Consider the following 56738-nt stretch of genomic DNA (forward strand, 5'->3'; position numbering starts at 1 on the left):
CAGCTCGCGTCCCTGCTCGACCGGGACGGTCACGACTACCTGGTGCTCGAGGCGGGCCCGTCGGCCGGGACGTTCTTCCGGACCTACCCGCGGCACCGCCAGCTCATCTCGATCAACAAGGTGTGGACCGGGTCCGACGATCCGGAGTTCAACCTGCGCTCGGACTGGAACTCGCTGCTGGACACCCGCTCGTTCCGCGACTACAGCTCCGCGTACTTCCCGGCCGCCGACGATCTGGTCCGCTATCTCGGCGACGTGGCCGCGGACCTGCGGATCCGCTTCGACACCCGGGTCACCCGGATCTCCCGGCGGGACGGCGTCTTCGTCGTGACCGCAGGCGCGGAGCCGTTCACCGCCCGCCGCCTGATCATGGCAACCGGGGTCTCCCGCATCCACGTGCCCGACATCCCGGGCATCGCCCACGCCGAGTTCTACGACACGGTCAGCACCGACCCCGCCGACTTCGTCAACCAGCGGGTCCTGATCATCGGCAAGGGCAACTCGGCGTTCGAGACCGCCGACGCGCTCACCCCGACCGCCGCGGTCATCCACGTCGCCGGCCCGCACGCGGTGCGGCTCGCCTGGCAGACCCACTACGTCGGTCACCTGCGGGCGGTGAACAACAACTTCCTCGACACGTACCAGCTGAAATCTCAGAACTCCGTCCTGGACGGCACCATCGAGGACATCACCGCGCGCGACGGCGGCGGCTTGCGGGTCACCTTCCGCTATGCGCGTACGGTCGAGAAGCTCCGCATCCTCGACTACGACCGCGTCATCGCCTGCACCGGTTTCGCCTTCGACGCGTCGGCCTTCGACGAATCCTGCCGCCCGGAGTTGGCCATCAACGACCGTTTCCCGGCGCAGACCCCCGCGTTCGAATCGGTGAACGTGCCCGGCCTCTACTTCGCCGGCACCATCACCCAGCAACGCGACTTCAAGAAGTCGACGAACGGTTTCATCCACGGCTTCCGCTACGGCACCCGGGCCCTGCACCGCATCCTGAACGCCCGCCACCAGTCCCGTCCCTGGCCGGCGACCGCCCTGGAACCCACCCCCGAGGCCATCACCGACGCCGTCATCGCCCGGATCAACCGCACGTCGGGCCTGTGGCAGCAGTTCGCCGTCCTGGCCGACGTGATCGAGGTGCACGCCGCCCGCGCCACCTACCGCGAGGAGATGCCGGTGGCGTACTTCCGCGAAACCCACCGTGCCGGGCTGGCGTTCGCGGTGACCCTGGAGTACGGCCCGCATCACGACGAGGTGGACCCGTTCGACATCACCGTCCCCCGGGTCGCCGAGAACGACGCCGCCGCCGCGGCCGACGCCTCCTACCTGCACCCGGTCGTGCGGGCCTACCGCGACGGCGGCCTGGTGGCCACCCACCACCTGGCCGAGAACCTGGAGAACGAGTGGAACCTGCCACCCGTGCACCAGCAGCCGCTGTCCACCTTCCTCAAGTCGGTCCTGGCCGATGCCCTCTGACCCCTCCGCCGAGGCCCCGGATCCGGGGGCGGTGTGGCCGCAGGCGGTGCTCGACCTGCTGACGGCGGCCGGGAACCGGACCGTGTTCGAACACGGCGAGCGGCACGTGTCCGGCACCCAGATGTCGTCGCTGATCCGCCGGATCGCCGCCGGGCTAGGCCACGCGGGCGTACGCCCCGGCGACGGCCTGGTGCCGGCGCTCGGGGTGGACCCGGAGGCGTTCGCCGCCGTCCTCGCCGCGTTCGCCGTCGGAGCCCGGGTGGTGGCGTGCCGCCCCGACCAACTCGACGACGTGCTCGCCCAAGCCGACGCCACCGTCCTCGACCGGTCCCGCCTGACCGCCCTGCTGACCACGCCCGACGACGGCGAGCCGCTGCGCGCGGCCGGCCGCCCGCGCGACGCCGCCCGGGTCATCTACACCAGCGGCAGCACCGGGCGACCGAAGGGCTGCGTCCAGACGTACGCCGCCCTGACCGCCGCCTGGGCCGCCCACCCCGACCGGTGGCCGCCGGCCATCCGGGACCTCGCCACCCGCCTGGACCGCTACCTCGTGTTCGGCTCCCTGACCAGCCAGGTGATGCTCGAGTACGGTGTGCTGTCGCTGGCCGCCGGCGGCACCCTGGTCGCCGCCGACCCGCCCGGCTACCCCGCCGCGATCACCCGCCACCGCGGCACCGCCGGCGTGATCACCGTCGGCCGGCTCCACCAACTGGTCCGCGACCAGCGGTCGAACCCGGCCGACCTGAGCACCCTGCGGGCCCTGATGGTGTCCGGCTCCCCGCTGGACCCCGGCCGCCTGCGCACCGCCCTCGACGTCCTCGGCCCGGTGATCTTCCACGGTTACGGCCAGACCGAGACCGGCATGATCGCCATGCTGACCCCGGCCGAGATGCTGGCCGACCCCGACACCCTGACCACCGTGGGCCGCCCGCCCGCCGCGGTACGGCTGTCCCTGCGCGACGGCGAACTGTACGTCCGTACACCGGCCCAGGCCTGCGGATACTGGAACGACCCGGCCGAGACCGCCGACGTGTTCACCGACGGCTGGGTCCGCACCCGCGACCTCGCCACCCTGGACCCGCACGGCCGCCTGCACCTCGTCGGCCGCGCCCGGGACGTGATCTTCGTGCACGCCGAACTCGTGCACGCCGGCGCCGTCGAACGCGCCCTGGCCGCGCACCCCGGCGTAGCCGAGGCCTACGTGATCGGCGCCCCCGACGACGACACCGGCGAGGCCGTGCACGCGTTCGTGGTGCCGTCCCCCGGCGCCCGGCCCGACCCGGCCGAACTACGAGCCCTGGTCCCGGGTTCCGGCTCCCCCGCCACCGTCACCCTGATCGACCGGGTCCCCCTGACCGCGGCCGGTAAACCCGACAAATCCCGGCTGCGCCCGCCGCCGACGCCCACCGGCACCCCGGCCCGTGCGCCCGGCCGATAAGTTGGCGGACATGCCCGCTTCCCCCTACGTGACGGCGCTACGCGCGCACATCGGCACGGACCTGCTGCTGCTACCGGGCGTCAGCGCGGTGGTGCGCGACGAACCGGGCCGCATCCTGCTGATGCGCCGCACCGACGACGGCACCTGGGGGCTGCCCGCCGGGATGGTCGAACCCGGGGAACAGCCCGCCGACGCGGCCGTGCGGGAGGTGCTCGAGGAGACCGGTGTGCGCGTCGAGATCGAGCGGCTCGGCGGGGTGGACATGCACGAGTCGGTCTACCCCAACGGCGACCGCTGCCACTATCTGGTGGCGTGGTTCCGCTGCCGGCCCACCGGCGGACAGGCCCGCCCCGACGGCGAGGAATCACTGGAGGTCGGCTGGTTCCCGCCGGACGCGCTGCCGGCCGGACTGGGCCGGTCGGCGCTGCTGCGGATCGAGACGACCGCGGCCAGGGACGCGGCGCCCTGGTGCGACACGCCCCGCGGGTTCTGAGTCGAGGCGCAAGCCCGACCGAGCGGGCCTAGAGGGCGTCCGGCCGGGTCAGCGCCGGATGCGGGGCCGCCCCAGCCGGCTGGAACCACCCGGACCGCCCACCGGCCGCGGTGCGCAGCCGCAGCTCACCCCACTCGTCGAGGCCGGCCAGCGCGTCCCGCGCGAACCAGCCGACCTCCAGCGACTCGTCCCCGTCCGCGGTCGGGGTGCCACCCACCGCCCGGCACCGGAACCACACGTTCATGTATTCGCAGACGTCCCCGTTGGGATATTCCACCGGGTGGGTGGCCACCCCGGCGAGGACGTCGACCTCGGCCACGATCCCGGTCTCCTCGAGCACCTCCCGCACGGCCGCGTCGGCCGGCTGCTCCCCCGGATCGATCATCCCGGACGGCAACGACCAGCGCCCGTTGTCACCCCGGCGGATCAACAGCACCCGCCCACCGTCGTCGAACACCACCGCGGTGGCACTGGGCAGCAGAAGCAGATCATGTCCGATGTGCTCACGCAGGGCGACGATGTACGGCGAGACGGGCATGACGCCACCCTAGGTGATCAGGGCGAGGCCCAGATCCAGTCGACGCCGTCCTCGCCCTCGGTGTCCAGATGCTCGGCCCGGCGCAGACCGGCCCGAGCGGCGACCCGCGCCGAGGCGACGTTCGCGGGCCGCACCCGCGCGATCACCGGCAACGGCTCCCCGGCCACCGACCCGATGACGGCGGCGACGGCCTCACCGGCCAGCCCCGCACCCCAGGCCGCCGGTTCAAGGCGATAGAACAGATTGAGTACGGGCAGGTCGTGCAGCCGCACCACCTTCACCCCGCAGAACCCGATCACCCGATCCGAGTCGAGCCGGCGCAGCACGTGATAGCCGAAGCCGTACCGCTCCCAGTGCCCGATCCACGCCGCACAACGCGTGACCGCCTCGGCCCACGTGAAGATCATGTCGCCCGGGTTGTGCGCACAGGCCAGCGGATCACTGTGGATGCGCAGCACCGCCGCGGCATCCGCCGGCACCGGCCGGCGCAGCGACAACCGGGCGGTCCTCACGCCGGCCGGCCCCGCAGCACCAGGATGTGCCACAGATACTTGACCAGCTGAAGCCGGGCGGCGTCGCCCCGCGCGGCCCGGCCGATCACCTCCGCGTCGAGCACGTCCACCCCGAACCGCTCGGCGATCCGACGAGCCAGCGGCGGCACCTCGGGCCCGCGCAGGTCGGCCGGGAAATCGTCGGCCGGCAGGCGGAACCCCGGCGCCCACCGCAACCGCGGGGCGAGCGAGCGCAGGAGCGGCTCGTACGCCGTACCTCGGAAAGACGGGTCGGCAACGACGGCCGTGACATCCTCGCCCACGGTGATCCCGCCGTGGACCTGCGCCTCGACGTAGTCGTCGAGGGCCCGGCCGGCCACGGTGCGCGGCTCGGCCAGCGCCACCACCCACTCCTCAGCGGTCCCGGCGGCCACGTTGAGGGCCTGACCACGAGCCGTCACCTCGGCGAGCAACGCCGCCCACACCGCACCGAACGTCTCGGCAGTGCCCACCACCGACGGCAACATCACACTGTCGCCATGACTGAACGTCGCCCGCCGCGACACCCCCGGATCAAGCACCAGATGGCAGCTACCGAACCGCGGCGACGCCCCGTCCGGATGACCCGCCAGGTTCAGACCCCCGTAGATCGGCCGCCCGGCCGGGCCCGCGTAGACACCCGGGAACATCCGCTCCTCCCACGCCGGACGCTCCCCGCCCAGACCACCGTTCGAGATCCCCGTCTCGAACTGCGTCCGGTACACACCCTCACCGGCCAGACGCTCCGCCACCGACGACCCATCCGCCAGCAACCGGTCCGGATGGAAATTCACCGTTATCGGCACCCGGTCGAACAACCCCGCCGGACCCGGCGACGTGAACAGACCCCGCACATGCGCCAGGGCCCGCCGCGCCGCAGCGGTCATCGCGGCTCGATCGTGTTCGTCGCCAGCAGCACGATCAGCAGCAGACCCAGAACCACCCGATAGAAGATGAAAATGCTGTACGAATGCTTCGCGATGAACTTCAGCAGCCACGACACCGCCGCCAGCCCGACGACGAACGACACGAGCGTGGCGGTCGCCGTGTTCACCCACCCCACCCCGTCGGCGATCTGCGGCGCATAGTCGTGCACCTGCAGGATCGTCGCCCCGAACAACGCCGGGATCGACAGGAAGAACGACAACTTCGTCACCGTCACCCGGTCGAAGTCACGCAGCAGACCCGCCGACATCGTCGCCCCCGACCGCGACACACCCGGAATCAGCGCCAGACACTGCGCCGTACCGATGATCAGCGTGTCCTTCCACGTCGCGTCGCCCTCATGCCGCACCTGCGTCGCCGCATGATCGGCGAAAGCCATCACCCCCGACCACAAGATCAACGCCACCGCGACGAACCACAGGCTCCGCAACGTGCTCTCGATCGTGTCCTGAAACGTCAACCCGATGATCCCGATCGGAATCGTCCCGATGATCACCGCCCAGCCGAACTTGTAATCCGGGCTCTGCCGCCCCGCCTTGCTGAACAGGCCCCGCAGAAACGCCGGAACGATCCGGACGATGTCCTTCCACAGGAAGATCAGCGTCGCGAACACCGCACCCGACTGGATGATCGCCGTGAAAGCCGTGATGTCCGGCGAATCGATCTCATAACCGAGCAACTTCTCGACGATCGTCAGGTGACCGGTGCTGGAAATCGGAAGGAACTCGGTGAAACCCTCCACCGCCCCGAGCAGCACTGCTTCGACAATGTTCACACCCGACCACCTTTGTCCCGAACCCCTGACCGCCGGAAAGCATAGGGGGACCCGTCACCCCTGACTGCGGCGGGCACGCGCGGCGGCAAGGGTGTACGCCGGATCACGATCAAGATTGTGCCGATCCCGGTCGTAACGACGCGTGGTCCGCGGATCGGCATGCCCCATCGCATCCTGAACATCCTCCAGCGGCACACCCTCAGCCCGCGCCGCCGTCGCGAAAGCATGCCGCAACGAGTGCGGCGACAACCGATCCGCCGCCGGGATCCCCGCCTCCCGCGCCAACCGCCGGATCAACCGGAACACCGCATGCCGATCGATCCGCCCACCCGTCGACGTCATGAACAACGGACCATCCCCGCCACCCCGCGACACCAGGTAATCATCAAGCGCCGCCGCCGCCTCCACAGTCAGCACCCGCCGCCGCGAACGACCACCCTTACCGACGAACCGCACCGTCCGATGCCCGCGCTCCACACCCACATCCGACAGATCGAGGCCCACCAACTCCCCCACCCGCAAACCCAGATCCGCGAGCAACGTCACCACCGCCCGATGCCGCGGCCCCGCCGCCCGAGCCACCCCCAACAGGGCGTCGACCTCCTCCGGCGACAAACCCACAGTCTCCGAATGATCCCTCGACACGTACGGGCGATCCGCCCCACCCACCGGATTACCGTCCACAGCCCGCAACTTGACCAGGAAGTCATACCAACTCGACAACCCCGACAACTTGCGCGCCACCGTCGCCGGCGCCAACCGCCGCGCCTCCAACCCCCGCGCATACGCGTTCACATCCAGGAACGACGCCCGCAACGGCTCCAACCCACGCTCCGCGCACCACCCCAACCAGCCATGCACATCACGCCTGTACGCCGCCCGCGTGTGCTCCGACAACCTCCGATTCGACAGCCACGCCTCAGTGACCTGCTCCGCCGCACCCAACTCGGCGACCGCGCCGCCACCCTGCCTCGGCACCACCTGCATGGCGCCCATCGTCTCAGCTTTCGCTCACCCGGCCACCCGCGACATGCCAGTGACGCTCAGACCCGACCGCCTCCGCGAAATACCGATCATGCGTCACCGTGATCACCGTCCCCCGGAACCGCCGCAACGCCTCCTCCACCACATCCAACGCCTCAAAATCCAGAAAGTTCGTCGGCTCATCCAGCACCAGCACCCGCGCCGGCCCGTTCACCAGCACCGCCAACACCAACCGGCGCAACTCACCGGACGACAAACTCCGCATCCGCGCATCCCACTGATCCGGGCCGAACTGATGCCCCAGCAACAACCGCTCCGCATCGTCCACATAAACCGGAACCCGCTGCCGGAAGAACTCCATCACCGTCACATCCGACCGCAAACCATCACCGGTCTGCGGCAACACCCCCACCTCAGCCCCACCGGCCTCGGCCAACGCCCGCATCAACGTCGTCTTACCCGCACCATTACGACCAGTCACCAGCACCCGGTCACCACGCCGCACCCGCAGATCCACCCCGTCCAGCAACACCCGCTCGCCGAACGCCACCCGCAACCCGCGAAGCTCCACCACAACCTCACCGGCCGGCGCCTCATCCGCCGCGAACCGCAACGTCAACGGCGGCCGCGACGCCGGCCGCGCGATCCACCGCGTCGACTCCATCTGCCGCCGCAACCGCCGCTCCCGCACCTTCGCCTTACGCGCCACCAACCGCGCCACCCGCCTCAGATGCGGACCCGCCACCCCCAACCCGGCCGCCGACTCGACCCCCCGCGCCTGCTCCTTCGTCCGCTCGATGTCCGCCTCCCACCGCCGGCGATCCTTCTCCTGCGCCTCGAAATCAAGCAGCAACCGCTCCCACCGACGCTGCTTCTCCACCCGGTAAGCCGAATAACCACCACCCGGATAGTCCTGCGGCTCATCGTGAATGCCGTCCAACTCCACGATCCGCGTGACCGAAGCATCCAGAAACGCCCGATCATGACTCACCACGAGAACCCCGCCCGCGAACTCCCGCAACCAGCCCTGCAACCAGGACGCACCCTCCGCGTCCAAATGATTCGTCGGCTCGTCCAGCAACAACAGATCCGGCTCATCCAGCAACGCCCGCGCCAACAGAAGCCGCGCCTGCTCACCACCGCTGACCGCACTCAACGGCAGATCATCCGGCAGCTCCGCGATGTCGAGCCGCTGCCGGATCTCCACCAGCCGCGACTCCGCCGACCAACCCTCCAACGCCGTCCAACGCTCCTGAACGACCCCGAACTCGGCCAGCACGTCCTCGCCGTCCGCCAGCCGCGCCTCCAGCCCGCGCAACGCCGCCGTCACCCCGGCAAGCTCACCCAGACCACCGACCAGGAACGCCCCCACCGTGCCGTCCGGATCGGGCATCTGCTGCGGCACATAACCAACCCGTCTCCCCGGGCCGTACGTGACACTCCCGCTGACCGGCGTGAGCTCACCCGCCAGAAGACGCAACAACGTCGTCTTCCCAGCACCGTTGGGGCCGACCACCCCGACCCGGTCACCGTCTCCCAGGACCAGATCAAAACCCGCGAACAGCAGATCACCGTCGTAGGCGTACGAGACCGAAACAGCCTTCAACAAGGAACACTCCCCAAAGCCGACACCAGCAGGAACAACGCCCCGGGCCAGCGCTGCCAGGCCCGGACACGCACTCAGTGCGGGGTCGCTATCACATGGAGAATGCCGCTCCCGGATTCAGATCGCCTCGTGTTGCCGTGGGCTCAAACCTGCCCGGCCCGCTACTTGCGGCGCAACCCCATTTCCCCGATCACCGCAGCGCCTCGAAATACTCCTTCTGCGCCGGGTAGTAGTCACCGAACTCCGGCAACGCCACCCCGTCCCGCGACGCCACCAGCCCATCCAGGTAATACTCCCAGCCCGGACCGACCTCACCCACGCCCTCCGTCGAACTCAAGTGCTGAGTGAAACGCAACTCCGTCACCCCCGCGCGCTCGGTCAGCACCATCTCCAGCCGCCACACGTCCGGCTCCGCCCCGGACGACACCGCCAGCCGGCGCGGCGCCTCACACGCCTCGATCAACATGTCCATCCACGGCGCACCCTCCTCGTACGCCATCTGCACCTTGATCGTGCGGCCCTGCGCCGCCACGCCCTCCCAAGGGCCGAACCACCGCGCCGTGCGCTCCGAGACGGTGATGCTCGCCCACACGTCGTCGATCGGGGCGCGGAACGTGCGGGTCAGCACCAGGTCGTCGCCGAACAGGCGGCCGGTCGGTGTCGGGCTCATGCGGTCTCCCTCGAAGATTGATCCCGCCCGGCGGCCGACTGCCGCTCCCGGCGGGTGCGATAAACCTCGGTCCCCAGCGCGTCGAGGCGATGCTGCCAACCCGACGGCCGGGTCAAACTCGCCAACCAGCCGGCCAGCTCCCCGAGCGGCTCGGTGCGCAGCGTGTAGACCCGCCGGCGCCCGTCCGCGGTGTCGCTGACCAGGCCGGCCGCACGCAACACCCGCAGATGACGACTGACCGCCGGCCGGCTGATCTCGAACCGGTCGGCGATCTGCCCGGCCGACAACGGCTCGTCGCGCAGCATCAGCAGAATCTCGCGCCGCACCTGATCAGCGATCGCGCCGGCCACTTCGTCCACGGCGGGAAGCGTAACCGGTGTGTTACGCGTCAGGCAACGACCATGGTCCAGAACTTCCTGGACCGAAGTCGACTGTGCCCCCGGCGCGCGCACCGGAAGACTGAACGGCACTCCTCTCAAGCCGGTGTGGTCGCCGGCCTTCCGGGCCGGCTCCTCGCTTGTCCGGCGGGATGTCGTTGATTCCTTATTTTGGTTTGGGTCTTTGGTGCGCTGTCGTCGAGCGCACCACCTGTAGAGCGTCCTAGGATGGAGATTTGGTTACTGCGTCTTCGCTCACGTGGCGGGACTGGCCGGCGATAGTCCGGGACGGGCAGTTGCACAATGGGCGGCGTGCCGCGACCTTCGTCCAGTTCCCCGCCGATCCGGCACACCGCCGATCCTGGTCAGACCCGTGCCGACCTCGCCGAAGTTCGCGCTGAACTGCTGGAACGCTATGACGCCGAGCTGCCCGGAGCGCGCGCCTCGGTGATGGGGCGGCTGCTCGGAGCGCTCGACCGCGAGCCCCTGCCCGGTCTGATCTCGCGGCGTGATGGCGAAGTGTCCTTCCCCGGGGTGACGGTTCGGTATCCGCGGGAAGCGGCGGCGGCCTTCGCTGTGGCGCACGCCGGGCTGATCGTGCGGGTGCGGGCCGGCAACAGGCCTGCTGACCAGGCCGGCTCGAACCAGGTCGGCTCGGACCGGGACGGCTCGGACCGGGACGGGGAGCCGGGAGCGGTCCTGTCCGACCCGGCGACGCTGGTGCGGGTGCTGTGGCCAGGCAGCGACCTCGCCGCCGAGATCGACAACAGTGTCGCCAACATGGCGCTCGCCCGGGCCGCCCGCACCGTGCGGCAACTGCCGCGAGCCGGCGATCCGGACGGGCTCGCGCGGGCCGAACAGTCCATCGTCGACGGGCATCCGCTGCACCCGTGTGCGCGGACCCGGGGCGGGATGAGCGTGGCCGACGTCCTTGCCTATGCCCCCGAGCACTCCCCCGTCTTCCGGCTGCGACGGCTGCGGGTTCCGGCGGACCGCTGGTACGGCGGCGCCGAGCCGATCCTGCTCGCCCACCCGTGGCAGGCCGACCACCTCCGCGACCGCTATCCGTGGCTCGGCGACGACGGGGAGACATCGCCGGTGCGGCCGCTCATGTCGTTGCGCACGGTCGTGCCGGTGGGCGGGGGGCCGCACTTGAAGACGGCGGTCGACGTGCAGATGACCTCGGCCGTCCGCACCGTGTCACCGGCGGCCGTGCACAACGGGCCGGTGCTGTCCCGGCTGCTCCGGCGCGTCCTGGCCGACCTGCCCATCGACGTGCTGGCCGAGACCGGCGCCGGGGCCGTACTCGTCGACGGGCAGCCGCAGCGGCACCTGGCCTACCTGACCCGGGAGGCGCCGCGCTTCGCCCACGGGGAGACAGTCGTGCCGCTCGCCCTGTACGGGGCGTCGGAGCTGCTGTTGTCGACGGTGCCCGACCCGTACGACTTCATGGGCCGGCTCGCCAGTTTGCTCTTCGCGCCGCTGGTGAGCGTGCTCGACCGCGGGATCGCCCTGGAGGCGCACGGGCAGAACACCCTCGTCGTGCTGCGCGACCACCGGCCCACCCGGATCCTCTACCGCGACCTCGGTGGCGTGCGCGTGAGCGGGCGCCGGCTCGGCGCGGCCGGGATCGAGGTGCCGCGGCTGATCGGTGACCTGCCCACCGACGACCCCCAGGTGCTGCGCACCAAACTGTCGGCGGCCGCGTTCGGCACGGTCGCCGCCGAGCTGGTCGCCGCCCTGACCCGGCACCACGGCGCCGACCCGCAACGGCTGTGGGCCATCGTCGCCGCCGCCGTCCGGGACACCGGCACCAGCGACGCCGAGCATCTTCTGCGCGACCCGCTGCCGGTCAAGGCGACCACGGCGATGCGCCTCGCCGCCGATCAGCTCGACGACATCTGGGCCTACCTCGACAACCCCATGGCGGAGCACGCATGACGCGCAGCATCTCCCCGGAACGCCTCGCCCACACCGAAGCCGCCCTGGCCGTCCACGCACCGTCACTGCTCGACGGATTTCTCGCCGCTCTCCCGGTGGCCGCCGACGTGGTCGGCAGGCGGCTGCGCGGTGCGCTTGTCCGGGAGGGTATCCGCGACATGGGGCCCGGGGACAGCCACGCGTTCGGCCGGGTCGAATATCCGACCTCGGGCGTCGGCGACCCGGTGGACCTGCTCGACGGGATCGAGGCCCCCGGGTTCGCGGCCGAGTTGCGCAACGCCGTGCTCAACCTGGCGATCGCGATGGCCCGGCCACCGGCCGAGATCGGCGACGGCCCGGATTGGCAGGCGATCGGGTTGGAACGCCTTGCCGTCGCGGGACATAACTTGCATCCCTGCGGACGCACCAGGCTCGGGTGGGACACGGGCGATGTCCTCGCCTACGACCTGGAGACACCACTGACCTCGGTCGGGTTCGTGGCCGTCCGCGACGAGCTGCACCTCGGTGAGGCGCTCTGGCCGCAGGTGCAGGCACCGGCCGGCTACACGGTCCAGCCGGTCCACCGCTGGCAGCGGGACATGGTCATTCCCGTCCGCTACGCGGCCATGCTGAACGACGGGTCGTTGAAGATCCTGGGAGACGAAGTACGCGCCGTGCCGACAGCCGCTCTGCGGACGCTGCTGCTGCCGGACACCGGTGAATACCTGAAGGTGTCGCTCGACATCCAGGTCACCTCGACACGACGCAGCATCAGCGTGGCCAGCACCCGCAACGGACCGGCCGTCTCGCAGCTGCTGCACCGGCTCGCCGCCGACGACCCCGACGGCCACCGGCTGCTGCTGATGTCCGAGACGGCGGGCGCGGCGGTGCCGGTCGGGTCCGGACGGGACATGTCGGCGATCCGCCGCGACGGCCTGGCCGGCCGATTGGAGCCGGGCGAACGGGCCATCCCGGGCGGGGCCCTGCCGTTCCTGCTCGACAAGCTCGTCGTGGGTGACCCGGCGGTGTGGTTGCGGGAGTACGCGGAATTGCTGCTTCCGCCGCTCATGCGGCTGACCGCCCGCGGTGTCGGTCTGGAGGCGCACCTGCAGAACTGCCTGCCCACGTTCATCGACGGCCGGCCGCACCGGCTTGCCCTGCGCGACTTCGCCGGCCTACGCCTGCACCTGCCCCGCCTGGCCGCCGCGGGACATGACATCAGTCTGTGGCCGGGTTCGGTGGTGGGTACCGACGACGTCGAGGTGATGCGGGCGAAGATCGGCTACACGCTGTTCCAGGCCCACCTGGGTGAGATCGTGCTGCGGCTCGACATCGACGAGGCGCAGGCGTGGCGGATCATCCGCGAGGTCCTCGACTCGTGCTGCACGGGCGACGACCATGCCGCCTTCACGGCGCCGACGGTGCCGCACAAGGCCCTGGTCCGCATGCGCCTGGCCGGTGCGGGCGACATCTACATCCCGGTCCGGAACCCCCTGCATGGGAACTGACACCGCCCACGCCGACCTGCTGCGCGGGCTGAACAAGCCGGTCTGCGCCTACGTATACGACACCGGGGCGTTGCGGGACCGGGTCGCCGAGGTACGGGCGGCCCTGCCGAGCCGGGCCACGCTGCTGTATGCCGTCAAAGCGAACGGACACCCGGAGGTCGTCCGGACCATGGCGGCCGCCTGCGACGGGCTCGAAGTCGCCTCCGGCGGCGAGCTGGACCTGGCGCGAGCGGCGGGCGCGCGGCGGATCGTCTTCGGCGGGCCCGGCAAGACCGACGCCGAACTCGCCGCGGCGATCGAGTCCGGGGCGCTGATCAACGCGGAGAGCGAGCACGAGCTGCGGCGGATCGCCGCCCTCGGCGACGAACCCACGGTGTGCCTGCGAGTCAACCGGGCGCACGGCGGGCTGCGCGGCAGTCACGCCATGACCGGCACGCCGACCCCGTTCGGGATAGACGAAACCCAACTCAAGAAGATCCCCGGTGTCCGCGTCATCGGCTTCCACCTGCACGCCGTCTCCAACAACATGGACGGCGACGCCCACGCCGCCTTCGTCACCGACGCCCTCACCTGGTCGGCGGACACGGCCCGCGCCCTCGGCATCGACCTCCAGGTGGTCAACGTCGGCGGGGGCTTCGGCGTCGACTACCTGTCCGCCGCGCGAATGGACCTCACTGCCCTGCACACCGTCGACGTGCCCGACGGCATCGACCTCATCTTCGAGCCCGGCCGCTACCTCGCCGCCGACGCCGGTTGGTACGCCACCGAGGTGCTCGACCTGAAAACCACGCACGGGCGGACCTTCGCGGTCCTGCGTGGCGGCACCCACCACTTCCGGCTCCCCGCCGCCTGGGGTTACAGCCACCCGTTCACCGTCGTCCCGGTCGACGAATGGCCGCACCCCTACCCCCGCCCGGAAGTCCGCGACACCGAGGTCGACGCGGTCGGCGAGCTGTGCACCCCCCGCGACGTCCTCGCCCGCGCCCGGCACGTCGAGCGACTGCGGGCCGGCGACATCCTGGTCTTCGCCCGAACCGGCGCCTACGGCTGGGACATCTCGCACCACGAGTTCCTTCGTCACGACCCGCCCGAGTTCGTGCTCACCCGGCCCGGCAGTCAACCGATCGGTGGAGTCGCTCCACCGATCCACCGGTCCCGCTGATCCACCGGCCGCCCGGGAGATCGGGTGATCCGCGGGGCCTGCCCGCACGGCGAAGCTGACTCCTGTCAGCGAAGACCGGCGGAAGCAGGACGGCATGAGTGCATCAGTCATCGAGGTGGAGCACCTCCACAAGGCGTACGGCACAACGGTCGCGGTCGACGACGTCTCGTTCACCGTCGGGCCGGGTGAGATCTTCGGCATCCTCGGCCGTAACGGCGCCGGCAAGACCACCACCGTCGAGTGCCTGATCGGGCTCCGCACCCCGGATCGCGGCCGGATTCGGGTGCTGGGCCGCGACCCGCACCGCGACCATGAGGAACTGACCCGCCGGGTCGGCGTGCAACTGCAGGACGGCCAACTGCCCGACCGGCTCCGGGTCGGCGAGGCGATGCGCCTCTACCAGTCGTTCTATCCGGACCCCGCCGACGCGAAAGAACTGCTCGCGCAGCTCGGACTCAAGGGACGGGAGAAAACCCCGTACGCGAAGCTGTCCGGAGGTCAGAAACAACGGCTCTCCATCGCGCTGGCCCTGATCGGGCGCCCCCGCATCGCCGTGCTCGACGAGCTCACCACCGGACTCGACCCGCACGCCCGCCGCGACACCTGGGACCTCATCTCCGAAGTACGGGACCAGGGAGTCACGATCCTGCTCGTCACCCACTTCATGCCCGAGGCCGAACGGCTCTGCGACCGCGTCGCGGTGATCCACGACGGCCGGGTGCTGGTCGCCGGCACCCCCGCCGAACTGACCGCGAACGAAGGCCAGCCCACCCTCGAAGACGCTTTCGTCACCCTCACCGGGAGGACCGCATGACCACCCTGACCCTCATCGAGCTGCGCCTGTTCCTGCGCGAGAAAGCTGGTCCGGCCTTCGGCGTCGGACTGCCTCTGATCCTGCTGATCATCTTCGGCAACCTCCCGTTCTACCGCGAACGCCGCGACGACCTCGGCGGCCTGACACTGCTCGACGTCTACGTACCGATCCTGATCGCCTTCGTCCTCGCCATGCTCGCCCTCAACGTCCTACCGGCCGTGCTCGCCGGCTACCGCGAGAAAGGCGTTCTGCGGCGGCTGCGCACCACCCCCGTCGGCCCCGCCCGGGTCCTCGCCGCCCAACTGATCATCACGCTGCTCACCGCCGCCGTCTCGGTCACCACCGTCCTTCTCACCGCCCGGCTCGCGTACGGCGTAGCGTTCCCCCGCCAACCAGCCGGTTTCGTCCTCACCACCGTCCTCGCCGCAGTCGCCCTGACCGCGGTCGGCCTGCTCGTCGCCGCGGCCGCACCCGGCGGACGCGCCGCCAACGCCATCGGATCCGCCGTCTTCTACCCCATGGTCTTCCTCGGTGGCCTGTTCCTGCCGATCCAGACCATGCCCGCCGTCCTGCGCCACGTCAGCCAGGCCACCCCCATGGGCGCCGCCGTGACCGCCATGCAGGACACCACCAGCGGCCACTGGCCCCACTGGCTCGCCCTGATCACGATGGTCTTGTGGGCGGGCGGCGCAGCCCTGGCAGCGGCTAAATTGTTCCGCTGGGAATAGGAGCGGAAATGCAGAGTTGGCAGATGACCGGGCCGGCCGCCTGGGAGCAGCGCCTCAAACCACTGGTGACCGTGGTCCCCTACGTCCTGCTCGCCGCCCTGGCCGTCCTGACCGTGTTCCTCAAACGCGACTACGCCCTTGATCTCGCCCTCTGCGCGATTGCCGCACTGTGGATCCTCGTCATGTTCACCCTGAATCTCGGCAAACCCGAGGTGTTCCTGACCGGTCTCATCCTCTTCGGCCTCGTCATGGCGATCCGGATGCCCTGGTTCGGCTTCTTCAGCCCCGCCCTCTACTTCTACGCCTACCGGATCATCGGCTGGCCCCGCGAACTGTTCTTCGTCGCCGGTGCCGCCGTGGTCGCCGGCACCGCCCAGGCGACCGGCCTGGACTACCACACCTGGACCGGCATCCTCTCCCGGATCGCCGTCATCCTCGCCAACGTCGTACCGATGTGCATGCTCGCCTGGATAGGCCGCGTCGGCGAGCGCTACTACAGCCGGCTCACCGCGGCCCAGCAGGAGAACGAAGCCCTCGCCCGCCGGGCCGGCGTCCTCGACGAAAGGGCCCGCATGGCCCGCGAGATCCACGACACCCTCGCCCAGGGCCTCACCGGAATCATCACCCAGCTGCAAGCGGCCGAGGACTCCGACGACTGGCGCCGCCACCACCGCGCAGCCGTCGCCCTCGCCCGGGAAAGCCTCACCGAAGCGCGCCGGTCGGTGAACGAACTGCGCCCCGAGCCACTCGAGACCGGCCGCCTCGCCGACGCGATCACCGACGTCGCCGCCACCTGGTCCGCCCGCGTGCGCATCCCCACCCAGTTCACCGTCACCGGCGACACCCGCACCCTGCCCCCGGAAGCCGAAGTGGCCCTGCTGCGCACCGCCCAGGAAGCCCTCGCCAACGTCGCCAAGCACGCCGGCCACGCCACCCGCGTCGGCCTCACTCTGTCCTACATGGACAACCAGACCGCCCTCGACGTCCGTGACGACGGTCCCGGCTTCGACCCCTCCACCACCAACGGCGGCTTCGGCCTCGAAGCGATGCGACAACGAATCGAAGCCCTGCACGGCACCCTCCAGATCGAAACCGAAACAGGCGGCGGAACCGGCATCTCGGCCTGCCTGCCCGCGGAAAGGCCGCTGAGTTGAAAACCCCGATCACCCTGCTCATCGCCGACGACCACCCGGTCGTCCGCGACGGCCTCAGCAGCATGTTCGCCCGCAACCCCGAGTTCACCGTGGTCGGCGAGGCCGCCGACGGCGCCGAAGCGATCCGCATGGCCGAAACCCTCACCCCCGACGTCATCCTCATGGACCTGCGGATGGCCGGCATGGACGGCGTCACCGCCATCGGCGAACTCACCCGGCGCGGCGTCAAGAGCCACATCCTGGTGCTGACCACCTACGACACCGACAGCCACGTGCTACCCGCCATCGAGGCCGGCGCCACCGGTTACCTGCTCAAGGACGCGCCCCGAGACGAACTGCTGCGCGCCGTGCGATCAGCCGCCCGCGGCGAGGTCACCCTCTCCCCCTCCGTGGCCGCCCGCCTGATGAACCGTCTGCGCACCCCCGCACCCACCACGGGCCCGCTCAGCGAACGCGAACTCGAAGTGCTGCGCCTCGTCGCCGCCGGACACACCAACCGCGACGCCGCCAGGAAACTCTTCATCACCGAGGCGACGGTCAAGACCCACCTGATCAACATCTACGCCAAGCTGGAGGTCAACGACCGCGCCTCGGCCGTCGCCGAGGGCTACAACCGCGGCCTGCTCGGCGCCCGTTAGTTCCCGACGCCGAGCGCCGACATGAACGCCGCCGGATAACGATCGCCGCGCGCCGATCCCTTCGGCACCGCCTTCTCGATCTCCGTCAGATCATCGGCGGACAGCTCCACCTCCAGCGCCGGCAACGCCTCCGCCAGCCTCTCCCGGGTGCGCGCACCCACCAGCGGCACGATCCCCGCGCCCTGCGCCGCCACCCAGGCGATAGCCAGCTGCGCCACCGAACAACCCTTCGCCCCGGCAACCCGACGCAACGCCTCCGCCAGGGCCAGGTTGTGCCCGGCATTCTCCGCCGAGAACCGCGGACTGTGATTACGCGGATCATCGGCCCGCCCCGGCGCCCAGTTCCCCGAGAGCAGACCCCGACCGAGCACACCGTAGGCGGTCATGCCGATCCCGAGCTCCCGCAACGTCGGCAGAACCTCCGCCTCCACCGCCCGCGACAACAACGAATACTCGATCTGCAGATCGGCGATCGGGTGCACGGCATGCGCCCGCCGAACGGTTTCCGCATCGACCTCCGACAGGCCCACATAGCGCACGTAACCCGCGTCGATCATCTCCTTGATCGCCCCCACCGTCTCCTCCACCGGCACCGACCGGTCGAGACGAGCCGGCCGGTAGATGTCGATGTGATCCACACCCAGCCGCGTCAGCGAATAGCTCAGGAAGTTCTTCACCGACTCCGGCCGGCTGTCCTGACCGGCGAACCGCATGCCCGGCCCCACCTGCTGCCCGAACTTCACACTCAACAGGTAACCCGACCGGTCCCGCCCGCGCAGCGCCTCATTGAGCAGCAGCTCGTTGTGGCCCATCCCGTAGAAGTCGCCCGTGTCGATCAGGGTGACCCCCGCATCCAGCGCGGCATGCACCGTAGCGATGCTCTCGCCCCGATCCGCCGGCCCATAGGTCCCCGACATGCTCATCGCTCCCAGCCCCAAAGCCGAAACCACCGGGCCCGCGTCTCCCAAAGTGCGTGTCTGCATCGTTGCTCTCCCTCGTCGTCGTTCTCGCCACCAACCGTGCAACGGTCGGACCGGCCGCGGGAGAGGAGCGGCCATCGTAGGAGCGCCGCTCCTAGTCTCAGGGCCCAAGAAGCCTCAACGTAGGAGCAACGCTCCCTGTCTCCCGACCCCACAACAAGGCAGCATGAAGACATGCAACGCCAGCAGCTAGCCGACTTCCTGCGCCGCCGACGCGGGGCCGTCCGCCCGAGCATGGTGGGCATCGCCCCCGGCCCGCGCCGCCGGCTGGCCGGGCTGCGCCGCGAAGAGGTCGCCGGGCTCGCCGGCATGTCCACCGACTATGTCACCCGCCTCGAACAGGGCCGGTCCAGCCAGCCGTCGGTGCAGGTGCTCGCCGCCCTCGCCCGCGCCCTACGGCTGACCGACGACGAACGGGACCACCTCTTCCACCTCGCCGGCCACCAGCCGCCCCTGGCCGACAGCGCCTCCCGCCTGGCCCGCGCCGGCCTGATCCGCATGCTCGACCTCGTCGGCAACAACCCGGCAATGGTCCTGTCCGACCTCGGCGAGGTGCTGGCGCAGAACCAGGCGTCGATCCTGCTGACCGGCAACAACACCGGCCTCAGCGGCGACTCGCGCTACGTCGCCTACCGCTTCTTCACCGATCCGGCCCTGCGCGACCTGCACCCGCACGCGGAATGGGAACGCCACGCCCGTCAGCAGGTCGCCGACCTGCGCGCGGTGGCCGGCCGCCGCCCCGACGACCCGGCCGTCACCGGGCTTGTCAAACGCCTGCAGCAGGCGAGTCCCGACTTCCGCCGGCTGTGGGCCGAGCACGAGGTCGCGGTCCGCCGGGCCGACCGCAAGACGTTCGTCAACTCGCGCGTCGGCCCCATCACGATGGACTGCGAAACGCTTGTGACTCCCGACCTGCGGCAGCAGCTCCTGGTCCTGACCCCGGCCGATGAGGACTCGCAGGAGAGGCTGGCACTGCTCCTGGTGCTCGCCTGGGAGGCCTTCCCGGTCGAGCACGAGCCAGAAGGCTTCGATTTCACCGGAAACGCCCATGTCACGGGGTAAACATGATCTCCGGGCGTGCGGGATCGGCCAGATCCGGGTCCTGGGTCGCGAACGCCTTCCGCAGGCTGTCCCACCCACCGGTGCGCAACATAGCGGCCTCGCCGGTGGTGATCGGCACCAGCCAGGCGAAGATCGCCGGCACATCCTCCTCGAGCCGGCACACCTCGAACTTCTCCGGCATCCAGTGCGGGCTGATCGCCACGAGCGCCGTCGCCCGGCTCCCGGGGAACACCGGACCGCGCGGCCCGATCAGTTCGGCGTGCCGCAGCGCCGCTCGCCGATCCACCATCTGACCGGCGAGCTGGAAGAGCAGTCCGACCGCATCGGCCGCATGGTCGTTGCGCACGTGCATCATCAGTTCCTGATGCATCGCCTCGCCGCCCGGCAGCGCGAGGTGCCGTCGCGAAAGGCCAAGCGTCACGAGGGTGGTGACGCCGCCCCAGGGCGAGTCCGGAAACCAGGCCACCTGCACGCCTCGGGGAGTCGACTCGTCCCCCGAGCTGCCGCCGGCCATGGGCCCGAGATACGACTCAAGGTGCTCGATCAACTTGGCCACCCGACGATCATGCCCGACGACGCGGGCACCGCCCCCACGAGAGGCGGCGCCCGCGGTCCCCTCGTGCATGGGGAAGGTCACCGCCGAAAACACTAGGCGCACCCCTGGCAGCGCGCGTCGGTCGCAAGGCCGACCCGAAACGGGTTCGCCCGTCCGGCCAGTTATCAGCGTTTCGCTTCGGCGGCGTCTTGGTCCCGCCCCGCCGAGGCGACCGCGCAAGCGGCGGCGAGACCGCATCCCCTAAGCCGGGGCCATCCCGCAAGCCCGGGGCCATCCCCCAGACCGGCGACACCCCCAGCCGGGCCGGCTCAAGATCCCGCGGCCCGAGCTGCCGCCCGGCAGGACCGGGCAGGACCGGGCAGGACCGGGCAGGACCGGGCAGGACCGGGCAGGACCGGGCAGGACCGGGCAGGACCGGCAAGAGCGGGCAAGAGCGGGCAGAAGCCCGCAGGACCGTGGGTGGGCGGCGACGGCGGCGGGATGTCCGTAGGAGCGGGCAGAAGCCGGCGGGCGGTCGGAGGGAGGCCGCTGAGGCCGACGGAAGGCGCAGAGCTGAGCGTGCGCGGCTGAAGCACCGCTCACCCATCTGCCGGCGAAGTCGGTGAAGTCGGTGAAGTGCCAGGTGAAGGCCTGCGGCGTGATGGCTCTCGACGGGCTGGGCCATCCCCGCTTGCCGGTTTCTAGGCGACTTCAGTGGCGGCGAGCACCGCGTGTAGAGCGTCCTAGGAAGATCAGTGTTCGGTGGGGGCCGAAGTGAGCATGCGACATGATCGGGGGCATGGATGGGGCGGAGGATCTCGCGGCGTGGGCCGGGCTACTTGCCGACCGGACTCGGGCGTCCTTCTGCCTTGCGCTGCTTGACGGGCGGGCCTGGACTGTCGGGGAGCTCGCCAAGCACGCCGGGGTGGCGATTTCGACGGCCAGCGAGCACGCCGACCGGCTGGTCCGGGGTGGGTTGCTGGCTCAGCGGCGGCAAGGGCGGCACCGCTATCTTCAACTGGCAAGCCCGCAGGTGGCGGTGCTGATCGAGACGGTGGCCTCGACGCCTCGGAGGGCCGCCCCAGTCGTGACGACACTGGCGGCGGCGCACAAAAGGCAGAACCTGGCGTTCGCGCGCACCTGTTACGACCACCTTGCGGGCTATCTGGGGGTGGCTGTCGCGGACGCGCTGGCCGGGAACGGGTTCGTCACGCGTACCCGGGGATTGGCCTTGACCTCGCGGGGCATCGCCTGGCTCGGGTCACTCGGGGTGTTCCTGGACGGGGCGGGGCGGCGGCCGGTCCTCCGTGAGTGCCTCGACTGGACCGAGCGGCGCAGTCACCTCGCCGGCGTGGCGGGCGCGGAGATCTGCCGGCACGCGTTCGAGGCCGGGTGGATCGTGCGGATCGGCAGCGGGCGCGCCGTCAAGGTCACGGCGGCCGGGGAGGAGGCGTTCGCGGAGCAGCTCGGAATCGTTATCGACCCTGCGGGGACGGGCTCACCCGGCGCAGCTCACGCAGTGCTTGCCGCCGCACGTCGCCGGTGAGGGTGTCGATGTAGAGGCGGCCGGCCAGGTGGTCGGTCTCATGCTGCAGTGCCCTGGCGAGGAAGCCGGTGCCCTCGATCACCAGTGGCTCGCCGTGCTGGTCGAAGCCGTGCGCGGTGACCGACATGGCCCGTTTCGTCAGGAAGCCCAGGCCGGGCAGGGACAGGCAGGCCTCGTCGTCCTCCTGCTCGCCCTCGAGGTTGCTCAGGACCGGGTTGATCATGTGGCCGACCTGGCCCGCGACGTTGAAGGAGAAGGCGCGGACGCTGACGCCGATCTGCGGGGCGGCGACGCCGGCACGGCCCGCCACCCGCACCGAATCCTCGAGGTCGGCGACGAGGTCGCGCAACTCCTTGTCGAAAGCGGTGACCGGGTCGCACTCGGTGCGCAGGACAGGGTCGCCGTAGATGCGGATCGGCCGGACGGTCATGACCAGGAGCGTAATCGGTCGTTACCTAGCCGGCGAAGAGGGCGAGCTGGTCGGCGGCGAGAAGTTCACGCAGTTTGGTGAGCGAGCGCCGGGTCTGGCTCTTCACCACGCTGACCGGCAACTCCAGCACGTCGGCGACCTGGTCGACACTGTAGTCCTCGAAATAGCGCAGGATCACGATCGCCCGGTCCCGCGCCGACAGCCGGCCGAGGGCGTCGAGCATGGTCAGCCGCAGTTCCGGGTTCTCCCGATAGGCCGGTTCGTGCAGCACACCCGGGGTCGACTCGGTCGACGAGCGGCGCCGGCGGTGATCGAGGTAGGCGCGCAGGAGGATCTTCTGGGCGTACGCCGTGAGGTTCTCCGCCTGCACGGCCCGGCGCCAGCTCAGGAACAGTTTCGTGAGCGCGGTCTGGGTCAGGTCCTGGGCGAGATGCCAGTCGCGGCACAGCATGAACGCGGTGTTGCGCAGGCGCTCGGCGTGCGCGTTGGCGAACTCGGCGAATTCCTCGTCGTCGGTCATTCGGCCGCCACCGGCACCCGGTCGAAGCGTTCGGCGGCCTCCGCGACCAGTTGCCGGTCCATCGTGACGCCCCAGCGCGGGTCGGTGGCCAGCATGACCGCCTGGTCGGCGGTCAGCGCGGCGCGGCTCGGCTCGGCGCCGGCGAGGCAGGTGGGCACGTCGACCTCGACGAGCGTGCCGTCCGGCCACTCGGCGTCGACGGTCAGCGCGGTCAGGCAGTTGTCCGGATCGTGGGTGATCAGCACGGTGGCCATGCCGCCGCGGGACGACTCGTCGCCGAAGGGAGAGTTCTTGGCGACGGCGACCCGCACCATCGCCGACCCGCGGCCGTCGTCCACGTACAACTGCACCCGGAGATCATCGTCCGGCGCGATGCCGAGATGACTCGTCCGTCCGGGTGGTAGAAGCTGGGTCAGTAGGTGAAGCATCGCCGCTGAAGTCGCTTTCGTACGGGATCCGACGGCACCCGCGGTGCCACTGTGGATCGTCAACGTACGCGCCTCGAGCGCCGGGATCGGGGCCGCCGTTCCGGGTGGCACGCTTTGGGGAGAAAGCGCTTCCCGCTGCGTCACCAGTGGGTCACCGAGCATGACGGCGCCGCTGCCGAGCACGGCGATCAGGGCGGCAATCGACCCGAGAAGGGTCAGACGTCGCTTTCGCCGCAAACGCCGCCCGTCGCGGATCGCGGTGCCGACCACGTCACCCAGTGGCGGTGGGCGCTCGGCGTTCAGCTCCGCCTCGAACCACGCCCGCAGATCTTCCGTCAACCCGGCACCCCTTCCTACAGGCAAGGACGGGGTGAGCGTGCTCGCTGGTGACACCCGTCCCCGAGAAGAGTTACGGGCGACGGCGGCCGGCCGGACCAATTCTGTCGCACCCCACGGGCAAACTGAGTTCCGTGCCGAAGACGCAGTACTACACCGCCACCACCATCGACGGCTACATCGCCGATCCCGACAATTCGCTCGAGTGGCTGTTCGCGGTCGACGACGGCCAGACAGCCGAGTCGGGCGGCGACGGCCAGGCAGCCGAGTCGGGCGGTGACGGGCGGGCGGACGCGTCGGGCGGTGACGGGCGGGCGGACGAGTCGGGTGCCACCCCGTTCGGCACGTTCTTCGCCGAGGTGGGCGCCTTCGTCATGGGCTCGACGACCTACGAGTGGGTGCTCGAGCACGACAAACTGCTCGAGACTCCCGCGAAGTGGCAGGAGTACTACCAGGACGTGCCCGCGTGGGTGTTCACCCATCGCGAGCTGCCGCCGATTCCCGGGGCCGCGCTGACCTTCGTCCGCGGCGACGTGCGGCCGGTCCATGCGGCGATGACCGCGGCGGCCGGCGGCAGGAACCTCTGGGTGGTCGGCGGCGGTGAGCTGGCGGGCGCGTTCGCCGACGCGGGCCTGCTCGACGAGCTGATCCTCGGGGTGGCGCCGGCGACGCTGGGGGCGGGGGCACCACTGCTCCCCCGCCGCCTCACCTCGTCCCGGCTCACCCTGACGTCGGTGGCACAGCGGGGCCAGTTCGCCTACCTGACCTATTCGCTGGGGGCGCCGAAGCCCTGACCTCAAGACCGACCCGGCCGAAGCGGGCAGACCGGCCGGCGGCACGACGAAGATCTTCACCACGAGGGCGGCAAGAGGCGGTCAGGGCAGGGGCCGGCCAGGGCGGCTCGGATCGGGGCGGCCTTGGCGGCGGCCTCGGCCACTTCGGCTGCCGGGTCGCTGTCCCAGGTGATGCCGCCGCCCGCCCAGGCGTGCACGCGGGTGCCGTCGACGGCCACGGTGCGGATGCTCAGGCCCAGGTCGATGTGGTCGGGGCCGATCCAGCCGACGGCGCCCATGCTCACCCCGCGGCCGACCGGCTCGAGGGCGTCGATCTCGGCCAGGGCGGCGCGCTTCGGCGCGCCGGTGACCGAGCCGCCCGGGCAGACGGCGCGGAGCAGGTCGGCGAGGTCGAGGTCGCCGGTGATCGGGGCGGAGACGACCGATTCGGCCTGCCAGAGGTTCACCCATCGGCGTACGGCGAACAGCTCGTCGACCGTCACCGGGCCGACCCCGGGCAGCCGGGCCAGGTCGTTGCGTTCCAGGTCGACGATCATCACGTGTTCGGCGCGTTCCTTGGCCGAGGCGAGCAGCTCACGCCGGCCCAGCGCGGTCGCCGGGCGGGTCCCCTTGATCGGCCGGGTGATCACCCGGCCGTCGCGGACCTCCACGAGGGTCTCCGGGGACGCGGTCGCCAGCGCCCACCCCCGGCCCGCCAGGACGCCCCCGTAGCGGGCCCCGGGCAGCTCCGCGACCCGGCGCAGGGCGGGGGCGGGATCGCCCCGGTACGGCGCGCCGGCGTGGCCCACGACGTTCACCTGATAGACGTCGCCCCGGCCGATCGCCTCGCGGACCGCGCCGACGGCGGCGGCGTGTTCACGCTCCGTCCAACTCGGGGTCCACTCCCCCAACCAGAACGCATCGGAAACATCCTGTTCAACAGGGCATCGCAAGCCGGCCTCATCATCGGTGCATGAGCCACCACTTGCTCGCCCGGCCCCCGCCGACGGGGAATCGAGTCCGGTGTGAACGTAAACAACGGCGTATACGTCCGGGATTGTCGGCACTGGAGTCGGTGCACCGGCCGGACCGCCCGCCATTACAGAACCGGCGGCCGCGGACACGTAGAGTGCCGCACCACAGACTGTGCCAGCGCCGGTCGGCTGAACCTGGGTAACCGTTCGGCCAATGTTTCGCACGCACAGTCCGTTGTCGGCGAGGAAGTCGGCCACAGACTTCGCAGGGTCACCACCGTCACAGTTGAACCATTCGAACGACGTTAACGCACGGTGACGGCCCTGGCAGGACGCCGGAGCAGCCGGCGGCGGGCCCGAAGGAGGTGTCCGGAAGTGGTCGGCAAAGCGGGTTTCGTGGACCATTCGAAGCGAGGATTCTTTCAATGGGACGCCGTCACCCGGTCGATCCAAGTTCGTTCCGATTGAGGTAACGTCCGTCACCGTCGTTGTGAATCGTCACACATAGCCCCCCGACCGGAGACCCCCGATGTGCCAGCACCAACTGACTTGTCCCAGCGCCGACGCAGTCGACCGCGAAGCGGCCCGCGTCCTCGTCGCCTTTCCCGAGCAAGGCTGGAGCCTGCTCTGCAACGGCGTGATCGTCTTCGAGGACACCGGTGAGATCCTGCCCGACGGCACGATCCTCGAACCGCACCGCGGCCCCGCCCGCCACGCCCTCGCGGCCTGACCGGGACGGACCCGCCGAGACGGCACCGTCGCCGCCCGGCCTGAGCCAGCCGCCGCTACCGAGCGTAGCCGCGTGACTCTTCAGCTCAATGCCGAGCATCACTGACCGTTCCCTTCTGGACCCCGCGAACAACGACGACTTGCGGCGGGCGCCGATCCCTCGCGCCCGAAACCGACCCCGCGCCCCACAAACCGCATGTTCTGCCGCCCGCGCCGCGGATCGCTCCGCGACCATCAACGCGTCGACGCTACCGTGGCGCCGCGTGCGGCAGCCGGAACGGGAGCCCGGCCGAACCATGGCCGGGCTCCCGTTCTCCGTGTCCGGGCGAGTTCTCGGTGTCCGGGCGAGTTCTCCGGGTCCGGGCGAGCCGGACTCAGTCCTCGAAGGCCTCCGGGGCGGGGCAGGAGCAGACCAGGTTGCGGTCGCCGTAGGCGCCGTCGATGCGGCGCACCGGCGGCCAGTACTTCGCGGTCCGGTCCACGCCCTTGGGGAAACCGGCGATCGAGCGCGGGTACGGGTGGTTCCACTCGTCGGCGGTGACCGCCGCCGCCGTGTGCGGGGCGTTGGCCAGCGGGTTGTCCCCGGCCGGCCACTCGCCCGCGGCGACCTGGTCGATCTCCTCCTTGATCGCGATCATCGCGTCGCAGAAGCGGTCGAGCTCGGTCAGGTCCTCGCTCTCGGTCGGCTCGACCATCAGCGTGCCGGCCACCGGGAACGACATCGTCGGGGCGTGGAAGCCGTAGTCGATGAGCCGCTTCGCGACGTCGTCGACGCTGACTCCGGTCGCCTTGGTGATCGGCCGCAGGTCGAGGATGCACTCGTGGGCGACCAGGCCGCCGGCGCCCGCGTACAGGACCGGGTAGTGGTCGCGCAGCCGGGACGCCACGTAGTTGGCGGTGAGCACGGCCGCGCCGGTCGCGGCGGCCAACCCGTCCGGGCCCATCATCCGCAGGTAGGCCCACGAGATCGGCAGGATGCCGGCCGAGCCGTGGGCGGCGGCCGAGACGGCGTGGTGCTCGCCGGCCAGCACCGGGTCGCCGGGCAGGAAGTCGGCGAGGTGCGCGCGCACCGCGACCGGCCCGACGCCGGGTCCGCCGCCACCGTGCGGGATGCAGAACGTCTTGTGCAGGTTGAGGTGCGAGACGTCGGCGCCGAACTTGCCCGGCTTCGCGTAGCCGACGAGCGCGTTCAGGTTGGCTCCGTCGACGTAGACCTGTCCGCCGGCCTCGTGCACCGCGGCGCACAGGTCCGAGATCGAGGTCTCGTAGACCCCGTGGGTGGACGGGTAGGTGACCATGATCGCCGCCAGCGCATCGCGATGTGCGGCGATCTTGGCGGACAGGTCGGTCATGTCGACGTTGCCGTCGGCGTCGCACGCCACGACCACGACCCGCATGCCGGCCATCACGGCACTTGCCGCGTTCGTCCCGTGCGCGCTCGACGGAATCAGGCACACGTTCCGCTCCAGGTCACCGCGGGAGCGGTGATAACCCCGGATGGCCAGCAGACCGGCCAGCTCACCCTGCGAGCCGGCATTCGGCTGTACGGACACCGCGTCGTACCCGGTGATCTCGGCCAGCCACGCCTCCAGCTGCGAGACCAGGTGCTCGTAGCCCTGCGTCCGGGCGGCCGGGGCGTACGGGTGGATGTCGGCGAACTCGGGCCAGGTCACCGCTTCCATCTCGGTGGTGGCGTTGAGTTTCATCGTGCACGAGCCGAGCGGGATCATGCCCCGGTCCAGCGCGTAGTCCCGGTCCGACAGTTTGCGCAGGTAGCGCAGCATGCTGGTCTCGGAGCGGTGGGTCCGGAACACCGGGTGGGTGAGGAAGTCGGTGGTCCGGCCGAGCGGCTGGGCCCCGCAGGCCGCGGCGGCGGCGACCGGTACGCCGAAGGCCGCGAGCACCGTCTCGACGTGCGCGGCGGTGGTCGTCTCGTCGGTCGCCACCGAGACCCGGTCGGCGTCGACGAGCCGCAGGTCGACGCCGTGCGAAGCGGCCGCGGCCACGATGTCGGCGGCCCGGCCGGGCACGACCGCGGTGACCGTGTCGAAGAACGCGTCGTGCAGGACCGAGATGCCGCCGGCGGTCAGGCTCCCGGCGATCGTCAGCGCGTGCTCGTGGGTCCGCTCGGCGATCCGCCGCAAGCCGTCCGGCCCGTGGTAGACGGCGTACATGCTGGCCATCACGGCCAGCAGGACCTGCGCGGTGCAGATGTTGCTGGTCGCCTTCTCGCGGCGGATGTGCTGTTCGCGGGTCTGCAGGGCGAGCCGGTAGGCGGGTGCGCCGTCCGCGTCCTTGGAGACCCCGACGAGCCGGCCGGGCAGCGAGCGCTCGAGCCCGGCGCGGACGGCCAGGTAACCGGCGTGCGGCCCGCCGAAGCCGAGCGGCACGCCGAAGCGCTGGGTGGTACCGGCCGCGATGTCCGCGCCGATCTCGCCGGGCGCCCGCAGCAGGGTGAGGGCGAGCAGGTCGGCCGCGACCGTGACGAGCGCGCCGGCTTCATGCGCGGCGGCGATGTACGAGGCGTGGTCCCGGACCGCGCCGGAGGCCCCCGGGTATTGCAGGTGCAGGCCGAAGAACTCGGCGGGAAGCGGCTCGCCGGCGTCGAGGTCGACCAGCACGATCCGGATGCCCAGCGGCTCGGCCCGGGTGCGCAGGATCGACAGCGTCTGCGGCAGGGTGTCGCTGTCCACGGCGTACACCTCGGACTTCGCCTTGGCGGAACGGCGCGCGAGCGTCATCGCCTCCGCGACCGCCGTCCCCTCGTCGAGCATCGACGCGTTGGCGGTGGTCAGCCCGGTGAGATCGGTGACCATGGTCTGGAAGTTGAGCAGCGCCTCGAGCCGGCCCTGGCTGATCTCCGGCTGGTACGGCGTGTAGGCGGTGTACCAGGAGGGGTTCTCCAGGACGTTCCGCTTGATCACCGCGGGGGTGTGGGTGCCGTGGTAGCCGAGCCCGATCATCGGGGTGGCGACCACGTTGCGCGCGGCGATCTCGCGCAGCTCGGCGATCGTCTCCTCCTCGGAGGCGGCGGCCGGCAGGTCGAGGGCCTCGGTCCAGCGGATCACCTCGGGGACCGCGGCGTCCATCAGGGCGTCGAGCGACGGGAATCCGATGGCCTTGAGCATGTGGGCCTGCTCGTCCGGATCCGGACCGATGTGCCGGGATGCGAACGTCATGGCGGCTCCTAAAGGAGAGGTCGACAAGGCGGCCTCCCCCTCTGTCACACCCACGCACGGGTATTTCAGAGTCGCGTAGCCCACACGGTCCGTTTGCCTGAGAGGTTCCGGGGAGGATTTGCCCCTTCGGCGCCAGCACTTGACTGGACTCTCCCGCATGGCTGCCCACCAAACTACCAGTGATCTTGGTGAAAACCCCCCATCGTAGGGTGGGGGTGTGACCTACACCCCCGCGCAGGACCGCTACGACTCGATGACCTACCGGCGTGCCGGGCGCAGCGGAGTCAGACTGCCCGCGATCTCGCTCGGCCTCTGGCACAACTTCGGCGACACCCGGCCGCTCGACCGGCAGCGGGACATCGTGCGCCGTGCGTTCGACCTCGGCGTCACCCACTTCGACCTGGCCAACAACTACGGGCCGCCGCCCGGCAGCGCCGAGTCGAACTTCGGCCGGCTGCTCGCCACCGACCTCGCGGCGCACCGCGACGAGCTGGTGGTGTCGACCAAGGCCGGCTACCACATGTGGGACGGCCCGTACGGCGAGTGGGGTTCACGCAAATACCTGGTCAGCTCGCTCGACCAGTCGCTGAAGCGGCTCGGCCTCGACTACGTCGACGTCTTCTACCACCACCGGCCCGACCCGGACACCCCGCTCGAGGAGACGATGTCGGCCCTCGACGCCGTGGTGCGTGCGGGCAAGGCCCTCTATGTCGGAATCAGCAACTACACCGCGGCGCAGACCGCCGACGCCGCCCGGATCCTGCGCGAGCTCGGCACGCCGCTGCTGATCCACCAGCCGTCCTACTCGATCCTCAACCGCTGGATCGAACGCGACGACCTGCTCGACACCCTGGCCGAGGCGGGCGCCGGGTGCATCGCGTTCAGCCCGCTGCAGCAGGGCCTGCTCACCGACCGCTACCTGGGCGGCATCCCCGCCGACTCGCGGGTGCGCACCAGCGTCTTCCTCAACGAGGACGCCCTCGACGACAAGACGATGGCCCGCATCCACGCCCTCGACGACATCGCCAAGCGGCGGGGCCAGTCACTCGCCCAGATGGCCCTCGCCTGGGCGCTGCGCGACGAGCGGATGACCAGCCTGATCATCGGCGCGAGCAGCGTCGAGCAGCTGGAGAACAACGTCGCCGCGCTGAACAACCTGCCGCTGTCGGCCGACGAACTGGACGAGATCGACGGCACGGTCCTCGACCGGTAAATCGGTCCCGTCCGGGCCGGTGCGGCCGGTACCGTCCCGGACGTGATCCAGATCCTCGGAGTCGTGGTCGGCTCCCGCGCGTACGGCCTCGACGGCCCCGGGTCCGACCATGACCGCCGGGGCGTGTTCGTGGCGCCGACCCGCGCCTTCTGGAGCCTGACCAAGCCGCCGACCCACCTCGACGGGCCGCGGGCGGAGGAGTTCTCGTGGGAGATCGAGCGGTTCTGCGTGCTGGCCCTGCAGGCCAACCCGACAGTTCTCGAGGTGCTCTGGTCGCCCGTCGTCGAGCACCTCGACGAGGACGGCGAGGCCCTGCGGTCGGTGCGCCGGGCGTTCCTCTCCCGGCGCGTCGCGGCCAGCTACGGATCGTACGCGCGGGACCAGCTCCACCGGGTCGACGCGCGCCGCGAACGCACCGGCGTGACCAACCACAAACAGGCCATGCACATGCTGCGACTGCTGATGGCCGGCGCCCACGTGCTGCGGACCGGCGAGGTCCTGGTCGACGTCCGCCCGTGGCGCGAGCGGCTGCTGGCGGTCAAGCGCGGCGAGCTGCCCTGGCACGAGGTGACGACCTGGGCCGAGGCACTCCAGGAAGACCTCACCGCCGCCGCGAACGACACCCGGCTGCCCGACTCCCCGGATCACGCGGCGATCGATCAACTGCTTCATGACGTACGGGAGAAGGGGTTGAAATGACCTTGACCGTCCCCACCTGGACCGCTTCCGTGGCCACCCAGCTCCCCTACCCGCTGATCTTCGCCACCGTCAGCGCCTGCTGAACAGCCGCAACGGTTACGTGCTGGAGCAACTGCTGTCCCCGCTGGTGGTGGTGACGTCCCCGGTGCACGACGCGCTGAAAGACCTCGCGGCGGGGCTGATCACGACCGGGCACGCCCACCACTACCTGGGTTTCGCGGCCGGGCAGGAGAAACTGTTCCGCTCGTCCGGCGGGCTCAAGCCGGCCCTCTACACGCTGCGGGTGCTGCTCACCGGCGCCCACCTGATGCGGACCGGGCGCCTGGAGACGGATCTCGCGGTGCTGGGCGACGACCTCGGGTACGTACCGGATCTGATCGCCGCCAAGCGCGCGGCGGAGCACGGACGTCTCCCCGCCGGGGTGTCCGCCCTGCTGGACCGGGAGGTGCCCCGGTTGCGTGCCGAGCTGGAGGTGGCCCGGGACGCCTCCGGTCTGCCCGCGGAGGCGTCCCCCGCGGCCGTGGCGGCGTTGCACGACCTGCTGGTGCACACCCGGCTGGAGACGGTGGCATGACCCTGCGGAAGCCGTTCCCGCTCACCAGGTAGGCCGCATCCCGCCGTCGACGACCAGGTCGCTGCCGGTGATGTTGCCCGCGCCGGCCAGGAACAGGACCGCCTGCGCGACCTCGTCGGGAGTGGAGAACCGCCCGCTCGGGATCTGCGCCAGCGCCCCGGCGACAACCTCCTCCGGCCGCAGTCCGGCCTCGGCCGAGACGGTGGCGGCCACGCCCGCACCACCCAGCCACAGATCGGTCTCGACCGGCCCCGGGCTGACCGTGTTGACCCGCACACCCTTCGCCGCGACCTCCTTGGACAACGCCTTGGAGAACGAGACGAGCGCCGCCTTGGCCGCGCTGTAGTCGATCACCAGCGGATCGGGCAGGCTCGCGTTGAGCGACGCCACCGTGACGATCGCCCCGCTCCGGCGCTCCAGCATCGACGGCAGCACGGCCCGGGTCATCCGAACCGCCGACAGCAGGTTCAGCTCGAGCGTGCGCTGCCACTCGGCGTCGCTCACCGACAGGAAGCCCCCGGTCCGGGTCGGCGCCGCGCCCACGTTGTTGACGAGCACGTCGACCGCCCCGCCGGCCGCCTCGAGAAGGGCCGCCGGCGCCGCCGGGTCGGTCAGGTCGGCCCCCACCCAGCGCACCCCGCCCGCCTCGGCCAGCGTCTCCAACTCGGACGTGCGGCTGCGCGCGGCGGCGAGCACGGTCGCCCCGGCCCCCGCGAGGGCCCGCACCACCGCCAGCCCGATCCCCTTGCTCGCCCCGGTGACGATCGCCGTCTTCCCCTGCATGCGCTGTCCCTCCGTCGTCGTTGCCCACGACACTAGAGAAACGGTCGGCCGTGGCGAATGAGTCAAACGACTGCTGTCGAGTCAGCCGAGCACGCCCCCGTCGATCAGGATCAGCAGGCCGAGACCGATCAGGACGACCGGCAGCAGCACGTGCCCCCAGCGGCTCAGCGCCCCGGCGATCAGCGGGCGGGTGGCGAAGAACCGGCCGGCCGCCACCCACACCGCGACCAGCACCAGGAAGACCGCCACATAGCCGGTCGTCCCGGCACTACCGGCGGTGGCGAAGACCGGCACGTACACGCCGATGTTGTCGCCGCCGTTGGCGAACGTCACGGCGGCGACCTCGACCGCCCGCGGACCGCCCGGCCGGGTCTCGCCCTCGTCGTCCTCGTCATGGCGGTGCCGCCACGACTGGATGGCCGCCTTACCGCCCAGGGCCAGCGGCAACAGACCCAGCCAGGGGATCACCCGCGCGGGCAGGAAGGTCGCGCCGAACCCGGCCGCCACCGACACCACCAGGATGCCGGCGAAACCGAGGTACTGACCGGCGGCGATCGAACGGGTGGTGTGCCGGCCACCCGCGCCCCGCGCGAAGAACAGGGCGAGGATCAGGATGTCGTCGACGTTCGTCACGGCGAACAGGCCGGCCGCCTGCCCGAGCAGGCCCAGGTCCACCGGACGAGCTAACGCCGGCCGCTGCGCACGCCACGACGGCCGGCGATGCGCGTCGACTTGGCGCACCACGACCGGTAGCTGCCCCGCCGGTGGGGCCAGCCGCGGGGACCCCGCCCGCACGGACACGACCACGGGTGCGAAGGCGCCTTGGTGCTCCAGTCGCGACGGGCCGAGCCCAGCCGCCGCCGCAGGTCGGACAGCGCCCACTCGGGGCTGGGCGAGGCGGTGAAGGCGACCGGCCGCTCGCCGACCAGCCGCCGCCGCAGATCGAGGAACTCCAAAGGCTTGTCCACCCCGGTTGTCTATCACCGCGCTCGGTACGGCCGACAGCGAATTAGTGATCGGGGTGCGGGTAACCTCGGGCGAACACCGGGCGAGGCCAGCGGGGGCGGCGATGAGCACCGACGATCGGATCGAACGCGCCAGGAAGATCTACGAGCGGGTCGTCTACAGCGGTGACGCCGGTGCGCTGGGGGACGCGGCAAGGGGCCTGGACGCGGTCGAGGCCGATGTGGCGCTGGCGCGCGGCCGGCTTCTGCACGCGGCCTTCCAGAGCGCGCCGGCCGATTCCCCACCGGCCGGTGTGACGCCGGTCGAGGATCCGGCCGAGCTACCCCTGTTCGAGCGCGCGCTCGAGTTGTATCAAGCCGCCGGCGACGCGCGGGGTGAGGCGGAGGCCGAGTTCTGGATCGGCTGCGTGCATCAGTTCATCCGGCGCGACCACCGGACCGCTACCCCGCACCTGCAACGGTCCAGCCGGCTCGCGGAGCGGACGGGCGACAAACGGACCCGGGCCGAGGCGCTGCGACACCTGGGCATCGAGGCGCACGCGGCCGGGCGGCTCGACGAGGCGCGCGAGCAGCTGACGGAATCGTCCCGCCTGCGCCGGGAGATCGGGGCCCTGCCCGGGGTGGCGTCCAACCTGGTCGGGCTCGCCTACATCGCCGCCGCCCAGGACCGCCGGGCCGACGCGCTCGCCACCCTCGACGAGGCCGAGGCCCTCGCCGACGCGCACGACGCCCACGCCGTCAAGCGCCACATCCAGCAGGCCCGCGCGACCATCTGATCACTCGTAGCAGCCCGTCCGATCGCTCTCCAGATCGATGTCGGTGACCTTGCTCTTCTGGACGTTGATCCGGTAATGCGCGCCGTCGCCCTTGACCACGTCGACCATCACGTCGCCGTCGGTGCGCTTGGCGTCCGGGATCTCGTCGCCGTCGATACGCCAGGTCAAGCCGGGATAGGCGGCACGCACGGCGGCCAGGGTGCTGCCGGGGTGGATGCCCGCCGGGGTCTTCTGGTTGCCGAACGAGCTGAGGGCGCGCAGACCGTACCGGCCGTTGAAGACCATGCCGGCGTCCTTCGACTGGCCCTTCCAGTGGGCATAGCTGCAGGTGTCGCCGGCGCTGTCAGCGGCGCTGACGACGATCAGACCGGTCTTGCGGGCCGCGGTGAGACTCATCCCGATCTTCAACGGTCCGATGTGGTCGGGCTCGATGGTGAGATCGGCGGTGTCGGTGCGGGCCGGCCGGCTCGTCGGGGCGTCGACCGGCGCGCTCGACGACGCCCGCGGGGTCGGCGAGACCGTGCCGCCGACCGGCGGGAGGCCCGAGGCGGGTTCGGAAGCGGGGGCGGGGGCGGACGAGCCGCCACCGACCGGTGCGGCGGCGCCACCGACCCGCTCGGTGGTGCCGTTGTCGCAGGCGGCGGAGAGGCAGACGAGGGCGGAGACAGCGAGGATCGGGGCGAAGCGGCGCATCGAGGGTGTTCCTTTCCGGCAGGGGTTCGTGGGGTGTGATGCGTCGCCGGCCGGGTCGGTTCGGGACTCGCCGATAACGAACGAGTAACGCGGTCTCAGGCGCGGTCGAGGCCGACCTGCGCCCGCGCCTGCTGGTCGCGGATGCCCCGGTCGGTGGCGATGGTGCGGGCCTCGGTGAAATAGCCGGCGGCGTCCCGGCCGGCGGCCAGGGCCGCCTCACCCATGCTGTTCAGTACGTGCGTCTGGGAGTACTGGTCGCCCGTCTCCCGCAGGATCGTCAGCGACTGCCGGAAGAAACCGAGGGCGTCGCCCGGCCGGCCGATCCGGGTGTGCAGCGTGCCCAGGCTGTCCAGGGCCGCGGCCTCGGCGGCCCGGTTGCCGATCTGGCGGGCCCAGTCCAGGGACTGGGCGAGGTGCTCCCGGGCCGGCTCCTCACGGCCGGCGATGGCCTCGAGCTCGCCGATGTTGTTCATGGCCAGGACCATGCCGTACTTGTTGCCCGTCGCCGTGGCCAGGGCCAGCGACTGCTCGTAGAGGCCGATCGCCTCGTCGTAACGGCCGGCCCAGCGCAGGGACACCCCGAGGCCGTTCAGGGCGCGGGCCTCGCCCACCTGGTCCCCGGCCGCCCGGAACAGCTCGAGGGCCTGCCGCTTGTAGCCGATCGCGTCCTCGATGCCGCTGGAACGCTCGGCCGCGATGCCCAGGTAGCCGAGAGCACGGGCCTGCCCGGCCGGATCACCGAGCCGCCGGTAGAGGGTCAGGGCCTGGCGGAAATAGCCGGCCCCCCAGCCGTCCACGCCCAGGCCGAGGTGCGCCCAGCCCACGTTGTTCAGCGCCCACGCCTCGTTCTGCTCGTCCCCGGCGGCCCGGGCGGCACTCAGGGCGTTGCTGTGCACGGTCAGCGCATCGGACCGGTAACCGCCGGTCAGATAGTGCACGAGCGTGCGGGCCAACCGGATCGTCAGGTCGGGCGGGGCCTCGGCGGTGATCGACACCAGGGTGGCGCGTTCCAGGTCGAGCCAGGCCACCGCCGCGGCCTGATCGGTGAGGTCGGGAGCGGGGGTGCCGGACGGCGCGACGTACGGCTGCCGGCCCGCCTCGGTCGGATAGAGCGTGCTCATGGCGGCCGCGGTGGTGGCCAGATAATGGTCGAACAACCGGGTGAGGGCGTCCCGGCGGGCCGACGGCGGGTCCTGGTCGTGGGCGCGGCCGGCGGCGTACGCGCGAACCAGGTCGTGGAAGGCGTAACGGGCGGTGCCGGCCGGCTGCAGCAGATGATCGCGGCACAGGTCGTCGAGCCAGGACTGCGCGGTGTCCAGCTCGGTGTCGGTGAGCGCGGCCGCCGCGTACACGTCGAAGTCTTGTCCGGGATGTAACGCGGCCAGGCGGAACAGACGCTGCTGCGGGGCCGGCAGGTGCTGGTAGGACAGCGTGATGGCGACTTCGACGTCACTGTCGAGGCGGCCGTCGTGGTGCCGGTCGTCGAGCCGGTCGGCGTGGTCGGCGAGGGTCCAGCCGGGCCGGTTGCGGATGTGCGCGGCGATCAGGCTCAACGCCAGCGGGAGGTAACCGCAGCGCCGGGCGATGCGGGCGGCGGCGCCGGGGTCGTCGAGCGGACCGATCGCGGCGGCGAGAAAGACCAGCGCCTCGTCCGGGGTGAACGCCTCGACGGTGAGCTGGGCGGCGGCGGCGAGCGACAGGTCACGGCGGCTGGTGATCACGGCCCGGCAGCCGGACGTCAGCGGCAACAGGGGCCGGACCTGCTCGGCGGTGGCCGCGTTGTCGAGCACGACCAGGACGCGGTGGCCCGACAGCCGGGCCCGGTAGGCCGCGGTCCGGGCCGCCAGACCGTACGGGATCTGCTGGCCGGGCAGGCCGAGCAGGCGCAGGAAGCCGTCGAGCACGGCGGCCGGGTCGGCCGGTGGGTGGGCCGGGTCGAAGCCCCGCAGGTTGACGAACAGCACCCGGTCGACCGTCTTCGAACGCAGCAGTTCGTGTCCGGCGTGCAGGGCCAGCTGGGTCTTGCCGACACCGGCCATCCCGTCGAGCGCCGAGATGAGCACCGTGTCGGCGGCGAGGAGCCGGTCGAGCTCGGCGGCCCGGCCGGTGAAGGTGCCCACGCCGGCCGGCAGGGTGTCCTGCACCCGGACCTGACCGGCGGACCCCTGCAGGGCCTGCCGCCACTGGTTCACGTAACCCGGGTCGTCGTGCAGCGCCGTCACGATCGCGACCACCAGGTCGGCGTTGAAGCGCCGGCGCCCGGGGGTGAAACAGTTGGCCACCGTGGACCGCCGGGCCAGCTCCCCGGCCGGGCGGCCGGCCGCGGTCCAGGCCGCGTTGATCCGGTCCTTGATCGTCTCGTACGACGGGTCGCCCGCCCACACCTTCAGCAGCCGCAGCCGTTCCGCGAGGTCGTCAGCGGACGGCTCGGGCGGTGTCGCGAACGTCATCCATCCCCCATGGATCGCGGTCGAACGTCAATTGTGCCCCCCGGTCCGCAACCCGGTCCGCGACGGTCAGGACAGCGCGTCCCGCAGCGACGCCCGCGACGAGATGCCCAGCTTCGGGAAGACCCGGTAGAGATGGGCGCCGACGGTGCGCGGCGACAGGAACAGCTTCGCCCCGATCTCCTTGTTGCTCAGCCCACCCGCCGCCAGCAGGGCGACCTCGCGCTCCTGCGCGGTCAGCGCGGCACCCGGCCCACCGGCCCGCAGCTCCACCCGCGCCCGCGCCGCCCACGGACCCGCACCGAGCCGCTCGAACTCCGCGTCGGCCAGCGACAACGCGGCCCGCGCGGCGGTGTGCGCGCGCTGCCGCCGTAACCACATGCCCTGCGCCAGCCGCACCCGGGCCAGCTCGAACGGGAACCGCCCGGCCGCCGGCCGGGCCACCGCCGCCTCGAACGACGCACCCGGCGAGTCGGTCATCGCCAGCGCCGCCGCGACCAGGAAGTCCAGCCGCTCGGAGAGCGCCGGCAGACCGGCCGCCACGGCGGCGAGAGCATGGGCGCGGGCCTGCGGCACCCGGCCGGTGTGCACGGCCGCTTCGATCAGGTCCAGGAACGTGCGGACCGACTGATGGGAGTACGGCGTGAAGGTGCCCGGCGAGCTCAGGCCACTGGCGTACGCGTACGCCGTCTCGTAGTCGCCGGACGTGAGCCCCGCCGCCGTACCGATCGCCTCGGCCACCGCCGTCAGATAGCCGACCCCCCGCGGCCGGGCCCACCGATCGAGCCGGTCGGCGGCCCGCCCGGCCGCCTCGAAATCGCCGCGCCACGCGTGCACCAACCCGATGTAGCCGTAGAACTGGTGCTCGAACAGCGCGTACTCGTGCTCGATGGTCAACTCCAGACCGCGCCGCCCGGTCGCCAGCGCGTCGTCCCACTCCCCCGCGTCCATCTGGTCGAGCATCACCAGCTGCAGCAGCGTCATGGCGTTGGTGACCGCCCCGCCGTGCAACTCCCGCGTCGCCACCCGCTCCACGATGGCCCGATGCTCGGCGAGCGTGTCCACGAAGTACGCCGAGACGCCGAGCCGCATCACATCCCACGGCCGGCCGGCCCCGACCCGCGCGAACGCCGCCCGGACCCGCTCCACCGCCCCCTGACCGGTGCGCACCACGTCACCCATGGTGTCCCGGTAGATCTCGCTGAGCGGCCCCGCCTGGTCGAACAGTCCCTCGGTCACCCGCCACAACTCGGCATCCTGCGAGTACAGACTGATCGCCACCAGCAGGTCGAGCAGCCGCTCCCGGGTGTCCGGCTCGACCGCGCCGGCAAGCGCCGCGGCCACCCGCCGGTGCGCCGCCCGCACGTCCCCGTCGCGGTAGAACGCCGAATAGACCGACGCCAGCACGGCCGCCGGCGACTGCACCTCGGCCAGCTCCAGCGCCTCGTCGAGCAACGCCGCCTGCGCCGCCACGAACGCCGCCTCGGCCAGCCGCCGCGACCGCTCCGGCGCCTCCGGGCTGAGCTCGGCCGCCCGGGTCAGCATCGCCACCGCCGACGCCGCGCCGCCCCGCTCGCTCGCCACGTGAGCCGCTACCTCGAGCGCCTCGGCGACCTCCTCGGACGGGTCCACGGTGGCCGCCGCCAGATGCCTCGCATACCGCTCGGCGTCCTGCTCGTGCAGCTCGGCCAGCTCGAGATGAGCCGCCCGCCGCTCGTCGGGAGTGGCCGAACGCAGCAACGCCGACCGCACCAGCGGATGCCGGAACACCACGTCGCCACTGCCCGGGTCGGCCGTCACCAGCCCGCTCTCGAACGCCTCCGCCACCCCCGACAGCCGATAACGGAACCGCCCCGCGCCGTCGAGGGCAGCCCGCAGCAGCGACGCGCGGACCGGCGGACTCAACGCCGCGATCCGCGCCCCGAACAGTCGCCCGGCCAGCCCGCCGTCGGCCGAACCGGCCGCCCGCGGCAACTCCACCAGGGCCAGCGGATTGCCCTGGGCCTCCCGCAGGATCTCGGTGCGGGCGGCCTCCCCGAGGTCGGGCGCGGTGCGGGCGAGCAGAACGGACGCCGCCGCGGCGGCGAGCGGCGGCACCGGCAGGGCGGGCAGGCCGGCGACGTCCCAGCCGGAGGCCACCTCAGCGCGGACGGCGGCCAGCAGGTGCACGTTGTGACCGCTCAGGCGCCGCGCGATGAACGTGCCGAGCGCCACCGACTGGGCGTCGAACCAGTGCGCGTCGTCGACGACGATCAGCAACGGTGCGGGGCCGGCGGCCAGGGCGAGCAGATCGAGTACGGCCACGCCGAGCGCCAGCACCGACGGCGGTTCCGCCGACCCGCGCCCGAAGATCGTGTCGAACGCGGCCCGGGTGCCGTCGTCGAGGCCGTCGGCATGCGCGAGCAACGGATAGAGGATCTGATGCAGCCCCGCGTAGGCGATCCCCGACTCGGCCTCGGTGCCGACCGACCGCAGCACCCGCCCACCGGTGGCCGCGGCCGCCTTGTCGACGAGTGCGCTCTTGCCGACCCCGGTGTCGCCCCGCACGACAAGTGCCCCGCCCGCACCGGCCAGGAAGGCGGCCAACGTGGCGAGCTCGGTGTCGCGGCCCACGATCTCAGTCACGCTCGAAATTTAGAGCATCCGCCCCAGCACACACCCTGTAGACCGTCCTAGGATTCTAGGTTTTTATGTTTGCACCGGTTGTCGGTTTACGCTGATCCCATGTCGGCCCAGACTCTCCTCGCCCGGCCGCACCGGCCGGTTCTGGTCGCGGGCACCCTGACCGAGCTCGCCGGCCCCACCCGGGGCATCGTCGAACTGCCGCTGCGCCTGTGGTGGAACCCGGTGCGCACGTTCGATCTCGACGAACCCACGATGCTCAGCTGGATGTACGAGAACGTCCTGCGCGAGGCCATCCGGGTCGACGAACTGCGGTCCTACCTCAACGGCCCCCTTCTCGTACGCCTGTGGCCGCAGCTGAACCTCCCCCGCGCCGTGCGTGCCGCCTGGGAGGCCCGGCACCCGCGGCTGCGGCACGCGTGAGTTTCGAGGATTTCTACCGCGACGTCGCCCGGGTCGCCCTCGCGGTCGCCACCAAACACGGTTTCGTGCTCGGCGGCGGCGTCGCCTGGCTGGTCAACGGCCTGGTGTCGCGCCCGACCGAGGACGTCGACCTGTTCACCGACACCGCCGGCGCCGTCGCCGCGGCAGCCGGCGAAGTGGCCGCGTCCCTGCGCGAGAACGGCTACCGGGTGCTGCGCGAGGAAGGCGACGAACTGTTCGCCGGCATGGCCGAGGACATCCAGGAGTTCGTCGTCAGCCGGGACGGACGCGCCCTGCGACTGACCCTGTGCCGCCTCGACCGCAACCGCGCCCCCGTCGTGATGGACCTCGGCCCGGTCATGCACCTCGACGACCTGGTCGCGACAAAAGTGGCCGCGCTGGTCAACCGCCGCGAGGTCCGCGACTACATCGACGTCGCCGCCGCCCTCGAGCGCTACCCCCTGAGCCGCATCCTGGAACTCGCCCACGCCATCGACCCCGCCCTCGACCCGGACGACATCGCCGACGCCGGCCGCTACCTGGACCGCCTGAACGACGCCCGCTTCACCCTCTATGGCCTGGACGCTCCGCAAATAGCCAAGTTACGGGCCAGGTTGGCCGGCTGGCCCCGCACCTGACAACAGCGCCTTCGGTGGAATCCCGCGCTACGTCGAGCGGAACTCCAAGATCGGCGAGACGGGGCCGACAACGGGGCCGACAAAGGGGGCGGAGGCTAGGCCAAGGGGACGACGTCGGGGGCGCCCAGGCGGGCGGCGTCGGCGGTTTCGTCGTCGAGCTGTTCCTGGGAAGCGCGTTCGGCCTCGACGCGGAGGCGGTAGTGCGAGATCTCGCGTTCGGTCTGTTCCGGAGTCCAGCCCAGGACGCCGGCCATCAGGGTGGCGGCGGCGGGGGCGGCGGCCAGGCCACGGTCGAAGGTCTCGATCGAGATGCGGGTGCGTCGGGCCAGCATGTCGACCAGGTGGCGGGCGCCTTCGAAGGAGGCGGCGTAGACCACTTCGGCCCGCAGGTAGTCTTCGGCGCCGGCCAGGGGGCCGGCCAGGGACGGGTCGGATCTGATCAGGTCGAGCACTTCGAGGACGAGGGAACCGTAGCGGCCGAGCAGGTGCTCGACCCGGGCGACGTGCAGGCCGGAGTCGGCGGCCAGGACCCGGCGGCGGTTCCACAGGGCGGGGTAGCCGTCGGCACCGACCAGGGGCACGTTGTCGGTGCAGGATTTCGGCACCGAGCGGCCGAGGCCGTGGACGCAGGCGTCGACCGCGTCGCGGGCCATCACCCGGTAGGTGGTGTATTTGCCGCCGGCGACGACGACGAGGCCGGGGACCGGGCTGCCCACGGTGTGTTCGCGGGACAGCTGGGAGGTCGACTCGGATTCGCCGGAGAGCAGCGGGCGCAGGCCGGCGTAGACGCCTTGCACGTCGGCGCGGGACAGCGGGGTGTTCAGCACCGAGTTGACGTGTTCGAGCAGGTAGTCGATGTCGGTGGCGGAGGCGGCCGGGTGCGCCTTGTCGAGGGTCCAGTCGGTGTCGGTGGTGCCGATGATCCAGTGCCGGCCCCAGGGGATGACGAACAGGACGCTCTTCTCGGTACGCAGGATCAGGCCGGTCGAGGATTGGATGCGGTCACGCGGGACGACCAGGTGGATGCCTTTGGAGGCGCGTACGTGGAACTGGCCGCGTTCACCGATGAGCGCCTGGGTGTCGTCGGTCCAGACCCCGGTGGCGTTGATGACCTGCTGGGCGCGGACCTCGAACGTACGGTCGTGCTCGAGATCGTGGACCCGCACCCCCGTCACCCGCTCGCCCTCGCGCAGGAAACCGACCACCTCGGCGCGCGAGGCGACGTGGGCGCCGTAGGCGGCCGCGGTGCGCGCGAGAAACATCGTGTGCCGGGCGTCGTCGACCTGCGCGTCGTAGTACTGCAGCGCGCCGACCAGCGAGTCCTTCTTCAGCGCCGGGCATTCGCGCAGCGCCCCGCGGCGGGTCAGGTTGCGGTGGTGCGGCAGTCCGCCGCCGAGCGCCATGGTGTCGTAGAGCGACACCCCGGTGCCGGCGTAGGCGCGTTCCCAGCCGTGGTGTTTGAGCGGGTAGAGGAAGCGGACCGGGCGCACCAGGTGCGGGGCGAGCCGGGTGAGCATCAGGCCGCGTTCCCGCAGGGCCTCGCGGACCAGCGCGAAGTCGAGCATCTCCAGGTAACGCAGGCCGCCGTGGATGAGTTTGCTGGACCGGCTCGACGTGCCGGACGCGAAGTCGCGCGCCTCGACCAGGCCGACCGACAGGCCGCGGGTGGTGGCGTCGAGTGCGCAGCCGGCGCCCACCACCCCGCCGCCGATGACCAGTACGTCGAGCTCGGCGCCGGCGAGCGCGGCCAGCGCCGAGTCCCGATACTGCGGGGAAAGAGCCGTCATGTTCAGTCCACGTCCACCCAGTCGAGAGTGCGCTGTACCGCCTTCTTCCACCGCGCATACCCCTCGTTGCGCTGATCATCCGTCCAGGTCGGCGCCCAGCGCCGCGATTCGTTCCAGTTGGCGCGCAGTTCGTCGGTCGACTTCCAGAAGCCGACCGCGAGTCCGGCCGCGTAGGCGGCGCCGAGCGCGGTCGTCTCGGCCACCACCGGGCGGCTGACCGGCACGCCGAGCACGTCGGCCTGCAGCTGCATGCAGAGCGCGTTCTCGGTGATGCCGCCGTCGACCTTGAGCACGTCGAGGGTGACGCCGGAGTCGGTCGCCATCGCGTCGACCACGTCGCGGCTCTGGTAGCAGATCGCCTCGAGGGTGGCCCGCGCGATGTGCGCGTCGGTGTTGAAGCGGGACAGCCCGACGATGGCGCCGCGGGCGTCGGAGCGCCAGTAGGGGGCGAAGAGCCCGGAGAAGGCGGGCACGAAGTAGACGCCGCCGTTGTCCGGGACCGAGGCCGCGAGGGCTTCGCTGTCGGCCGCCGTCTTGATCACGTGGAGCTGGTCGCGCAGCCACTGCACGGCCGAGCCGGTGACCGCGATCGAGCCTTCTAGAGCGTAGACCGGGGCGGCGTCGCCGAACTGGTAGCAGACGGTGGTGAGCAGGCCGTTCTCGGAGCGGACCAGTTCGGTGCCGGTGTTCAGGAGCATGAAGTTGCCGGTGCCGTAGGTGTTCTTGGCCTCGCCGGGCGAGAAGCACACCTGCCCGACCGTGGCCGCCTGCTGGTCGCCGAGGTCACCGGTGAGCGGGACCTCGCCGCCGAGCGGTCCGGGCCAGCGGGCCACGCCGTAGGTGTTCGGATCCGAGGACGGCCGGATCTCCGGCAGCATCGACCGCGGGATGTCGAAGAAGCTGAGCAGTTCGTCGTCCCACTGCAGAGATTCAAGATCCATGAGCATCGTACGGCTGGCGTTGGTCACGTCGGTGACGTGATTGCCGCCGTCGACCCCGCCCGTCATGTTCCACAGCAGCCAGCTGTCGGTGTTGCCGAAGATGGCGTCGCCCCGCTCGGCCGCCGCCCGGACGCCGTCGACGTTCTCCAGAATCCACTGGATCTTGCCGGCGGAGAAGTAGGTGGCCGGGGGCAGGCCGGCCTTGCGCCGGATCACGTCGCCCCGCCCGTCGCGGTCGAGCGCGGACGCGATCCGGTCGGTGCGGGTGTCCTGCCAGACGATCGCGTTGTAATAGGGCCGGCCGGTGGTGCGGTCCCAGACCACGGCCGTCTCGCGCTGGTTGGTGATGCCGAGCGCGGCCAGGTCGGAGGCCTGCAGGTTGGCCTTCTGCATGGCGGTGCGCACGACCGTCACGGTGCGTTCGAGGATCTCGACCGGGTTGTGTTCGACCCAGCCCGCCTGCGGCAGGATCTGCTCGTGTTCGAGCTGGTGGCGGGCCACCTCGTTGCCGCCGTGGTCGAAGATCATGAATCGGGTGCTTGTCGTGCCCTGGTCGACCGCTCCGACGAAGTCAGCCACGGGTTGCCTCCACTGAGTCTCGGGGCGCGGGGATCTCGCCCGGTTCCTGCGGTGCCACGGACGGCAGGAACCGTCCGATCAGGGCCTGGTAGAGACCGGCGCCCAGCACCCCGCCGATGATCGGGGCGACGATCGGTATCCAGAAATAGAGATACCCTGTCTGGTCCCGGAACGCCCCGCCATAGCCGGTGAGGAAACTGGCGAGTCGCGGACCGAAGTCGCGAGCCGGGTTGATCGCGTAACCCGCGTTGGTGCCCCAGGCCATGCCGATCGCGACCACGAGCAGGCCGATGACGACCGGTGCCAGGTTGGCCAGCGGCGCGGTGTTGGCCGAGTCGGTGATCGCGAGGATCAGGAACAGCAGGATCGCGGTGCCGATGACCTGGTCGCGGAACGCCCCCCATTCGCCGACCGGCAGGGTGCCGTTGCCGGGCAGGGTGGAGAACACCCCCTGTGTCTTGATCGTCAGGCCGGGGTCGGCCGCGTGCAGGACCTCGGTGTAGTTCCAGCGCACCAGCAGCGCGGCGACGAACGCCCCGAGGAACTGGGCGAGCGCGTAGGGAGCCACCTTGCGCCACTCGAAGCCCTTGAAGACCGCGAGCGCGATGGTGACGGCCGGGTTGAGATGGGCGCCGCTGACCCGGGCGGCGACATAGACGCCGAGGGTCACGCCGAGGCCCCATGCCCAGGCGATGCTGTCGTGGTCGCCGATGCCGGCGCCGGCCACCTGTGCGACGACGCCCACGCCGAAGAGGATGAGGATCATGGTCCCGGCGAACTCGGCGGCCAATTCGCCGAGCAGGCCCGGGATCTTCAGTCGTGCTGCCATGTGCCCTCCTTGCTCGATGCTCCGCACGCTAGGTAGCGCGACGATCACCGGCAATGCGTGCCGTTCGGCATTGCCGAACATTGATCACGGTCGGCGTTCACGTTGTGGCATAGAGTCAGAAACGTGCCGGGAACAGTGCAGTCCATCGAGCGCGCCGCCGCGGTGCTGCGCCTGCTCGCGGCCGGGCCGGGCCGCCTCGCGCTGGGCGAGATCGCGCACTCGCTCGACCTGGCCAAGGGCACCACCCACGGCATCCTGCGGACCCTGCAACACGTCGGATTCGTCGACCAGGACCGGGCGTCCGGACACTACGGCCTCGGTCCCGCCATGCGCCGTCTCGGCACCAGCCAGCTCGATGTCAACGAACTGCGCTCGTTCGCGATCAACTGGGCCGACCCGCTCGCCGCCCGCACCGGCGAGGCGGTCCGGGTCGGCACCGTCCTGGCCGGACAGGTCCTGGTCGTCCACCACGTGTTCCGCCCCGACGACACCTTCCAGACCCTCGAGGTCGGCGCCCACCTGCCGCTGCACGCGAGCGCGCTCGGCAAGGTGCTGCTCGCCTACCGGGCGGCCGGCGCCGTGCCGGCCGCCCACCTCGACCGGTTCACCCGGCGGACCATCCTGGCGCCGCGCACGCTCGCCGCCGAGCTCCAGCGGGTGCGCGGCGCCGGCTGGGCCGCCGACGTCGAGGAGATGACCCCGGGCAACGCCGCGATCGCCGCGCCGATCCGGGCCCACGGCGGTCTCGTCGTCGGCGCCGTCGGCATCGACGGCCTGGTCGAGCGGGTCTGCGACAGCCGTTACCGGCCCCACCAGCAGCTGGTCGCCTTCGTCCGGGACGCGGCCCGGTCGATATCGCGGGAGCTGGGAGGTCTGCGGGAGGCAGCATGACCGAACGCTATGTCGTCGCCATCGACCAGGGCACCACCTCGACCCGGTGCATCGTCTTCGACCGGCGCGGCCGGCTGGTCTCCGTCGCCCAGCAGGAGCACAAGCAATACTTCCCCCGGCCCGGCTGGGTGGAGCACGACGCCGCCGAGATCTGGCGCAACGTCGAGCGGCTCGCCCCGGAGGCGCTGCGCCAGGCCGGGATCGACGCCGGTCAGGTGGCCGCGATCGGCATCGCCAACCAGCGCGAGACGACGGTGCTGTGGGACCGGCGCACCGGCCACCCGATCGGCCACGCCATCGTCTGGCAGGACACCAGGACCGATGACCTGGTACGCGAGCTGCGCCGCCGCCCCGGTGCCGCCGTGGTCGAGCACGACTCGGCGCTGCCGATGGCCACCTATTTCTCCGGCCCGCGGATCAGCTGGATGCTCGATCACCGGCCGGGACTGCGGCAGCGCGCCGAACGGGGCGAGATCCTGTTCGGCACCATGGAGACCTGGCTGATCTGGAACCTGACCGGCGGCCTGCACGTCACCGACGTCACCAACGCCAGCCGCACCATGCTCCTCGACGTGCACACCCTCGACTGGTCCCCGGCCGCGCTCACCTTCTTCGGCATCCCGCGCGCCATGCTGCCGCAGGTGCGCGCGTCGATCGGCGGTTTCGACACGGCCCGCCACGCCTTTCCCGGGGTACGCATCGGGGCCGCGCTCGGCGACCAGCAGGCGGCGCTGTTCGGGCAGACCTGCTTCGCCCCGGGCGAGGCCAAATGCACCTACGGCACCGGCAGTTTCCTGCTGCTCAACACCGGCGACGAGCTGGTGCGGTCGACCCACGGACTGCTCAGCACGGTGGCCTACCAGATCGAGGGCGGCCCGGCCGCGTACGCCTTGGAAGGTTCCATCGCGATCACCGGCTCGCTCGTGCAGTGGTTCCGTGACCAGCTCGAGCTGATCGCCAGCGCCCCCGAGATCGAGACCCTGGCCCGCACCGTCACCGACAACGGCGGCTGCTACATCGTCCCGGCGTTCTCCGGACTGTTCGCCCCGCACTGGCGCAGCGAGGCCCGCGGCGTGATCGTCGGCCTGACCTCCTACATCACCAAGGGTCACCTGGCCCGCGCGGTGCTGGAGGCGACCGCCTGGCAGACCCGCGAGGTGGTCGACGCCATGAACGCCGACTCCGGGCTCGACCTGAGCACCCTGCGCGTGGACGGCGGGATGACCGCCGACAACCTGCTCATGCAGTACGTCGCCGACGTGCTCGACGTGCCGGTCGTCCGCCCGCTGGCGGCCGAGACGGTGTCGCTGGGCGCCGCCTACGCCGCCGGGCTCGCCGTGGATTACTGGCCCGACCTGGAGGGGTTGCGACAGAACTGGCACCGGGCGGCCCAGTGGCTGCCGACGATGGACCCGGCCGCTCGCGACCGCGAGTACCGCAACTGGCAGCGCGCCGTGCAACGTACGTTCGACTGGACCCGCCCGTCGTAGGCAACCGGGCGCCCTATCGCCGTCCGTCGGCGCGGCGGCCGTAAACTTGACCGATCATGACTCTGACAGATCGCCTTCCGGGCACCGACGAACCCGACGCGGTCTTCGACGCCTTCCAGAAATGGGCCACCGAGCAGGGCCTCGCCCTCTACACCCACCAGGAAGAAGCGCTCATCGAACTGGCCACCGGGGCCAACGTCATCCTCAACACCCCGACCGGCTCGGGCAAGAGCCTGGTCGCCGCCGGCGCCCACTTCATCGCCCTCGCGAGCGGCCGCACCACCTTCTACACCGCGCCGATCAAGGCCCTGGTCAGCGAGAAGTTCTTCGCCCTCTGCGCGATGTTCGGGGCGCACAACGTCGGCATGCTGACCGGCGACGCCAGCGTCAACGCGGACGCCCCGATCATCTGCTGCACCGCCGAGGTCCTCGCCAACCTCGCCCTGCGCGAGGGCGCCAACGCCGACGTCGGCCAGGTCGTGATGGACGAGTTCCACTTCTACGCCGAGCCCGACCGCGGCTGGGCGTGGCAGGTGCCGATCATCGAGCTGCCGCAGGCCCAGTTCCTGCTCATGTCGGCGACGCTCGGCGACACCACCCGCTTCGTCGACGACCTCAGCCGGCGCACCGGCCGGCCCACGGCCGTCGTGGCGAGCGCGGAGCGTCCGGTTCCGCTGATCTTCTCGTACGTGTCCACGCCCATGCACGAGACGATCGAGGAACTGCTCCAGACCCACCAGGCGCCGGTCTACATCGTGCACTTCACCCAGGTCGCCGCCCTGGACCGGGCGCAGTCGCTGATGAGCGTCAACATGTGCACCCGCGAGGAGAAGGACAAGATCGCGGCGGCGATCGGCAACTTCCGGTTCACCGCCGGCTTCGGCAAGCAGCTCTCCCGGCTGGTGCGGCACGGCATCGGCGTGCACCACGCCGGCATGCTGCCGAAATACCGCCGCCTGGTGGAGACCCTCGCCCAGGCCGGTCTGCTCAAGGTCATCTGTGGCACGGACACGCTCGGCGTCGGCATCAACGTGCCGATCCGCACCGTGCTGTTCACCGGGCTGTCGAAATACGACGGCGTGAAGACCCGGCTGCTCAAGGCGCGCGAGTTCCACCAGATCGCCGGTCGCGCCGGCCGGGCCGGGTTCGACACCCTCGGCACCGTCATGGTGCAGGCCCCCGAGCACGTCATCGACAACGAACGCGCCCTCGCCAAGGCCGGCGACGACCCGAAGAAGCGCCGCAAGGTCGTCCGCAAGAAGCCCCCGGAGGGCACGATCGGCTGGGGGCAGCCCACCTTCGACCGCCTCGTCGCCGCCGACCCCGAGCCGCTGACCAGCTCGTTCCAGGTGTCGCACGCGATGCTGCTCAACGTGATCGCCCGCGGCGGCGACCCGTTCGCGGCGATGCGGCACCTGCTCACCGACAACCACGAGGAGCCGGCCGCCCAGCGGCGGCACATCCGCCGGGCGATCGCCATCGCGCGGGCCCTGATGGCCGGTGGGGTCATCGAACGTACGCCGGAGGGGGTCTACCGGCTCGTCGAGGACCTCCAGCTGGACTTCGCGCTCAACCAGGCCCTCTCGCCGTTCGCCCTGGCCTGCCTCGAACTGCTCGACCGGGAGGCGCCGGACTACCCGCTCGACGTGGTCTCGGTGATCGAGTCCACCCTCGAGGACCCCCGCCAGGTGATCTACGCACAGCGCACCAAGGCCCGGGGCGAGGCGGTCAACGCCATGAAGGCCGAAGGCATCGAGTACGAGCAGCGGATGGAGCTCCTGGAGGAGGTCACCCACCCGCGTCCCCTGCTCGAACTGCTGGAGAACGCCTACGAGACCTACCGGCGCGGCCACCCGTGGGTCGGTGACTACGAGATCAAACCCAAGAGCATCGTCCGGGACATGTACGAGCGGGCGATGACGTTCACCGAGTACGTGTCGTTCTACGGCCTGTCCCGTTCCGAGGGACTGGTGCTGCGCTACCTCGCCGACGCGTTCCGGGCGCTGCGCCAGACCGTGCCCGAGGACGCCCGCACCGAGGAGCTCACCGACCTGATCGAGTGGCTCGGCGAGCTGGTCCGCCAGGTCGACTCCAGCCTGCTCGACGAGTGGGAGCGGCTGCGCAACCCGGGCGCCGACATCGAGGAGGTCCGCCTCGACGACAAGCCGCCCGCGGTCACCCGCAACGTGCGTGCCTTCCGCGTGCTGGTGCGCAACGCCCTGTTCCGCCGGGTCGAGCTGGCCGCCCTGCGCCGCTGGTACGACCTGGGCGAGCTCGACGGCGAGAACGGCTGGACCGCCGACCGCTGGGCCGACGCCATGTCGTCGTACTTCGAGGAGTACGACGAGGTGGGTACCGGCCCGTCGGCCCGGGGCCCGGCCCTGCTGCAGATCGATACCGGCGCCACCGCGTGGACCGTCCGCCAGGTCTTCGAGGACCCGGCCGGCGACCACGACTGGGGCATCGACGCCACCGTCGACCTGGCCGCCTCCGACGAGCTCGGCGCCGCCGCCGTGGTCGTCACCGGCGTCGGCCCGCACTAGTGAACGCGCCGCTGTCCCGGCGGCGGCGCGTCGCGGGTTTCCTCCTCGCGGTCGGCGGCCTGCCGCTGCTGACCGCCGTCGCCCACCCGGCCGGGCTGGACCTGACCGCCGGCATCTCGCTGTTCCTGGCCGCCGTGGTCGCGGTCGCCCTGGTCGGTGGGCTGGGACCGGCCCTGCTGGCGGCGGTCGGCGGGTTCCTGCTGCTCAACTACTTCTTCATCCCGCCCCTGCGCACCCTGGCCATCGCCACCGCCGACGACTGGATCGCGGTGGCCGCCTTCGTGGTGGTGGCCGTCGCCGTCTCGGGAGTGGTCGACCTGGCCGCCCGCCGTAGCGCCCAGGCCCGTACCCTCGCCTCGCTTGCGGGCGGGGTGCTGCGCGGTGGCCCCGACCCGTTGTCCGCCCTGCTGCACCAGCTGCGCGACACCTTCGCGCTGGAGTCGGTGACGCTCCTCGAACGGGCGGCCGGCGCCGAGGCGGAGCCCGTACCCGGCGGCTGGTCCTCGGTGGTGACGGTGGGTGAACCGCCCGCGGTGACCCCCGCCGACGGCGACGCCTGCGTCGCCGACGAGTCGCTGGTGCTCGTGCTGCGCGGGCGGCGCCTGCCGGCCTCGGACAAGCGGATCGTCGACGCGTTCGCCGCGCAGGCCGCCGTCGCGCTCCGTCAGCAGCGGCTGGCGGTGGCGGCCCAGGGTGACAAGGTGCGCACCGCGCTGCTCGCCGCGGTCAGCCACGATCTGCGTGGCCCGCTCTCCTCCGCCAAGGCCTCCGTCGCCGGGCTGCGCAGCGACGAGGTGTCGTTCGATGCCGAGGACCGGGCCGAACTGCTGGCCACCGCCGACGAGTCGCTCGACCGGCTGGCCGGGCTCGTGGCCAACCTGCTCGACATGAGCCGGCTGCAGGCGGGGGCGCTCGGGATGACGTTCGCCGAGGTCGGGCTGGAGGACGTGGTGCCGGCCGCGCTCGACGAGCTCGGCCCGCCCGGCCGGTCGGTGACGGTGTCGCTGCCCGAGGATCTGCCGGCGGTCCGGGTCGATCCGGGGCTGCTCGATCGCGTACTCGTCAATGTCGTCGGCAATGCGCTCCGCTACTCCCCCGCCGCCGGGAAAAACCTGGAAATTTCCGGCCTCGCCGGGAGCGATGGGGTGGAATTGCACGTGATCGACCACGGTCCGGGCATTCCCCGGGACAAATGGGACCTTGTGTTCCGGCCGTTCCAGCGCCTCGGTGATCATGACAATCACACCGGCGTCGGGCTCGGGCTCGCGCTCTCCCGGGGACTCGCCGAAGCCATGGGCGGCTCGCTGCGGCCGGCGGACACCCCGGGCGGCGGCCTCACCATGATCCTGACGTTGCCCGCCGCCTCCGGAGCCGTGTCCCCGGCCCGGTCCGTCTCCGAGTCCGCCGGGAGCTCCGCGTGACACGCATCCTCGTCGTCGACGACGACCCGCAGATCCTGCGGGCACTGCGGATCAACCTGCGCGCCCGGCAGTACGAGGTGGACGTCGCCGACGACGGGGCGGCCGCGCTGCAGACGGCCGCCGCGCATCCGCCCGACCTGGTCGTCCTCGACCTGGGGCTGCCCGACATGGACGGCACCGAGGTGATCCGCGGGCTGCGCGGCTGGACCACCGTGCCGATCATCGTGCTGTCCGGACGGGCCGAGGGCTCCGACAAGGTGGCCGCGCTCGACGCCGGCGCCGACGACTACGTGACCAAGCCGTTCGGGGTGGACGAGCTGCTCGCGCGGATCCGGGCGGTCACCCGCCGCGTCCTCCCCTCGGCCGCCGCCGCGGTCGTCACGCTCGGCCGGCACACGATCGACCTCGGCGACCACACGATCAGCCCGGAGCAGCGCCTCACCCCCACCGAGTGGCAGCTCCTCGAACAACTGCTGCGCAACCCCGGCAAACTGATCACCCAGCGCCAGCTGCTCCAGGAGGTGTGGGGCCCGCAGTACGGCACCGAGACCAACTACCTGCGGCAATACATGGCACGGCTGCGCCGCAAGCTGGAGGACGACCCCACCCGGCCCCGGCACCTGCTCACCGAACCCGGGATGGGTTACCGCTATCAGCCTTGAGCGCGGCTGATACTGAGGAGGTCCCCAACTTCCTGCGGGGGCGGACGGGGAGACCACAGTGGCCCGAGACGCGGACATCGGCACGGCTGACGGGCGACAACTGCGTTATCAGGAGGCCGGCGACCCCGCGGGCTACCCGATCTTCCTGCTGCACGGCACCCCCGGCAGCCGCCTCGGCCCGCGCCCCCGGGTCAGTGTCCTGAGCCGGCTCGGGGTCCGGCTGATCAGTTACGACCGGCCCGGCTACGGCGGCTCCGACCGGCACGCCGGCCGCATCGTGGCCGACTGCGCCGCCGATGTCGCCGGCCTCGCCGACCACCTGGGCCTCGACGAGTTCGCGGTGGTGGGCCGCTCCGGTGGCGGACCGCACGCCCTGGCCTGCGCGGCACTGCTCCCGGCCCGGGTCACCAGGGCCGCCGTGCTGGTCAGCTTCGCCCCCGACAACGCCGACCTGGACTGGTTCTCCGGCATGAACGAGGCGAACACCCGCGACTTCACCGACGAGCACACCCTGGTGCAGAGCCTGATCGAGCGAGCACACCGCACCCACCAGAGTCCGGCCACCCTGCTGGACTCGTTGCGCGACCACATCAGCGGCCCCGACCTGCGGCTGGTCGGCGACGAGACCTTCGAACGCCTGCTGCTGGAGTCCTACGCCGAGGCCACCCGCCCCGGCCCGTGGGGCTGGATCGACGACGCCCTGGCCCTGCGCCGCCCCTGGGGCTTCGACCTGACCTCGATCCACCGGCGGGTGCTGCTGTGGCACGGCGCCGAGGACAACGTCGTCCCGGCCAGCCACACCCGCTGGCTGGCCCGCCGGATCCGCACCGCCGAACTGCGGGTGCAGACCGGTTCGGCCCACTTCGGCGCGATGGAGATCCTGCCCTCGGTCCTCTCGTGGCTCGCACAGGAGGACCCCCCGTCCCTGGCCGCGAACTGAGCCGGGGTCATGCTTCCCCGGTGTCCTGGAAACCCGCTGTACTCTCCCATCCGGTCGCCCTGGTCGCCGTCGACCGCTCGCACCGGGCCGTGCTCGGCAACCTCGGGCAGCTCTTCCGGTACGACCTCGCGGAGGTCTACGGCCACCTGCCGAACGCCGACGGCTCGTTCAACGACCGGCAGACGGACCGCTTCCTCGCCGGGGTCGACCCGGGCCGGCGCGCCTGGCTGATCACCGCCGCCGGACGGACCGCCGGCTACGTCATGACGATCCCGGCCGCCGACGGGGGCAACTCCATCTCCGCGTTCTTCGTCGTGCGCGCCCTCCGCCGCACCGGCGTCGGCCGCGAGGCGGCCGCCCTGACGATCGCCGCACTGCCGGGCCGGTGGAGCATCGCCTTCCAGCGGTACAACCCCGGCGTCGAACGATTCTGGTCCCGGGTGGCCACCGACGCGGCCGGCCACCGATGGCACATCCACGACGGCCCCACCCCGGCAAACCGCCCACCCGACACCTGGATCACCTTCACCACACCGGCCGAAGGCCCCGACGACGCCGAACCGCGAACCTAGCCCACATCTCGCCCTACTGCCAGGAGCTGGGCCCCGGCGACAGGCCTAGCACATCCGGCAGGGGTGCGCGGTATATCGAGACGCGCCTGTTCAGTATTCAGCGTCACGAAATGAGGCGCGGGCGGCCGGTGTTGGGGCGGGCATGAGGACTGTGGGAATTATCGGCAGTGGGCTGATCGGCGGGACCGTGGCCCGGCTCGCCGTCAACGCGGGGTACGACGTCGTGGTCAGCAACTCGCGCGGGCCGGAGACGCTCGCCGACCTGGTCGCGGAGCTCGGCGACAAGGCTCGGGCCGGCACGGCGGTCGAGGCCGCGGAGGCCGGGGACATCGTGGTGGTGAGTGTGCCGTTCCACGCGTTCGGCAAGCTGCCCGTCGACGAGCTGGCCGGCAAGGTGGTGCTCGACACCAACAACTACTACCCGCAGCGCGACGGGAACGTGGCCGAGCTCGACGAGGGCAAGGCGACCAGTGCGGAGCTGGAGCAGCGGTTCCTGGTCGGCGCCAAGCTGGTGAAGGTCTTCAACAACATCTACTTCAAGCACCTCGGCAACCTGGCCCGTCCGGCCGGCGACAGTGAGCGTACGGCGCTGACGATCGCCGGGGACAACGCGGCGGCGAAGCTGGTGGCCACCGAGTTCCTCGACAAGATCGGCTACGACGCGGTGGATGTCGGGCCGCTGAGCGAGAGCTGGCGGTTCGAGCCGGGCCAGCCCGCCTACGGCCCGCCCTACGGCAGCGCCGAGGAGCCGGCCGGCACCCCGGCGAGCGCCGCCAAGGTGCGCGAGGCGGTCGCCGCGGCTAAGCGGTAGTGAGCTTGACGCCGAGCCGGTTGCGACCGGTGGCGGCGTCCCACACCCCGGTGTTGGCGAGCTGGACGGCGTACGGGGCCGCGGACAGCAGCGGATCCGGCAGGGCGAGCGACAGCGGGTAGGTCCCGGCCCGGGACGGCGCCCTGAAGGTCACCGTCAGTGTCACGGGGCGGCCCGGCCGGAACGACCGGACGTCCGCGTCGACGGTGACCGCCGTGCCGCCCACCAGCAGTCGTACCGGGCGGTTCCGGACCGGGGCCGCGTACCCGTCGTTGGTGATGGTGATCCTCGCGGTGACCGCCGCGCCCCGCTTCGCGCGAGTGGGCAGGGTGGCCGCGGTCAACCGGAGGCGGTAGCCGAGCCGCCGGCCGGCCTCGGCGCGGCCCGCCTCGCCCCACGAGTCGAGGACGTCGGCGTTGAACGACGGGTTGAGGTAGGTCCAGTGGTAGCGGGCCATCTCGGCGGCGGCGTCGGCCCAGCCCGAGCGTGCTGACGGTGCGCAGGTCTCGCCGCCGACCAGGAACGACTGCGCGGCGAGCCACGACCGGTCGTCGGGCGCCTCGAAGGTGCCGTAGTCGTCGGTGCCGGCCAGGAAGCAGTCGTCGTGCACACCGACCCGGGCCACGTCCGGCACCAGCGCGCGTTTGTAACCGGGCGTGCGTACCTGGATCGGCGTGTCCGCCGCGGTCGCGGCCAGCAGCGCGTCGAGCACCCGCTGGCGAGCGGCCGTGTCGGTGCGCGGGAAGTTGCGCGAGTAATACCACTCGCCCCAGGTGCCGATGAAGCCCGCCTGCACCGCCAGTAACACGTCGGCGTTGCCTACGAGCAGCGGCTTCAGCTGGGCGAGGTGCCCGAGCACGCGGGCGACCGGGGCGTCCTTGTCGTCGGTCGCCGAGTAGGCGAACCGGATGACGAGCTTGACCCCGGCCCGGCGGGCGGCGGCGAAGTCGGCTCCGACGAGCGCCAGGTCGGCCGCCGTGATGGTGTCGGTGTCGGCGTATTTCTCGAGGTAGAAGATGCGGTAGACGACGGTGCGCCCGGGTTCGATCGAGGCCGCGGTCAACGGCACGTAGCCGGCCCCGAGGTGCGTCTCGGTATAGGTGAAGAAGCCACGCTCCGGGTTCGCGATGAGCGCCGGCGAACCGGCGTACCGGACGGTTGCCGAGCTCGGCGTCGCGGCGTCGGCCACCCCGGGGGTCAGCAGGACGAGGGCAGCCGCGGCGGCGGCGAACAGGCGCATGGACCGCCCTATCGGCCCGCCTGCGGCCGGTCTGAGTCAAGCAGGCGAAGAACCAGGCTCAGCGGCGGCCAGGCGGTCCGGCCGCGGCGATTGACGGCGTACGCCCGGAGCACCACGGCCGGGTCCGCCAGCGGCAGGACGTCGACGCCGTCGAGGGCGTGCACACCGGCCGGCAGCAGCCCCACCCCGAGGCCCGCCACGATCAGGTCCTGCACCAGGTCGAGGCTGTCGCAGTGGTGCGCGATCCGCGGGGTGAAGCCGTGCAGCGAGGCCACGGTGCGGGCGACCTGTTCGTCGGCGGTGTTGCGGGAGTTGACGATCCAGTCCTGCCCCCACGCCCGGTCGAGGGTCGTACCGGCGGGCACGGCCAGGCCCCACGGCACGGTCCACAGCGCCCGCGCCTCGTAGCGGCCGGGGAACGAGACCGGGGCCAGGTTGTATTCGTAGGTCAGCGCCAGGTCCACGTCGTCGGTGTCGAGCAGCGCGTACGCCTCGGCCGGTTCATGCTCGTGGATCAGCAACCGGACCCGGGGGTGCTCGCGGGCGAGCCGGGCCTGCACCGGCAGCAGCGACCGCCGGATCGCCGTGGCGAACCCGGCCACCCGCAGCTCACCGACCGGCGAGGCGCCCGGGTCGAGGTCGAGGCGGGCGGCCTCGACCGCCCCGAGGATCGTCACGCCGTGCGCGGCCAGCCGCTGCCCGGCCGGGGTGAGCCGGACCCGGCGCCCGGCGGGCTCGACAAGTTTCGCCCCGACGTCCCGGGCGAGGATGGCGAGCTGCTGCGACACCGTCGAGGTGGTGAGCCCCATCTCCTCGGCCACCTCGCGCATCGACCCGAGCCGGGCCAGTTCGACGAGTAACCGCAGCCTGCGCGTCTCCATCGGGCAATTGTTCGCCGACGTCGAACAATATGTCCAGCATCGGCACGTGGACGCGAACATT

Annotated in this window: 53 protein-coding genes, 1 pseudogene and 1 riboswitch (1 of these 55 running past the window's edge); of the genes and pseudogenes, 28 read left to right on the forward strand and 26 right to left on the reverse strand. The window is 71.3% G+C overall.

What is annotated here, in order from left to right; translation table 11 throughout:
* The 3 genes in view from Afe05nite_RS21845 to Afe05nite_RS21855 are tightly spaced (at most 10 nt apart) and all read left to right on the forward strand, a layout consistent with a single transcriptional unit that may run on beyond the window.
* On the forward strand, positions 1-1485 hold the 3' portion of the coding sequence (locus tag Afe05nite_RS21845) for an NAD(P)-binding domain-containing protein (RefSeq protein WP_203819013.1). The gene continues 45 nt to the left of window position 1, outside the view; the window shows 1485 of its 1530 coding nt (coding positions 46-1530); its start codon lies beyond the left edge, outside the window; the stop codon is at positions 1483-1485.
* Positions 1475-2923, forward strand: a complete 1449-nt coding sequence (locus Afe05nite_RS21850) for a class I adenylate-forming enzyme family protein (RefSeq protein WP_203819014.1) — start codon at positions 1475-1477, stop codon at positions 2921-2923. Before Afe05nite_RS21845 ends, Afe05nite_RS21850 begins: the two co-directional genes overlap by 11 nt.
* A gap of 10 nt (positions 2924-2933) precedes the next feature.
* Entirely contained in the window at positions 2934-3416 is a 483-nt protein-coding gene (locus tag Afe05nite_RS21855; protein ID WP_203819015.1) for an NUDIX hydrolase, read from the forward strand.
* A 28-nt stretch (positions 3417-3444) separates the two neighbouring features.
* Here the strand turns inward: Afe05nite_RS21855 and Afe05nite_RS21860 are convergent, their stop codons facing one another.
* The 8 genes from Afe05nite_RS21860 to Afe05nite_RS21895 all read right to left on the reverse strand — a co-directional run bounded on the left by Afe05nite_RS21860 (position 3445) and on the right by Afe05nite_RS21895 (position 9823).
* Positions 3445-3954 carry an NUDIX hydrolase gene (locus tag Afe05nite_RS21860; protein WP_203819016.1) on the reverse strand — a complete coding sequence of 170 codons (510 nt, stop codon included), beginning with the start codon at positions 3952-3954 and terminating at the stop codon, positions 3445-3447.
* A 17-nt stretch (positions 3955-3971) separates the two neighbouring features.
* Entirely contained in the window at positions 3972-4466 is a 495-nt protein-coding gene (locus tag Afe05nite_RS21865) for a GNAT family N-acetyltransferase (RefSeq protein WP_203819017.1), read from the reverse strand.
* The gene (locus Afe05nite_RS21870) at positions 4463-5371 is read right to left on the reverse strand and encodes a DUF3626 domain-containing protein (protein ID WP_203819018.1); all 909 of its coding nucleotides are present in this window, start codon (positions 5369-5371) and stop codon (positions 4463-4465) included. The genes Afe05nite_RS21865 and Afe05nite_RS21870 overlap by 4 nt, the downstream gene beginning before the upstream one ends.
* On the reverse strand, positions 5368-6204 hold the full coding sequence (locus tag Afe05nite_RS21875; protein ID WP_203819019.1) for an undecaprenyl-diphosphate phosphatase: 837 nt from the start codon (positions 6202-6204) through the stop codon (positions 5368-5370). Before Afe05nite_RS21875 ends, Afe05nite_RS21870 begins: the two co-directional genes overlap by 4 nt.
* 54 nt (positions 6205-6258) lie before the next feature.
* Entirely contained in the window at positions 6259-7200 is a 942-nt protein-coding gene (locus Afe05nite_RS21880) for a tyrosine-type recombinase/integrase (RefSeq protein WP_203819020.1), read from the reverse strand.
* 4 nt (positions 7201-7204) lie between these two features.
* Entirely contained in the window at positions 7205-8797 is a 1593-nt protein-coding gene (locus tag Afe05nite_RS21885; protein WP_203819021.1) for an ABC-F family ATP-binding cassette domain-containing protein, read from the reverse strand.
* Between the two features lie 187 nt (positions 8798-8984).
* Positions 8985-9464 (reverse strand): SRPBCC family protein, encoded by a 480-nt coding sequence (locus Afe05nite_RS21890; RefSeq protein ID WP_203819022.1) that lies wholly within the window; start codon positions 9462-9464, stop codon positions 8985-8987.
* Positions 9461-9823, reverse strand: a complete 363-nt coding sequence (locus Afe05nite_RS21895) for a metalloregulator ArsR/SmtB family transcription factor (RefSeq protein ID WP_203819023.1) — start codon at positions 9821-9823, stop codon at positions 9461-9463. The genes Afe05nite_RS21890 and Afe05nite_RS21895 overlap by 4 nt, the downstream gene beginning before the upstream one ends.
* Positions 9824-10153: 330 nt before the next feature.
* Here Afe05nite_RS21895 and Afe05nite_RS21900 point away from each other — a divergent pair, with 330 nt between their 5' ends.
* From Afe05nite_RS21900 to Afe05nite_RS21930, 7 genes and pseudogenes are all read left to right on the forward strand, one after another.
* Positions 10154-11782, forward strand: a complete 1629-nt coding sequence (locus Afe05nite_RS21900; RefSeq protein ID WP_344222895.1) for an IucA/IucC family protein — start codon at positions 10154-10156, stop codon at positions 11780-11782.
* The gene (locus Afe05nite_RS21905) at positions 11779-13269 is read left to right on the forward strand and encodes an IucA/IucC family protein (RefSeq protein WP_203819025.1); all 1491 of its coding nucleotides are present in this window, start codon (positions 11779-11781) and stop codon (positions 13267-13269) included. Before Afe05nite_RS21900 ends, Afe05nite_RS21905 begins: the two co-directional genes overlap by 4 nt.
* Positions 13259-14431, forward strand: coding sequence for an alanine racemase (locus Afe05nite_RS21910; RefSeq protein ID WP_203819026.1), 1173 nt, complete (start codon positions 13259-13261; stop codon positions 14429-14431). Before Afe05nite_RS21905 ends, Afe05nite_RS21910 begins: the two co-directional genes overlap by 11 nt.
* Positions 14432-14525: 94 nt before the next feature.
* Positions 14526-15185 (forward strand): annotated as a pseudogene (locus Afe05nite_RS21915) (ABC transporter ATP-binding protein); the annotation flags it as partial.
* Positions 15186-15241: 56 nt separating this feature from the next.
* A complete protein-coding gene (locus tag Afe05nite_RS21920; protein WP_203819028.1) occupies positions 15242-15973 on the forward strand; it encodes an ABC transporter permease in 732 nt (243 codons plus the stop codon).
* An 8-nt stretch (positions 15974-15981) separates the two neighbouring features.
* Positions 15982-17127 (forward strand): sensor histidine kinase, encoded by a 1146-nt coding sequence (locus tag Afe05nite_RS21925; protein ID WP_239118065.1) that lies wholly within the window; start codon positions 15982-15984, stop codon positions 17125-17127.
* Positions 17124-17765 (forward strand): response regulator, encoded by a 642-nt coding sequence (locus tag Afe05nite_RS21930; RefSeq protein WP_203819029.1) that lies wholly within the window; start codon positions 17124-17126, stop codon positions 17763-17765. The genes Afe05nite_RS21925 and Afe05nite_RS21930 overlap by 4 nt, the downstream gene beginning before the upstream one ends.
* Here Afe05nite_RS21930 and Afe05nite_RS21935 read toward each other — a convergent pair.
* Complete coding sequence (locus tag Afe05nite_RS21935) at positions 17762-18748, reverse strand: aldo/keto reductase (protein ID WP_203819030.1); 987 nt, start codon at positions 18746-18748, stop codon at positions 17762-17764. The genes Afe05nite_RS21930 and Afe05nite_RS21935 overlap by 4 nt on opposite strands.
* Positions 18749-18919: 171 nt before the next feature.
* On the opposite strand from Afe05nite_RS21935, the gene Afe05nite_RS21940 reads away from it, so the two are divergent.
* Complete coding sequence (locus Afe05nite_RS21940; protein ID WP_203819031.1) at positions 18920-19807, forward strand: helix-turn-helix transcriptional regulator; 888 nt, start codon at positions 18920-18922, stop codon at positions 19805-19807.
* Here the strand turns inward: Afe05nite_RS21940 and Afe05nite_RS21945 are convergent.
* Entirely contained in the window at positions 19797-20456 is a 660-nt protein-coding gene (locus Afe05nite_RS21945) for a suppressor of fused domain protein (RefSeq protein ID WP_203819032.1), read from the reverse strand. The two genes, Afe05nite_RS21940 and Afe05nite_RS21945, sit on opposite strands and share 11 nt — an antisense overlap.
* Positions 20457-21132: 676 nt before the next feature.
* On the opposite strand from Afe05nite_RS21945, the gene Afe05nite_RS21950 reads away from it, so the two are divergent.
* A complete protein-coding gene (locus tag Afe05nite_RS21950; RefSeq protein ID WP_438868624.1) occupies positions 21133-21888 on the forward strand; it encodes an ArsR/SmtB family transcription factor in 756 nt (251 codons plus the stop codon).
* On the opposite strand, the gene Afe05nite_RS21955 is transcribed toward Afe05nite_RS21950, so the two are convergent.
* Genes Afe05nite_RS21955 through Afe05nite_RS21965 form a run of 3 tightly spaced genes read right to left on the reverse strand, consistent with a single transcriptional unit; the run spans position 21818 to position 23605 of the window.
* Positions 21818-22318, reverse strand: coding sequence for a peptide deformylase (locus Afe05nite_RS21955; protein ID WP_203819034.1), 501 nt, complete (start codon positions 22316-22318; stop codon positions 21818-21820). The two genes, Afe05nite_RS21950 and Afe05nite_RS21955, sit on opposite strands and share 71 nt — an antisense overlap.
* Positions 22319-22343: 25 nt before the next feature.
* Entirely contained in the window at positions 22344-22838 is a 495-nt protein-coding gene (locus Afe05nite_RS21960) for a SigE family RNA polymerase sigma factor (RefSeq protein WP_203819035.1), read from the reverse strand.
* Positions 22835-23605, reverse strand: coding sequence for a hypothetical protein (locus tag Afe05nite_RS21965; RefSeq protein ID WP_203819036.1), 771 nt, complete (start codon positions 23603-23605; stop codon positions 22835-22837). Before Afe05nite_RS21965 ends, Afe05nite_RS21960 begins: the two co-directional genes overlap by 4 nt.
* Before the next feature lie 131 nt (positions 23606-23736).
* Here Afe05nite_RS21965 and Afe05nite_RS21970 point away from each other — a divergent pair, with 131 nt between their 5' ends.
* On the forward strand, positions 23737-24396 hold the full coding sequence (locus Afe05nite_RS21970) for a dihydrofolate reductase family protein (RefSeq protein ID WP_203819037.1): 660 nt from the start codon (positions 23737-23739) through the stop codon (positions 24394-24396).
* Between the two features lie 56 nt (positions 24397-24452).
* On the opposite strand, the gene Afe05nite_RS21975 is transcribed toward Afe05nite_RS21970, so the two are convergent.
* Complete coding sequence (locus Afe05nite_RS21975) at positions 24453-25754, reverse strand: chorismate-binding protein (protein WP_203819038.1); 1302 nt, start codon at positions 25752-25754, stop codon at positions 24453-24455.
* Positions 25755-25878: 124 nt separating this feature from the next.
* On the opposite strand from Afe05nite_RS21975, the gene Afe05nite_RS21980 reads away from it, so the two are divergent.
* Positions 25879-26079: a DUF5999 family protein gene (locus Afe05nite_RS21980; protein WP_203819039.1), complete on the forward strand. Its 201-nt coding sequence runs from the start codon at positions 25879-25881 to the stop codon at positions 26077-26079.
* 373 nt (positions 26080-26452) lie between these two features.
* Here Afe05nite_RS21980 and gcvP read toward each other — a convergent pair whose 3' ends face one another.
* The gene (gene gcvP / locus Afe05nite_RS21985; RefSeq protein ID WP_203819040.1) at positions 26453-29257 is read right to left on the reverse strand and encodes an aminomethyl-transferring glycine dehydrogenase; all 2805 of its coding nucleotides are present in this window, start codon (positions 29255-29257) and stop codon (positions 26453-26455) included.
* A gap of 75 nt (positions 29258-29332) precedes the next feature.
* Positions 29333-29423: riboswitch (glycine riboswitch) on the reverse strand.
* Between the two features lie 51 nt (positions 29424-29474).
* Between gcvP and mgrA the strand changes: the two genes are divergently transcribed.
* From mgrA to Afe05nite_RS22000, 3 genes are read left to right on the forward strand one after another with little or no spacing between them, the layout of a single operon-like run.
* The gene (mgrA, locus tag Afe05nite_RS21990) at positions 29475-30470 is read left to right on the forward strand and encodes an L-glyceraldehyde 3-phosphate reductase (protein ID WP_203819041.1); all 996 of its coding nucleotides are present in this window, start codon (positions 29475-29477) and stop codon (positions 30468-30470) included.
* Positions 30471-30512: 42 nt separating this feature from the next.
* Positions 30513-31169, forward strand: a complete 657-nt coding sequence (locus Afe05nite_RS21995; protein WP_203819042.1) for a nucleotidyltransferase domain-containing protein — start codon at positions 30513-30515, stop codon at positions 31167-31169.
* A gap of 16 nt (positions 31170-31185) precedes the next feature.
* Positions 31186-31743: a nucleotidyltransferase domain-containing protein gene (locus Afe05nite_RS22000; protein ID WP_438868626.1), complete on the forward strand. Its 558-nt coding sequence runs from the start codon at positions 31186-31188 to the stop codon at positions 31741-31743.
* A 21-nt stretch (positions 31744-31764) separates the two neighbouring features.
* On the opposite strand, the gene Afe05nite_RS22005 is transcribed toward Afe05nite_RS22000, so the two are convergent.
* The 3 genes from Afe05nite_RS22005 to Afe05nite_RS22015 form a co-directional block, all read right to left on the reverse strand.
* On the reverse strand, positions 31765-32526 hold the full coding sequence (locus Afe05nite_RS22005; RefSeq protein ID WP_203819043.1) for an oxidoreductase: 762 nt from the start codon (positions 32524-32526) through the stop codon (positions 31765-31767).
* A gap of 81 nt (positions 32527-32607) precedes the next feature.
* Positions 32608-33201: a cadmium resistance transporter gene (locus Afe05nite_RS22010; protein WP_203819044.1), complete on the reverse strand. Its 594-nt coding sequence runs from the start codon at positions 33199-33201 to the stop codon at positions 32608-32610.
* Between the two features lie 8 nt (positions 33202-33209).
* Positions 33210-33494, reverse strand: a complete 285-nt coding sequence (locus tag Afe05nite_RS22015; protein WP_203819045.1) for a hypothetical protein — start codon at positions 33492-33494, stop codon at positions 33210-33212.
* Positions 33495-33595: 101 nt separating this feature from the next.
* Between Afe05nite_RS22015 and Afe05nite_RS22020 the strand changes: the two genes are divergently transcribed.
* Positions 33596-34267 carry a tetratricopeptide repeat protein gene (locus tag Afe05nite_RS22020; RefSeq protein WP_203819046.1) on the forward strand — a complete coding sequence of 224 codons (672 nt, stop codon included), beginning with the start codon at positions 33596-33598 and terminating at the stop codon, positions 34265-34267.
* On the opposite strand, the gene Afe05nite_RS22025 is transcribed toward Afe05nite_RS22020, so the two are convergent.
* The 3 genes from Afe05nite_RS22025 to Afe05nite_RS22035 form a co-directional block, all read right to left on the reverse strand.
* Positions 34268-34960: a hypothetical protein gene (locus Afe05nite_RS22025; protein WP_203819047.1), complete on the reverse strand. Its 693-nt coding sequence runs from the start codon at positions 34958-34960 to the stop codon at positions 34268-34270.
* A 95-nt stretch (positions 34961-35055) separates the two neighbouring features.
* Entirely contained in the window at positions 35056-37410 is a 2355-nt protein-coding gene (locus tag Afe05nite_RS22030) for a tetratricopeptide repeat protein (RefSeq protein ID WP_203819048.1), read from the reverse strand.
* Positions 37411-37476: 66 nt separating this feature from the next.
* Positions 37477-40032, reverse strand: coding sequence for a helix-turn-helix transcriptional regulator (locus tag Afe05nite_RS22035; RefSeq protein WP_203819049.1), 2556 nt, complete (start codon positions 40030-40032; stop codon positions 37477-37479).
* 99 nt (positions 40033-40131) lie between these two features.
* Here Afe05nite_RS22035 and Afe05nite_RS22040 point away from each other — a divergent pair, with 99 nt between their 5' ends.
* Together Afe05nite_RS22040 and Afe05nite_RS22045 are read left to right on the forward strand one after the other, a co-directional pair.
* A complete protein-coding gene (locus Afe05nite_RS22040; RefSeq protein ID WP_203819050.1) occupies positions 40132-40452 on the forward strand; it encodes a hypothetical protein in 321 nt (106 codons plus the stop codon).
* Positions 40449-41090: a nucleotidyl transferase AbiEii/AbiGii toxin family protein gene (locus Afe05nite_RS22045; protein WP_203819051.1), complete on the forward strand. Its 642-nt coding sequence runs from the start codon at positions 40449-40451 to the stop codon at positions 41088-41090. The genes Afe05nite_RS22040 and Afe05nite_RS22045 overlap by 4 nt, the downstream gene beginning before the upstream one ends.
* Before the next feature lie 95 nt (positions 41091-41185).
* Here the strand turns inward: Afe05nite_RS22045 and Afe05nite_RS22050 are convergent, their stop codons facing one another.
* From Afe05nite_RS22050 to Afe05nite_RS22060, 3 genes are read right to left on the reverse strand one after another with little or no spacing between them, the layout of a single operon-like run.
* Complete coding sequence (locus tag Afe05nite_RS22050) at positions 41186-42883, reverse strand: glycerol-3-phosphate dehydrogenase/oxidase (protein ID WP_438868628.1); 1698 nt, start codon at positions 42881-42883, stop codon at positions 41186-41188.
* Positions 42880-44397, reverse strand: a complete 1518-nt coding sequence (glpK, locus tag Afe05nite_RS22055) for a glycerol kinase GlpK (RefSeq protein WP_203819053.1) — start codon at positions 44395-44397, stop codon at positions 42880-42882. The genes Afe05nite_RS22050 and glpK (Afe05nite_RS22055) overlap by 4 nt, the downstream gene beginning before the upstream one ends.
* A complete protein-coding gene (locus Afe05nite_RS22060) occupies positions 44390-45226 on the reverse strand; it encodes an MIP/aquaporin family protein (RefSeq protein ID WP_203819054.1) in 837 nt (278 codons plus the stop codon). Before Afe05nite_RS22060 ends, glpK (Afe05nite_RS22055) begins: the two co-directional genes overlap by 8 nt.
* 123 nt (positions 45227-45349) lie before the next feature.
* Between Afe05nite_RS22060 and Afe05nite_RS22065 the strand changes: the two genes are divergently transcribed.
* The 8 genes from Afe05nite_RS22065 to Afe05nite_RS22100 are packed head-to-tail and all read left to right on the forward strand — an operon-like array spanning position 45350 to position 54556.
* On the forward strand, positions 45350-46117 hold the full coding sequence (locus Afe05nite_RS22065) for an IclR family transcriptional regulator (RefSeq protein ID WP_203819055.1): 768 nt from the start codon (positions 45350-45352) through the stop codon (positions 46115-46117).
* Positions 46114-47607: a glycerol kinase GlpK gene (gene glpK / locus Afe05nite_RS22070; protein WP_203819056.1), complete on the forward strand. Its 1494-nt coding sequence runs from the start codon at positions 46114-46116 to the stop codon at positions 47605-47607. Before Afe05nite_RS22065 ends, glpK (Afe05nite_RS22070) begins: the two co-directional genes overlap by 4 nt.
* A 56-nt stretch (positions 47608-47663) precedes the next feature.
* Complete coding sequence (locus Afe05nite_RS22075; RefSeq protein ID WP_203819057.1) at positions 47664-50150, forward strand: DEAD/DEAH box helicase; 2487 nt, start codon at positions 47664-47666, stop codon at positions 50148-50150.
* Positions 50150-51571 (forward strand): sensor histidine kinase, encoded by a 1422-nt coding sequence (locus Afe05nite_RS22080; protein WP_307835645.1) that lies wholly within the window; start codon positions 50150-50152, stop codon positions 51569-51571. Before Afe05nite_RS22075 ends, Afe05nite_RS22080 begins: the two co-directional genes overlap by 1 nt.
* Complete coding sequence (locus Afe05nite_RS22085) at positions 51568-52233, forward strand: response regulator (RefSeq protein ID WP_203819058.1); 666 nt, start codon at positions 51568-51570, stop codon at positions 52231-52233. The genes Afe05nite_RS22080 and Afe05nite_RS22085 overlap by 4 nt, the downstream gene beginning before the upstream one ends.
* Before the next feature lie 58 nt (positions 52234-52291).
* Complete coding sequence (locus Afe05nite_RS22090; protein ID WP_203819059.1) at positions 52292-53173, forward strand: alpha/beta fold hydrolase; 882 nt, start codon at positions 52292-52294, stop codon at positions 53171-53173.
* A gap of 20 nt (positions 53174-53193) precedes the next feature.
* Positions 53194-53745: a hypothetical protein gene (locus Afe05nite_RS22095; protein ID WP_203819060.1), complete on the forward strand. Its 552-nt coding sequence runs from the start codon at positions 53194-53196 to the stop codon at positions 53743-53745.
* Between the two features lie 52 nt (positions 53746-53797).
* On the forward strand, positions 53798-54556 hold the full coding sequence (locus tag Afe05nite_RS22100) for an NADPH-dependent F420 reductase (protein ID WP_275407497.1): 759 nt from the start codon (positions 53798-53800) through the stop codon (positions 54554-54556).
* Here Afe05nite_RS22100 and Afe05nite_RS22105 read toward each other — a convergent pair.
* Both Afe05nite_RS22105 and Afe05nite_RS22110 read right to left on the reverse strand, forming a co-directional pair.
* Complete coding sequence (locus Afe05nite_RS22105) at positions 54546-55796, reverse strand: DUF4832 domain-containing protein (RefSeq protein ID WP_203819062.1); 1251 nt, start codon at positions 55794-55796, stop codon at positions 54546-54548. The two genes, Afe05nite_RS22100 and Afe05nite_RS22105, sit on opposite strands and share 11 nt — an antisense overlap.
* 8 nt (positions 55797-55804) lie before the next feature.
* Positions 55805-56677: a LysR family transcriptional regulator gene (locus tag Afe05nite_RS22110; RefSeq protein ID WP_203819063.1), complete on the reverse strand. Its 873-nt coding sequence runs from the start codon at positions 56675-56677 to the stop codon at positions 55805-55807.
* Positions 56678-56738: the final 61 nt, after the last annotated feature.

Source organism: Paractinoplanes ferrugineus, from assembly GCF_016862195.1.
GTDB lineage: Bacteria > Actinomycetota > Actinomycetes > Mycobacteriales > Micromonosporaceae > Actinoplanes > Actinoplanes ferrugineus.

What these genes read in the sequence shown, in the direction of transcription:
- Afe05nite_RS22105 (WP_203819062.1), bottom strand. Translation starts at nt 55,796, where the DNA reads ATGCGCCTGTTCGCCGCCGCCGCGGCTGCCCTCGTCCTGCTGACCCCC.
- gcvP (WP_203819040.1), bottom strand. Translation starts at nt 29,257, where the DNA reads ATGACGTTCGCATCCCGGCACATCGGTCCGGATCCGGACGAGCAGGCC.
- Afe05nite_RS21905 (WP_203819025.1), top strand. Translation starts at nt 11,779, where the DNA reads ATGACGCGCAGCATCTCCCCGGAACGCCTCGCCCACACCGAAGCCGCC.
- Afe05nite_RS22005 (WP_203819043.1), bottom strand. Translation starts at nt 32,526, where the DNA reads ATGCAGGGGAAGACGGCGATCGTCACCGGGGCGAGCAAGGGGATCGGG.
- Afe05nite_RS22075 (WP_203819057.1), top strand. Translation starts at nt 47,664, where the DNA reads ATGACTCTGACAGATCGCCTTCCGGGCACCGACGAACCCGACGCGGTC.
- Afe05nite_RS22110 (WP_203819063.1), bottom strand. Translation starts at nt 56,677, where the DNA reads ATGGAGACGCGCAGGCTGCGGTTACTCGTCGAACTGGCCCGGCTCGGG.
- Afe05nite_RS21935 (WP_203819030.1), bottom strand. Translation starts at nt 18,748, where the DNA reads ATGCAGACACGCACTTTGGGAGACGCGGGCCCGGTGGTTTCGGCTTTG.
- Afe05nite_RS22020 (WP_203819046.1), top strand. Translation starts at nt 33,596, where the DNA reads ATGAGCACCGACGATCGGATCGAACGCGCCAGGAAGATCTACGAGCGG.
- Afe05nite_RS21920 (WP_203819028.1), top strand. Translation starts at nt 15,242, where the DNA reads ATGACCACCCTGACCCTCATCGAGCTGCGCCTGTTCCTGCGCGAGAAA.
- Afe05nite_RS21860 (WP_203819016.1), bottom strand. Translation starts at nt 3,954, where the DNA reads ATGCCCGTCTCGCCGTACATCGTCGCCCTGCGTGAGCACATCGGACAT.
- Afe05nite_RS22060 (WP_203819054.1), bottom strand. Translation starts at nt 45,226, where the DNA reads ATGGCAGCACGACTGAAGATCCCGGGCCTGCTCGGCGAATTGGCCGCC.
- Afe05nite_RS21925 (WP_239118065.1), top strand. Translation starts at nt 15,982, where the DNA reads ATGCAGAGTTGGCAGATGACCGGGCCGGCCGCCTGGGAGCAGCGCCTC.
- Afe05nite_RS21910 (WP_203819026.1), top strand. Translation starts at nt 13,259, where the DNA reads ATGGGAACTGACACCGCCCACGCCGACCTGCTGCGCGGGCTGAACAAG.
- Afe05nite_RS22040 (WP_203819050.1), top strand. Translation starts at nt 40,132, where the DNA reads ATGTCGGCCCAGACTCTCCTCGCCCGGCCGCACCGGCCGGTTCTGGTC.
- glpK (WP_203819056.1), top strand. Translation starts at nt 46,114, where the DNA reads ATGACCGAACGCTATGTCGTCGCCATCGACCAGGGCACCACCTCGACC.
- Afe05nite_RS21955 (WP_203819034.1), bottom strand. Translation starts at nt 22,318, where the DNA reads ATGACCGTCCGGCCGATCCGCATCTACGGCGACCCTGTCCTGCGCACC.
- Afe05nite_RS21940 (WP_203819031.1), top strand. Translation starts at nt 18,920, where the DNA reads ATGCAACGCCAGCAGCTAGCCGACTTCCTGCGCCGCCGACGCGGGGCC.
- Afe05nite_RS21960 (WP_203819035.1), bottom strand. Translation starts at nt 22,838, where the DNA reads ATGACCGACGACGAGGAATTCGCCGAGTTCGCCAACGCGCACGCCGAG.
- Afe05nite_RS22030 (WP_203819048.1), bottom strand. Translation starts at nt 37,410, where the DNA reads ATGACGTTCGCGACACCGCCCGAGCCGTCCGCTGACGACCTCGCGGAA.
- Afe05nite_RS21855 (WP_203819015.1), top strand. Translation starts at nt 2,934, where the DNA reads ATGCCCGCTTCCCCCTACGTGACGGCGCTACGCGCGCACATCGGCACG.
- Afe05nite_RS21880 (WP_203819020.1), bottom strand. Translation starts at nt 7,200, where the DNA reads ATGGGCGCCATGCAGGTGGTGCCGAGGCAGGGTGGCGGCGCGGTCGCC.
- Afe05nite_RS21975 (WP_203819038.1), bottom strand. Translation starts at nt 25,754, where the DNA reads ATGGTCCACGAAACCCGCTTTGCCGACCACTTCCGGACACCTCCTTCG.
- Afe05nite_RS22025 (WP_203819047.1), bottom strand. Translation starts at nt 34,960, where the DNA reads ATGCGCCGCTTCGCCCCGATCCTCGCTGTCTCCGCCCTCGTCTGCCTC.
- Afe05nite_RS21850 (WP_203819014.1), top strand. Translation starts at nt 1,475, where the DNA reads ATGCCCTCTGACCCCTCCGCCGAGGCCCCGGATCCGGGGGCGGTGTGG.
- Afe05nite_RS21870 (WP_203819018.1), bottom strand. Translation starts at nt 5,371, where the DNA reads ATGACCGCTGCGGCGCGGCGGGCCCTGGCGCATGTGCGGGGTCTGTTC.
- Afe05nite_RS21980 (WP_203819039.1), top strand. Translation starts at nt 25,879, where the DNA reads ATGTGCCAGCACCAACTGACTTGTCCCAGCGCCGACGCAGTCGACCGC.
- Afe05nite_RS21890 (WP_203819022.1), bottom strand. Translation starts at nt 9,464, where the DNA reads ATGAGCCCGACACCGACCGGCCGCCTGTTCGGCGACGACCTGGTGCTG.